Origin of the sequence: Streptomyces sp. NPDC091412 (genome assembly GCF_044756885.1) — a bacterium.
Taxonomy (GTDB): Bacteria; Actinomycetota; Actinomycetes; order Streptomycetales; family Streptomycetaceae; genus Streptomyces.
In genome coordinates, this window is the sequence record NZ_JBIVTV010000012.1 from 186,188 (window position 1) to 235,758 (window position 49,571).

At 71.3% G+C, this 49,571-nt stretch carries 47 protein-coding genes, 1 rRNA gene and 1 riboswitch; of the genes, 15 read left to right on the top strand and 33 right to left on the bottom strand.

What is annotated here, in order from left to right; genetic code table 11:
- Positions 1-293: 293 nt before the first annotated feature.
- From ACIQMV_RS26415 to ACIQMV_RS26445, 7 genes are all read right to left on the bottom strand, one after another.
- A complete protein-coding gene (locus ACIQMV_RS26415; protein ID WP_402595968.1) occupies positions 294-812 on the bottom strand; it encodes a hypothetical protein in 519 nt (172 codons plus the stop codon).
- Between the two features lie 80 nt (positions 813-892).
- Positions 893-1,576: a uracil-DNA glycosylase gene (ung, locus tag ACIQMV_RS26420; RefSeq protein WP_141363044.1), complete on the bottom strand. Its 684-nt coding sequence runs from the start codon at positions 1,574-1,576 to the stop codon at positions 893-895.
- Positions 1,577-1,667: 91 nt separating this feature from the next.
- A complete protein-coding gene (locus ACIQMV_RS26425; RefSeq protein WP_141363042.1) occupies positions 1,668-3,245 on the bottom strand; it encodes an ABC transporter substrate-binding protein in 1,578 nt (525 codons plus the stop codon).
- A gap of 238 nt (positions 3,246-3,483) precedes the next feature.
- Positions 3,484-4,236, bottom strand: a complete 753-nt coding sequence (locus ACIQMV_RS26430; protein WP_172633038.1) for an SDR family oxidoreductase — start codon at positions 4,234-4,236, stop codon at positions 3,484-3,486.
- An 11-nt stretch (positions 4,237-4,247) separates the two neighbouring features.
- Positions 4,248-5,009 (bottom strand): 3-oxoacyl-ACP reductase FabG, encoded by a 762-nt coding sequence (gene fabG / locus ACIQMV_RS26435; RefSeq protein ID WP_402595969.1) that lies wholly within the window; start codon positions 5,007-5,009, stop codon positions 4,248-4,250.
- Between the two features lie 125 nt (positions 5,010-5,134).
- A complete protein-coding gene (locus ACIQMV_RS26440) occupies positions 5,135-5,584 on the bottom strand; it encodes a DUF3037 domain-containing protein (RefSeq protein ID WP_402595970.1) in 450 nt (149 codons plus the stop codon).
- Complete coding sequence (locus ACIQMV_RS26445; protein WP_402595971.1) at positions 5,581-6,345, bottom strand: HipA family kinase; 765 nt, start codon at positions 6,343-6,345, stop codon at positions 5,581-5,583. The genes ACIQMV_RS26440 and ACIQMV_RS26445 overlap by 4 nt, the downstream gene beginning before the upstream one ends.
- Positions 6,346-6,526: 181 nt before the next feature.
- On the opposite strand from ACIQMV_RS26445, the gene ACIQMV_RS26450 reads away from it, so the two are divergent.
- Together ACIQMV_RS26450 and ACIQMV_RS26455 are read left to right on the top strand one after the other, a co-directional pair.
- The gene (locus ACIQMV_RS26450; RefSeq protein WP_402595972.1) at positions 6,527-7,012 is read left to right on the top strand and encodes a Rieske (2Fe-2S) protein; all 486 of its coding nucleotides are present in this window, start codon (positions 6,527-6,529) and stop codon (positions 7,010-7,012) included.
- A gap of 80 nt (positions 7,013-7,092) precedes the next feature.
- Complete coding sequence (locus ACIQMV_RS26455; protein ID WP_402595998.1) at positions 7,093-7,560, top strand: pyridoxamine 5'-phosphate oxidase family protein; 468 nt, start codon at positions 7,093-7,095, stop codon at positions 7,558-7,560.
- Positions 7,561-7,576: 16 nt separating this feature from the next.
- Here the strand turns inward: ACIQMV_RS26455 and ACIQMV_RS26460 are convergent, their stop codons facing one another.
- Positions 7,577-8,479 carry a LysR family transcriptional regulator gene (locus ACIQMV_RS26460; RefSeq protein WP_225079133.1) on the bottom strand — a complete coding sequence of 301 codons (903 nt, stop codon included), beginning with the start codon at positions 8,477-8,479 and terminating at the stop codon, positions 7,577-7,579.
- A 74-nt stretch (positions 8,480-8,553) separates the two neighbouring features.
- Here ACIQMV_RS26460 and ACIQMV_RS26465 point away from each other — a divergent pair, with 74 nt between their 5' ends.
- Complete coding sequence (locus ACIQMV_RS26465) at positions 8,554-9,594, top strand: DMT family transporter (RefSeq protein WP_402595973.1); 1,041 nt, start codon at positions 8,554-8,556, stop codon at positions 9,592-9,594.
- Between the two features lie 242 nt (positions 9,595-9,836).
- Here the strand turns inward: ACIQMV_RS26465 and ACIQMV_RS26470 are convergent, their stop codons facing one another.
- On the bottom strand, positions 9,837-11,168 hold the full coding sequence (locus ACIQMV_RS26470; RefSeq protein WP_402595974.1) for an aminotransferase class I/II-fold pyridoxal phosphate-dependent enzyme: 1,332 nt from the start codon (positions 11,166-11,168) through the stop codon (positions 9,837-9,839).
- Between the two features lie 35 nt (positions 11,169-11,203).
- On the opposite strand from ACIQMV_RS26470, the gene ACIQMV_RS26475 reads away from it, so the two are divergent.
- A complete protein-coding gene (locus tag ACIQMV_RS26475) occupies positions 11,204-11,887 on the top strand; it encodes a pyridoxamine 5'-phosphate oxidase family protein (protein WP_402595975.1) in 684 nt (227 codons plus the stop codon).
- A gap of 153 nt (positions 11,888-12,040) precedes the next feature.
- Here the strand turns inward: ACIQMV_RS26475 and ACIQMV_RS26480 are convergent, their stop codons facing one another.
- From ACIQMV_RS26480 to ACIQMV_RS26495, 4 genes are all read right to left on the bottom strand, one after another.
- The gene (locus tag ACIQMV_RS26480; protein WP_401781103.1) at positions 12,041-12,991 is read right to left on the bottom strand and encodes a DMT family transporter; all 951 of its coding nucleotides are present in this window, start codon (positions 12,989-12,991) and stop codon (positions 12,041-12,043) included.
- 181 nt (positions 12,992-13,172) lie between these two features.
- Positions 13,173-14,177, bottom strand: a complete 1,005-nt coding sequence (locus ACIQMV_RS26485) for an EamA family transporter (RefSeq protein ID WP_402595976.1) — start codon at positions 14,175-14,177, stop codon at positions 13,173-13,175.
- Between the two features lie 139 nt (positions 14,178-14,316).
- Positions 14,317-14,880, bottom strand: coding sequence for a Clp protease N-terminal domain-containing protein (locus ACIQMV_RS26490; RefSeq protein WP_402595977.1), 564 nt, complete (start codon positions 14,878-14,880; stop codon positions 14,317-14,319).
- Positions 14,881-15,089: 209 nt separating this feature from the next.
- Positions 15,090-15,716 carry a PadR family transcriptional regulator gene (locus ACIQMV_RS26495; protein WP_141363017.1) on the bottom strand — a complete coding sequence of 209 codons (627 nt, stop codon included), beginning with the start codon at positions 15,714-15,716 and terminating at the stop codon, positions 15,090-15,092.
- A 162-nt stretch (positions 15,717-15,878) separates the two neighbouring features.
- Between ACIQMV_RS26495 and ACIQMV_RS26500 the strand changes: the two genes are divergently transcribed.
- The gene (locus ACIQMV_RS26500; protein WP_402595978.1) at positions 15,879-16,688 is read left to right on the top strand and encodes a PhzF family phenazine biosynthesis protein; all 810 of its coding nucleotides are present in this window, start codon (positions 15,879-15,881) and stop codon (positions 16,686-16,688) included.
- A gap of 283 nt (positions 16,689-16,971) precedes the next feature.
- Here ACIQMV_RS26500 and ACIQMV_RS26505 read toward each other — a convergent pair whose 3' ends face one another.
- Complete coding sequence (locus tag ACIQMV_RS26505) at positions 16,972-17,769, bottom strand: CPBP family intramembrane glutamic endopeptidase (protein WP_402595999.1); 798 nt, start codon at positions 17,767-17,769, stop codon at positions 16,972-16,974.
- 437 nt (positions 17,770-18,206) lie between these two features.
- Entirely contained in the window at positions 18,207-19,724 is a 1,518-nt protein-coding gene (locus ACIQMV_RS26510) for a glutamate--cysteine ligase (RefSeq protein WP_402595979.1), read from the bottom strand.
- A gap of 555 nt (positions 19,725-20,279) precedes the next feature.
- Between ACIQMV_RS26510 and ACIQMV_RS26515 the strand changes: the two genes are divergently transcribed.
- Together ACIQMV_RS26515 and ACIQMV_RS26520 are read left to right on the top strand one after the other, a co-directional pair.
- Positions 20,280-20,864 (top strand): hypothetical protein, encoded by a 585-nt coding sequence (locus ACIQMV_RS26515; RefSeq protein WP_402595980.1) that lies wholly within the window; start codon positions 20,280-20,282, stop codon positions 20,862-20,864.
- Positions 20,865-21,258: 394 nt separating this feature from the next.
- Positions 21,259-21,465 carry a DUF5999 family protein gene (locus ACIQMV_RS26520; protein ID WP_141362986.1) on the top strand — a complete coding sequence of 69 codons (207 nt, stop codon included), beginning with the start codon at positions 21,259-21,261 and terminating at the stop codon, positions 21,463-21,465.
- A gap of 288 nt (positions 21,466-21,753) precedes the next feature.
- On the opposite strand, the gene ACIQMV_RS26525 is transcribed toward ACIQMV_RS26520, so the two are convergent.
- The 5 genes from ACIQMV_RS26525 to kdpF form a co-directional block, all read right to left on the bottom strand.
- A complete protein-coding gene (locus tag ACIQMV_RS26525) occupies positions 21,754-23,304 on the bottom strand; it encodes a glycoside hydrolase family 43 protein (RefSeq protein ID WP_402596000.1) in 1,551 nt (516 codons plus the stop codon).
- A gap of 129 nt (positions 23,305-23,433) precedes the next feature.
- On the bottom strand, positions 23,434-24,066 hold the full coding sequence (gene kdpC, locus ACIQMV_RS26530; protein WP_402595981.1) for a potassium-transporting ATPase subunit KdpC: 633 nt from the start codon (positions 24,064-24,066) through the stop codon (positions 23,434-23,436).
- Between the two features lie 4 nt (positions 24,067-24,070).
- Positions 24,071-26,194 carry a potassium-transporting ATPase subunit KdpB gene (gene kdpB / locus ACIQMV_RS26535; protein WP_141362982.1) on the bottom strand — a complete coding sequence of 708 codons (2,124 nt, stop codon included), beginning with the start codon at positions 26,192-26,194 and terminating at the stop codon, positions 24,071-24,073.
- Positions 26,194-27,894, bottom strand: a complete 1,701-nt coding sequence (gene kdpA, locus ACIQMV_RS26540) for a potassium-transporting ATPase subunit KdpA (RefSeq protein WP_402595982.1) — start codon at positions 27,892-27,894, stop codon at positions 26,194-26,196. The genes kdpB and kdpA overlap by 1 nt, the downstream gene beginning before the upstream one ends.
- Before the next feature lie 8 nt (positions 27,895-27,902).
- Positions 27,903-27,992, bottom strand: coding sequence for a K(+)-transporting ATPase subunit F (gene kdpF / locus ACIQMV_RS26545; protein WP_016434100.1), 90 nt, complete (start codon positions 27,990-27,992; stop codon positions 27,903-27,905).
- A gap of 316 nt (positions 27,993-28,308) precedes the next feature.
- On the opposite strand from kdpF, the gene ACIQMV_RS26550 reads away from it, so the two are divergent.
- The 3 genes from ACIQMV_RS26550 (at position 28,309) to ACIQMV_RS26560 (ending at position 31,516) form a co-directional block, all read left to right on the top strand.
- Positions 28,309-28,866 (top strand): hypothetical protein, encoded by a 558-nt coding sequence (locus tag ACIQMV_RS26550; protein ID WP_253266221.1) that lies wholly within the window; start codon positions 28,309-28,311, stop codon positions 28,864-28,866.
- Between the two features lie 239 nt (positions 28,867-29,105).
- On the top strand, positions 29,106-31,055 hold the full coding sequence (locus ACIQMV_RS26555; protein ID WP_402595983.1) for an amino acid transporter: 1,950 nt from the start codon (positions 29,106-29,108) through the stop codon (positions 31,053-31,055).
- Positions 31,056-31,120: 65 nt separating this feature from the next.
- Entirely contained in the window at positions 31,121-31,516 is a 396-nt protein-coding gene (locus ACIQMV_RS26560; RefSeq protein ID WP_141362976.1) for a molybdopterin-binding protein, read from the top strand.
- Positions 31,517-31,526: 10 nt separating this feature from the next.
- Here the strand turns inward: ACIQMV_RS26560 and ACIQMV_RS26565 are convergent, their stop codons facing one another.
- Complete coding sequence (locus ACIQMV_RS26565; protein ID WP_402595984.1) at positions 31,527-31,988, bottom strand: molybdopterin-dependent oxidoreductase; 462 nt, start codon at positions 31,986-31,988, stop codon at positions 31,527-31,529.
- 198 nt (positions 31,989-32,186) lie between these two features.
- Here ACIQMV_RS26565 and modA point away from each other — a divergent pair, with 198 nt between their 5' ends.
- Genes modA through ACIQMV_RS26585 form a run of 4 tightly spaced genes read left to right on the top strand, consistent with a single transcriptional unit; the run spans position 32,187 to position 35,471 of the window.
- A complete protein-coding gene (gene modA / locus ACIQMV_RS26570; RefSeq protein WP_402595985.1) occupies positions 32,187-33,011 on the top strand; it encodes a molybdate ABC transporter substrate-binding protein in 825 nt (274 codons plus the stop codon).
- Entirely contained in the window at positions 33,008-33,850 is an 843-nt protein-coding gene (gene modB, locus ACIQMV_RS26575; RefSeq protein WP_402595986.1) for a molybdate ABC transporter permease subunit, read from the top strand. Before modA ends, modB begins: the two co-directional genes overlap by 4 nt.
- Positions 33,851-33,899: 49 nt before the next feature.
- Positions 33,900-34,991 carry an ABC transporter ATP-binding protein gene (locus ACIQMV_RS26580; protein WP_402595987.1) on the top strand — a complete coding sequence of 364 codons (1,092 nt, stop codon included), beginning with the start codon at positions 33,900-33,902 and terminating at the stop codon, positions 34,989-34,991.
- Between the two features lie 60 nt (positions 34,992-35,051).
- Complete coding sequence (locus tag ACIQMV_RS26585) at positions 35,052-35,471, top strand: molybdopterin-binding protein (protein ID WP_402595988.1); 420 nt, start codon at positions 35,052-35,054, stop codon at positions 35,469-35,471.
- 100 nt (positions 35,472-35,571) lie between these two features.
- On the opposite strand, the gene gcvP is transcribed toward ACIQMV_RS26585, so the two are convergent.
- On the bottom strand, positions 35,572-38,457 hold the full coding sequence (gene gcvP / locus ACIQMV_RS26590; protein ID WP_402595989.1) for an aminomethyl-transferring glycine dehydrogenase: 2,886 nt from the start codon (positions 38,455-38,457) through the stop codon (positions 35,572-35,574).
- Positions 38,458-38,633: 176 nt separating this feature from the next.
- A riboswitch (glycine riboswitch) is annotated at positions 38,634-38,728 on the bottom strand.
- A gap of 113 nt (positions 38,729-38,841) precedes the next feature.
- Here gcvP and ACIQMV_RS26595 point away from each other — a divergent pair.
- Positions 38,842-39,225 (top strand): PRC-barrel domain-containing protein, encoded by a 384-nt coding sequence (locus ACIQMV_RS26595; protein ID WP_172633036.1) that lies wholly within the window; start codon positions 38,842-38,844, stop codon positions 39,223-39,225.
- On the opposite strand, the gene ACIQMV_RS26600 is transcribed toward ACIQMV_RS26595, so the two are convergent.
- From ACIQMV_RS26600 to rrf, 11 genes are all read right to left on the bottom strand, one after another.
- The gene (locus ACIQMV_RS26600; protein ID WP_402595990.1) at positions 39,135-40,574 is read right to left on the bottom strand and encodes a DNA polymerase IV; all 1,440 of its coding nucleotides are present in this window, start codon (positions 40,572-40,574) and stop codon (positions 39,135-39,137) included. The two genes, ACIQMV_RS26595 and ACIQMV_RS26600, sit on opposite strands and share 91 nt — an antisense overlap.
- Positions 40,575-40,725: 151 nt before the next feature.
- A complete protein-coding gene (locus tag ACIQMV_RS26605) occupies positions 40,726-41,409 on the bottom strand; it encodes a MerR family transcriptional regulator (RefSeq protein WP_141362958.1) in 684 nt (227 codons plus the stop codon).
- 191 nt (positions 41,410-41,600) lie between these two features.
- A complete protein-coding gene (locus ACIQMV_RS26610) occupies positions 41,601-42,074 on the bottom strand; it encodes a bifunctional nuclease family protein (RefSeq protein WP_037684412.1) in 474 nt (157 codons plus the stop codon).
- 81 nt (positions 42,075-42,155) lie between these two features.
- A complete protein-coding gene (locus tag ACIQMV_RS26615) occupies positions 42,156-42,893 on the bottom strand; it encodes a MerR family transcriptional regulator (protein WP_402595991.1) in 738 nt (245 codons plus the stop codon).
- A 17-nt stretch (positions 42,894-42,910) separates the two neighbouring features.
- A complete protein-coding gene (locus ACIQMV_RS26620) occupies positions 42,911-43,771 on the bottom strand; it encodes an FHA domain-containing protein (protein WP_172633035.1) in 861 nt (286 codons plus the stop codon).
- Positions 43,772-43,901: 130 nt separating this feature from the next.
- Entirely contained in the window at positions 43,902-44,771 is an 870-nt protein-coding gene (locus ACIQMV_RS26625; RefSeq protein ID WP_402595992.1) for a DUF881 domain-containing protein, read from the bottom strand.
- Positions 44,772-44,776: 5 nt separating this feature from the next.
- Positions 44,777-45,109, bottom strand: coding sequence for a small basic family protein (locus ACIQMV_RS26630; protein WP_003988855.1), 333 nt, complete (start codon positions 45,107-45,109; stop codon positions 44,777-44,779).
- Positions 45,106-46,002: a DUF881 domain-containing protein gene (locus ACIQMV_RS26635; RefSeq protein ID WP_253266219.1), complete on the bottom strand. Its 897-nt coding sequence runs from the start codon at positions 46,000-46,002 to the stop codon at positions 45,106-45,108. Before ACIQMV_RS26635 ends, ACIQMV_RS26630 begins: the two co-directional genes overlap by 4 nt.
- A gap of 143 nt (positions 46,003-46,145) precedes the next feature.
- Positions 46,146-48,641 (bottom strand): sugar phosphate nucleotidyltransferase, encoded by a 2,496-nt coding sequence (locus tag ACIQMV_RS26640; RefSeq protein WP_402595993.1) that lies wholly within the window; start codon positions 48,639-48,641, stop codon positions 46,146-46,148.
- 117 nt (positions 48,642-48,758) lie between these two features.
- On the bottom strand, positions 48,759-49,367 hold the full coding sequence (locus tag ACIQMV_RS26645; RefSeq protein WP_141362945.1) for a CDP-alcohol phosphatidyltransferase family protein: 609 nt from the start codon (positions 49,365-49,367) through the stop codon (positions 48,759-48,761).
- Between the two features lie 109 nt (positions 49,368-49,476).
- Positions 49,477-49,571, bottom strand: a 5S ribosomal RNA gene (gene rrf, locus ACIQMV_RS26650); the annotation flags it as partial.

A 49,571-nucleotide genomic window follows, 5' to 3' on the forward strand; every position in this document is an offset into this window, starting at 1 on the left:
CCCATCGATCGGCGGCGAGCAAAACCCGCAGCACCACACACCGGGCCCCGGCACAGCACCACGCGGACACGCGGACAGTGAACCACCGCCTCACGGCGGGCACGGCGCAGGCCCCACAGCAGCCCGGAAGAAACCACACACCGGCGGACGTACGCCCGGTAAGACGCCCGCCTCCCATCGATCGGCGGCGCGCGCAGCCCCGCAGCACCACACACAGCGTCCCCGGTGCGGCGGCGTCCGGGCGGTTGTGCGCCGCGCCCGCCTCCCCGGCCTCGGCGGCCCGGGGGTGCGTCCTACGACCGCTGCCGCGGCGGGCCGCCCGGCTCCGGGCCGGGCCCGCCCTCCCCCAGCCGCAGCGCGAGGCGCTGGATGGCCGAGCGGACGCCGTCGCCGTAGTGGTCGGGGCCGAGGGCGTCCGCCGCGGTGCGGGCGTGGTGGAGGTGGTCCCGGGCGGCCGCGCGGTGGTCGAGTTTCGCGTAGTCGGCGGCCAGGTTGAGATGCAGGGACGGGTACAGGGCGCGGGCCGCGGGCGCGCCCTCGCGCCCGGCGAGCCGGTCCCCCGTCAGCTCCTCGGCCGCCGAGAGCGCCCTGAGATCCCAGGCCAGCTCGTCCGCGGGGTCGTCCTGGGTGTCGGCCATGTAGTGGGCCAGCGTGCAGCGGTGCAGGGGATCGCCGTCCTCGCCGATCTCCGCCCACAGGGCCAGGAAGCGGCCCCGGGCCTCCTCGCGGTCCCCGGCGTGATGCAGCAGGACACTCTGCCCGATCCGCGTCAGCACGGCGTCCGACGACGCCTGCTCCTGTCGCTCCACCACCGCACGCCTCCAGGCCCGTCCCGACCGACGCCTACGACGCTAACCGCGACAACCGCCGATCGGGCGCCCCCGCGCCCACGTCACCCCAGGTTCGGGATCCGCCAGTCGATCGGCTCGTGCCCCTGTCGCGCCACCGCCTCGTTGATCTGCGTGAACGGACGGGAGCCGAAGAACTTCTTCGCCGACAGCGGCGACGGGTGCGCGCCCTTGATCACCACGTGCCGGGTCTCGTCGATCAGCGGGAGCTTCTTCTGCGCGTAGTTGCCCCACAGGACGAAGACCGCGGGGTCGGGCCGGCCGGCCACCGAGCGGATCACCGCGTCGGTGAACCGCTCCCAGCCGCGCCCCTTGTGGGAGTTGGCCTCGCCACCGCGCACCGTGAGCACCGCGTTCAGCAGGAGCACGCCCTGCCGGGCCCACGGCATCAGGTAGCCGTTGTCCGGCACCGGCGTGCCCAGCTCCTCGTGCATCTCCTTGTAGATGTTGCGCAGCGACGGCGGGACCTTCACCCCGGGGCGGACCGAGAAGCACAGGCCGTGGCCCTGGCCCTCGCCGTGGTAGGGGTCCTGACCGAGGATCAGGACCTTCACCTTGTCGTACGGCGTGGCGTCCAGCGCGGCGAAGACCTCCTCACGCGGCGGATGGACGGGGCCCTTCGCCCGCTCCTCCTCGACGAACTCGGTCAGCTCCTTGAAGTAGGGCTGCTGCAGTTCGTCGCCCAGAACCCCGCGCCAGGACTCGGGCAGCATGGCGGTGTCGGTCACGTCAACGTCCTCACGATGTGCGGTCACTTCCCGGCCTCAGAACCTACAGGCGACCACTGACAACGGACTCACGCCCCGAAGTACGCCCCGCCTACCAGCTGGTCTTCCGGGACAGCTCCCACATCATCATGATCGTCGACGGGTCGAGCGCCCGCTCACCGCCGGAGATGTCGTCGCTGGCGCCCACGTACACCTTGCCCTGCCAGAGCGGCAGCAGCCGCGCGTCGTCCACCAGGATCTGCTGCGCCCGCTCGAACTGCGTGACCACGTTCGCGCGGTCGGCCTCGCGGCGCGACTCGGGCAGCAGCACCTTGGTGATCTGCGGCTCCGGATAGGGCGTGCCGAGCGCGTTCTGCTCGCCCACGAACGGGGCGATGAAGTTGTCGGCGTCGGGGAAGTCCGGGAACCAGCCACGCCCGAAGACCGGGTACTCGCCCTTCTGGTAGCCCACGACGTACGTCTTCCAGGGCCTGCTCTTCAGGGTGATCGTGAACAGGCCGGAGTCGTCGAGCTGCCGCTTGAGCTCCTCGAACTCCTTCGCCGTCTCCGAGCCGTAGCGGTCGGTGGTGTACCAGAAGGTGAGCGGCACCTTCTCGGTGATGCCCGCGCCGGTGAGGATCTTGCGGGCCTTGGCGACGCTGGGGTCGCCGAACTCGTCGAAGAACCCTGTGGTGTGGCCGGTGAGGCCCTTGGGGACCATGGAGTACAGCGGGTCGACCGTGTCCTCGTAGACGTGGTGCGCGATGGCGGCGCGGTCGACGACCTGCGCGACGGCCTTGCGCACGGCCGGCTTGGCGGACCACGGGTCCTTCGGGTTGAACACCAGGTAGCTGATGTCGGTGCCGGCGCCCTCGACGAGCTGGAGGCCCTTGGTGTCCCTGCGCTGGAGGGAGATGATGTCGTCGGCGCCCAGACCTCGGTAGGTGACGTCGATCTGCTTGTCCCGCAGCGCCTTGACCATGGCGACGGAGTCCTGGAAGTAGCGTATGGTCACCGCGTCGTTCTTCCGGTCGGCGAACCCCTTGTAGTGGTCGTTCCTGACCAGCTCCGCCTTCTTCCCCTCCTCGTACGTCTTCAGGGAGTACGGTCCGGACCCGACGACCTTGTTGTCCTTGCGCAGCGAGCGCTCGGGGTAGTCGTCGGGGTCCACGATCGACATGGCCGGCGTGGCGAGCACGAACGGGAAGGTGGCGTCGGGCTTGTTCAGCTTGAAGACCACGACCCGGTCACCTGCCACCTGCACCTGGTCCAGGCTGCCGAGCAGCCCCGCCGGGCCGCCGGCCACGTTGATGGTCCTGATCCGGTCGATCGAGTACTTGACGGCACGCGCGTCCAGCACGTCCCCGTCGGCGAACTTCATGTCAGGACGCAGCTCGCAGCGGTAGGTCTGGTAGCTGTTGTCGGTGAACTTGCAGCTCTCCGCGGCGTCCGGCTGGGGCGTGGTCGCGCCGTTCGGGTAGGCCAGCAGCGTCTGGTAGATGTTCCGGTAGAGCTCCCAGGAACCGTCCCAGGAAGCAGCCGGGTCCAGGGTGCTGGGGGCGCTCGTGGTCCCGACGAAGATCGGTCCCTTGCCATCCGAGTCGCCGTTGGAAAAGACGCCGCAGCCGGCCACCAGGGATAGGGCCGCGGTCGCCACCGCCGGCCGCAGGCATCGGTTCCGGTTGAACACGCGCACGCTCCTCGATCTGCCATACCAAGGGGTCGGCAGACCATACCGCAGAGCCCCGCCCGTTGAACCTGCTTCGGAAGGGGCTCTTGATCAGTTCGGAACATGACGACGTTGTCATCCCGCCGAGCGCGTGGGGTCCTTCGGCACGGGCGCCGATTCCGCCAACAGAACGTCGACGAACCCGTATGTCGACGAAGGAACGAAGAGACGGTATCGGCGCCCGGGATCCGTCGGCGCGTCAGCCCACCCCGGCGTTGAGGAATATGCCGCCGTCGACGACGAGCGTCTGTCCGGTGACCCAGTCGGACTGCGCGGAGGTGAGGAACGCCGCCGCGCCGCCGATGTCGGAGGGAACGCCGAGCCGGCCCAGCGGGTAGGAGGCGGCCGCCTCCTCCTCCCGGCCCTCGTACAGCGCCTTGGCGAACTTGGTCTTCACCACGGCGGGCGCGATCGCGTTGACCCGCACCCGCGGTGCGAACTCGTGCGCCAGCTGCTGGGTCAGGTTGATCATCGCCGCCTTGCTGACGCCGTAGGCGCCGACGAACGGCGAGGCCGACAGGCCCGCGACCGAGGCGATGTTCACGATCGCGCCGCCGTTGTCCTTCTGCCAGGCGTGCCAGGTGCGCTGGGCGAAGCCGAGCGCGGAGACGACGTTGGTCTCGAAGACCTTGCGCGCCACGTTCAGGTCGAGGTCGGCGATCGGTCCGAACACCGGGTTGGTGCCGGCGTTGTTGATCAGGAAGTCCACGCGGCCGAACGCCTCCATGACGCGCTCGACGGCCTCGGCCCGGTGGGCCTCGTCGTGGGCCTTGCCCGCGACCGCGACGACCCGGTCGGAGCCGAGTTTCTCCACGGCCTCCTTCAGGGCCTCCTCGTTGCGGCCGGTGATGCACACCCGGTCGCCCCGGGCGACCAGCGCCTCGGCGATGCCGTATCCGATGCCGCGGCTCGCTCCGGTGACGAGGGCGACCTTGCCGGAAAGTTCAGTCATGTCCGTGATCCCTAGTCGAGCGGCCCGCCGGCGACGTACAGCACCTGGCCGGAGATGAAGCCGGCCGCGTCACCGGTGAAGAAGGCGATGGCGTTGGCGATGTCCTCGGGTTCGCCGACCCGCTGCACCGGGATCTGGGTGGCGGCCACGGCCTTGAAGTCCTCGAAGCCCATGCCGACGCGTTCCGCGGTGGCCTTGGTCATCTCGGTGGCGATGAAGCCCGGGGCGACGGAGTTGGCGGTGATGCCGAACTTGCCGAGTTCCTTGGCGAGGGTCTTGGTGAAGCCCTGCAGACCGGCCTTGGCGGCCGAGTAGTTGGCCTGGCCGCGGTTGCCGAGCGCCGAGGACGAGGAGAGGTTGACGATCCGGCCGAAGCCGGCGTCCACCATGTGCTTCTGGCAGGCACGGCTCATCAGGAAGGAGCCGCGCAGGTGGACGTTCATGACGGTGTCCCAGTCCGAGACGCTCATCTTGAACAGCAGGTTGTCGCGGAGCACCCCCGCGTTGTTGACCAGGATGGTGGGCGCGCCGAGTTCCTCGACGACCCGCGCGACCGCCGCCTCGACCTGTGCCTCGTCCGAGACGTCGGCGCCGACCGCGATGGCCTTGCCGCCGGCCGCGGTGATCTTCTCCACGGTGTCCTTGCAGGCGGACTCGTCGAGGTCGATCACGGCGACCGCGCGCCCCTCGGCGGCCAGTCGTACGGCGGTGGCGGCGCCGATGCCGCGCGCGGCACCGGTGACGACGGCGACCCGCTGCTCAGTGGTGGACATTGCTGTTTCTCCTCGCCCTTGAGAGAACCTGATCTACGGTGAGCGACCGCTTAGTACCTTTGGTGGATGCGACGCTAGAAGCCGTGGCACCCGGTGTCAACGGCGCACCGGGCGCATGTGATCCATTACCTCACCAGGAGGTCCAGCAACCGCTCCGCCTCCGCGGCCGGGTCGGTGGTCAGTCCGGTGTGCACCGGACCGGGCTGGACGACGGTGGAGCGGGGCGCGACCAGCCAGCGGAAGCGCCGCCCGGCGTCGTCCCCCGCGGCCTGCCCGGCGGCCGTCCCCCCGGCGCACACGCTCTCCATCGCGGCGAGCGCGGCGCGGATGCCCGCGACGTCCGCGTCCGGGTCCAGGGCGAGCAGCCTGGACTCGTCCAGGTGGGTGCGCGCGCCGACGTACGCCCGCGCGCGGCTGTACACGAGCACGCCCGCGTTGATGCACTCGCCACGCTCGACGCGCGGGACGACGCGCAGCAGGGCGTACTCGAAGACCTCGCGGTCGTCCGTCCGGCCGGCCCGGACGATGTGGCGGTCGCCCGCCCGGCCGCCTCCTGCGAGGTGACGCTCGCTCACCGGGCCTCCTCGATGCCGTGGATGCGCTCGTGGATCACGGCGGCCCGTGCGAGCAGCGGTCGTGCGTAGGCCCGTCGCAGATCGTCGGGTGTGTCGAAACCGGGCTCGCCGGTCAGCCAGGCGTCGGGGATCTCGGCGGTCACCTCGGCGAGCAGGTCCTCGGTGACCAGGGGCGCCAGCCGTCGCGCGGCGGCGGCGACGTCCGGACCGAACGGCGCGAGGGCGTGGTCCGAGGCGTCGTACGGCCGCCCTGCCGAGGTCTGCGCGCCGGGCCAGTTGTGGTGCCAGATCATCGTGGCGCCGTGGTCGATGAGCCACAGCTCGCCGCGCCATCTGAGCAGGTTGGGGTTGCGCCAGGAGCGGTCGACGTTGTTCACCAGCGCGTCGAACCAGACGATCCGGCCCGCCTCCTCGGCGTCCACCCGGAAGGCGAGCGGGTCGAAGCCGAGCGCTCCGGAGAGGAAGTCCATGCCGAGGTTGGTGCCACCGCTGGACCTGAGCAGTTCCTGCACCTGCTCGTCGGGTTCACCGAGTCCCAGCACCGGGTCGAGGTCGACCGTGACCAGCCCGGGCACCCGCAGTCCCAGCCGGCGGGCGAGTTCTCCGCAGACCACCTCGGCGACGAGCGTCTTGCGGCCCTGCCCGGCGCCGGTGAACTTCAGGACGTACGTCCCGAAGTCGTCGGCCTCGACGAGCCCCGGCAGCGAGCCGCCCTCGCGCAGCGGAGTGATGTAGCGGGTCGCGATGACTTCCTTGAGCACCGCCCCACTTTACCGGTGCGGTACCGGGCGTCCCACGGCCGGCCGATTCGCCCGCCGGCCGGGGTCCGGAACCGATCTGAACACCGTATGCCCGCCGCCCGTACCCCTGGACGGACCAGGAAGCCCTGCGTGGAACCCGCGCGGAACCAGCGTGAAACCTGTACCGAAAGGGGACGTCGGCATGACCAGCGAATCGCTTCACCCCCAGGGGGCACCGGCCCGCCGCACGGTGGTGGCGGCGGTGGGCGCGGCGGGGCTCGCCGCCGCGCTGACCGCGTGCGGATCGGAGGACAACTCCGGCTCCGGCGCCTCCACCACCCAGAACGGGTCCGGGACGACCGGCGGTTCGGGCGGTGACGGCGCCGCGGCGGGCTCCGGCGGCATCGTGCTCGCGAAGACCTCCGACATCCCCGAGGGCGGCGGCAAGGTCTTCGGCACTCAGGGCGTGGTCGTCACGCAGCCGGCGAAGGGCGAGTTCAAGGCCTTCTCCTCCACCTGCACCCACCAGGGCTGCGCGGTGAACCGGATAGCCGACGGCGTGATCGTCTGCCCGTGCCACCAGAGCGAGTTCTCTGCCGCCGACGGCAGCGTCAAGAAGGGTCCGGCCCTGAAGCCGCTGCCCGCCAAGGACATCTCGGTCGCGGACGGGGAGATCAGGCTCGCCTGACACCCGCGGAGGGTGGGGCGGGTCGTGGCGGGGGCCGTCGGAAGGTGCCCCCGCGCATGGAAGAGAAGAGAGAGGGCCGCATGACCGTCACCCAGCGCCGGGGCCGGAAGATCATGATGACGCCGGGCGAGCTGGACGAGTTCCTGACCACTCAGCGCACCTGCCGGGTCGCCACCGTGTCGCCCGGCGGCGCTCCGCACGTGAGCGCCCTGTGGTTCGTCTGGGACGGCACCTCGCTGTGGCTCTACTCCGTGGTGCGCAGCAGGCGCTGGGCCGATCTGCGCCGCGACCCGCGGGTGGCCGTGGTCGTCGACACGGGCGAGGAGTACGAACAACTGCGGGGCGCGGAGCTGTCCGGCACGGCGGAGTTCGTGGGCGAGGCACCGCGCACCGGCGAGCTGTGCGCCGAACTCGACCTGCCCGAGACGCTGTTCGCCCGCAAGAACTTCGGCCTGGAGGAGATGCCGCACGACGGCCGGCACGCGTGGCTGCGGCTGGCCCCGGAGAAGATCGTCTCCTGGGACTTCCGCAAGCTGGGCTCGGTGTAGGCCCGCCGGCGGCGGCTCAGACGATCCGCGCGCCCGCCGTCCGCAGGGCGTCGACGGCCGCGCGGATGGAGGGCCGGCGGTCGGCGTCGGCGCGCCAGACGGCGTAGACGTGCCGCCGGACCACCTGGCGCACCGGAACGGTCCGCACCCCGGCGGGCAGCGGCCCGCGCCCGAGCCGGGGAGCCACGCACACACCGAGGCCTGCGGCGACCAGGGCGAGCTGGGTGGCGTGCTCCTCTGCACGGTGGGCGATGCGCGGTTCGACGCCCTTGGAGCGCAGGGTGTCCAGCAGCCACTCGTCGCAGAACTGGGCCTCGCCCCAGGTGACCCAGTCGTCGTCCGCGAAGTCCTCCAGGTCGGCCTCGGTGCGGTCGGCGTGGGGGTGCGCGGCGGGCACCGCCACGTCGGCGGGGTCGTCGAGGATCGCGGCCCGGCTGAGCCCGTCCGGCACGGGCAGCGGCTTGTTGTACCAGTCGAGGACGACGGACAGGTCCACGTCGCCGCGCAGCACGGCGCGCACGGCCGCGGCCGGCTCCATCTCCGCGGTGTGGACCCGAAGGCTCGGATGCCGGTCGCGCAGATGGCACAGGGCGGCCGGGAACAGCCCGCGCGCGGCGGTGGGGAACGCGCCGAGCCGCAGCTCGCCCACCACCTGCCCGCGCTGTGCCTCCAGATCGGCCTGGGCGAGCTCGACCTGGGACAGGATGCGCGTCGCGTGCTCGGCGAGCAGCCGTCCGGCGTCCGTGAGCCGTACTCCCCGGCCGTTCTTGGCGAGGAGCTGCTGGCCCACCTCCCGCTCCAGCTTGGCCATCTGCTGGGAGACGGCGGACGTCGTCACGTGCAGACCCTCCGCGGCGCCGCTGACCGAGCCGTGCCGCGCGAGGGCGTCCAGCGTGCGCAGGCGCTCCAGATTCAACATGTAAGCGATGCTACGAGATATCGCACGCGAATTCTCGATTGTGCTACGAGGTCGTGGGCGTGCATCGTACGAGCATGAGCAGCACCTCGCCCGCCTCCCCGCAGTCCCCGTCCGGCCCGGCCCGACCGGCCCGCCGTCCCGTGCACTGGCGGATCCGTTTCGCCTTCCTGTCGCTGGTCTGGGGCTTCAGCTTCCTGTTCATGAAGGTGGGCACGGACGGCTTCGCCCCGTTCCAGGTGACGCTCGGGCGGCTGGTGTTCGGCACGGCGGTGCTCGCGGTGGCGATGGCGGTGAAGCGGGAGCGGCTGCCGCGCGGTGCGCGGACCTGGGGACACCTGGCGGTCGCGGCGTTCTTCCTCAACGCGCTGCCGTTCTCGCTCTTCGCGTACTCGGAGCTGACGATCCCCTCCACCCTCGCGGGGATCTGCAACGCGACCTCGCCGCTGTGGGGCATGGTCCTGTCCCTCGTCGCCCTCTCCGAGGACCGCCCGACCCGGCTCCGGGTCGCGGGCCTCGGGCTGGGCTTCCTCGGTGTACTGACGGTGCTCGGCGCCTGGCAGGGCTTCCACGGGCTGGACGCAGGCGGCACGGCGATGGCGCTGCTGGCCTCGCTGAGCTACCCGGTCGGCTGGATCTACGTACGGCGCACCCTGGCGGGTTCCGGCGAGTCCCACCTGTCGCTGACCGGCGGTCAGTTGCTGCTGGCCACGATTCAACTTGCCGTCATCACACCACTGTTCACCAGCGTCCCGGACCATCTGCCCGTGGTGCCGCTGCTCGCGATCGCCGCCCTGGGCGCGCTGGGCACCGGCTTCGCGATGCTCGTCCAGTACGGCCTGGTCGCGGAGGTCGGCCCGACCACGGCCCAGATGGTCACGTACTTCGTCCCGGTGATCGCCACCGCGGCCGGTGTCGCCGTGCTGGGCGAGACCCTCACCTGGTCGACCCCGGTCGGCGCGGTGATCGTCCTGGCGGGCGCGGCGCTGACCCAGGCCCGCCCGAAGAGCCGCGTCACGTCCGCCGGGCCCGGCACGCCCCGGCCGGACCAGGAGCCCGCCTCCGCTTCGAGGACGCCCGAGCCGCCGTCCCGCCCGGAGCCGGCCACGACGGCGTAGGCCCCCTCGGATCCACCCCGGTGCTGTGGCCGGAAAGGTGTGCCGGGAAGCTCGCGGCGTCCCGTGCCGGGGGCACCTCCCACGCCCTTCAGGCAGTGGGGGAACATCGCAAGGCGGAGCATCACCCGCCTACTGGATGTACTCGGGTGATGCGCCAACGCGGCGTGGGGGTACCCCCGGCCGAAGGCTGGGGGAGTGCCGTGCCGGGCGCCGCGAGCCGGCACACCTTTCCGGTCACAGCACTAGACGTAACTCCGCGCGGGCGCCGGACGTAGGGCCGTCGCCACCGCCTCCGCGAGCCGCTCGGCCTCCTCGTCCCGCAGAGTGGAGACGGTGATCCGGATGCCGGGCGGGGCGGCGAGCCGGTAGCGGGCGCCGGGGGCCACGGCCCAGCCGGCGTGCAGCAGGCTCGCGACGACGCCGGTCTCGTCCGGCACCGGCACCCATACGTTCATCCCGCTGCGCCCGTGGGCCGCGATGCCGCGGTCGGCCAGCGCGCCGGTCAGCAGGTCGCGCCGCCGCCGGTAGGACGCGGCCACCGCGCTCGGATCGAGGGCTCCGTCCGACCACAGCCGTACCACGGCGCGCTGGAGCAGGCGGCTCACCCACCCGGGCCCGAGGCGCTGCCGGCCGTGCACCCGGTCGACCGTGGTCTCGTCCCCGGTGAGCACGGCGAGCCGCAGGTCGGGGCCGTACGCCTTGGCGACCGAGCGCAGAAAGGCCCAGTGCCGGGTGGCGCCGGCGAGCGGGTGCGGGGGCAGGTCCACGATGCCGTGGCCGTGGTCGTCCTCGATCAGCAGTGTCTCCGGATGTTCCCGGAGGACGGCCCGCAGGGCACGCGCGCGCGTGGCGCTGACCGCGGCGCCGGTCGGGTTCTGCGCGCGGGCCGTGACGATCAGTGCGCGGGCACCGTCCGTGAGGGCGCGGCGCACGTCGTCGGCGCGCGGGCCCTCGTCGTCGACCCCCACCGGCGCCGTGCGCAGTCCGAGGGCGGGGACGAGGTCCAGGGTGCGGCCCCACCCGGGGTCCTCGACGGCGACGGTGTCGCCGGGCCTGAGGTGGGCGGCGAGGACGCGCTCCACTCCGTCGAGCGAACCGGAGAGGACGGCGAGCGGACCGTCCGGCACCCCGTCGGCGTCCAGCGCGGCACGGGCGATCCGGGCCAGCTCCGGCTCCACGGCCACGTCCCCGTAGAGCACCGGCTCACGGTCGGCCAGCGCGGCGGCCGCCGCGAACGCGGGTGCCAGCGGCGGCAGCAGCGCCGGATCCGGATTGCCGCTCGACACGTCGCGCACCCCCTCGGGCACGTCCACGTGGACAAGGTCCCGCCCGGTCGTGGCGGGCGCGGACCGCACCCGGCTGCCGCGACGCCCGGCGGTCTCGATGACCCCACGCTCGCGCAGGGTCCGGTACGCGGCCGCGACGGTATTGGGGTTCACCCCGAGTTCGGCCGCCAACTCCCGCATGGGCGGCAGCGGTTGACCCGGCTCCAGGTCCCCTGAGCCCACCGCGCGCTCGATGCTCGCCGAGATCTCGGCTGCGCGCCGCCCTTCGATCCGATACTCTCCTAGCACAAAGCAGATTATGCACTAATACAACGGAGGACGCAATGCAGGAGACCCAGCCGCCGACGTCGCCGCCCGCCGCCTACACCTCGACCGAGCGCACCGTTCCCACCCGCTCCGCCGACCGGGCGTCGTACGACAGGGAACTGGTGCACGCGATACTCGACGAGGGCTACGTCTGCCACCTCGGCTTCGTCCGCGACGGAGCGCCCGTGGTGCTGCCGACGCTGTACGCCCGGGTCGGCGAGCGGCTCTACGTGCACGGTTCGACGGGCTCGCGCCCGCTGCGGATGGCCGGCAAGACCGACCCCGGGCTGCCGGTCTGCCTGACGGTCACCCATGTCGACGGCCTGGTCCTGGCCCGCTCCGCCTTCCACCACTCGATCAACTACCGCTCGGTGGTGGTGCACGGCACCGCCCACCAGGTCACCGACCCCGAGGAGAAGCGCCTGGCGCTGGACGCGCTGGTCGACCACGTGGTGCCGGGCCGGTCGGCCGACTCCCGCCCCGCCAACACCAAGGAACTGGCCGCGACCGCCGTGCTCCGCCTGGAGCTGGACGAGGTCTCCGCCAAGCTGCGCGTCGGCGGCGTGAACGACGAGCCCGAGGACCTGTCCCTGCCGCACTGGGCGGGCGTGGTCCCGGTCCGCAGGGAGTACGGCACCCCGCTCGCCGACCCCGACCTGGCCCCCGGCACCGGTCTTCCCGGCTATCTCACGGTGCTGTGACCTGATCCACCCGTGTGGCGCGCCCCGTGGGGGAATCCGAGTGGCAACGGTGGCTGTCCGTCCACGACTTCGGCCAGCCGGCCGTCACCAGCCCCCGGCGTCGCCCCGGCGGGCCGCCCCGGTGACGGGCCCCCGGCCCGGGCCCGTCCGGTGTCACGCCGGCGCCGGTTCCTTCGCCGTCGTTCGCGCTCCGCGCGCCTCCGTCAGGGCGAGGCCGGCGACGGAGCCGAGCATCAGCGCGGTGCCGGCGAGGGTCGCCGCCGTCAGGCGTTCGCCGAGCAGGGCGATGGCCAGCACGGCCGCGCTGACCGGCTCCAGCAGCATGATCACCGAGACCGTGGCCGACCGGACGACGGCCGCGCCCGCGAAGTAGAGCGCGTAGGCCAGGGCCGTCGGGACCGAGGCGATGTACACCAGCAGCCACAGCACCCGTACGGGGTCGTCGGTGTGCGGCACCAGTCCTTCCCGCAGCGCGAAGGGCAGCAGGCAGAGGCTGGTGACCGCGAACGCCCCGAGGGTCGACCCGGAGTGGTCGGCTCCGCCGTCGCGGCCCCACCAGCGGGTCAGCAGCGTCATCACGGAGTAGCCCGCCGCCGAGAGCAGGGCGAGCAGCACGCCCCACGGCCGTACGGCGGCGCCGCCGCTGCCCAGCACCAGCACCCCGAGACCGGCCAGCGCCCCGGCGACGGCGGTCAGGCCGGCCCGGCCGAGCCGTTCGCCCATCGTCAGACGGGCGCCGAGCGCGATGAGGACGGGCCCGGCGCCGAGGGTGACGACGGTCGCCACGGCCAGCCCGGTGGCCGCGACCGCGGCGAAGTAGGCCGTCTGGAACACGGCGAGGCCGACGCCGGTGGCACCGGCCCGCAGCAGCCCGCGGCCGAGCGGCACGGGCACGGCCGGCCGCACGCGCGGGCGCAGCAGGCGCGCGGCGAGCAGCAGGACGAAGCCGATGGCGCAGCGCCAGAAGGACAGGGTGACCGGCCCGATGTCGCTGGTCCGGTAGACCAGCGAGGCGGCCGCGCCGGCGGTGCCCCAGGCGGCACCGGCGACGATCAGGTAGAGCAGGCCACGCCCGATGGGCAGGCCGGAAGAAGCATGGGACATGAGTCGTCTCCGCAGAGGTGCAGAAGTTCGGGAGGCAGGACCCCGTCGGCCGGGATCGTGCGGACTTCCTCTGCGGGCAGCACCGTTCGGCCCGGCTCACTGCCGGGCGCGCTCACCGGAGGGCCCGCCTCAGGCGGCCGGAGGCGGAAGAACGAGTGCGTCCGAATGCATGATCGGCACTCTAGGCCGCCGTTCCCCGGGCCGACAACTCCCTTTCCGCCCCGCCGCTCGCCACCGGCTCCGCCGAGCCCTTCGACGGCGTGGAGGACTGCGCGATGAACGCGCCGAGCAGGACGACCGCCCCACCGACGACCTGCGGCGCCGAGAGGCGCTCGCCGAGCAGCACCCAGGCCAGCACGGTCGCGATGACCGCCTCCAGGCATGCCACCACGCCGGCGACCTGCGGCGAGAGCCGCCGCACGGAGAGCACCCCGGTGACGTACGCGAGGACCGTGGCGACCAGTACGACCCACAGCAGCAGGGCGACGGCCGGGACCGCCGTGCCGTTCATGTCCGCGCTGTGCGCGAGCACCGACCAGTCCATGCTCCACGGGCGTGCGACGACGGTCAGGACGGCGGAGCCGATCAGCAGTCCGTAGGCGATGACGCCGAGCGGGTTCGGAGCCGCGTCGCCCGCGTCGCCGCCCTGGTCGGACAGCACGAAGTAGCCGACCTGGCAGCAGGCGGCGCCGAGCGCGAGCAGCAGTCCGAGGACGTCGAAGCTCAGGCCGGACCACACCTCGACGACACAGGCGAGTCCGCCCGCCGCGAGGACCACGCCGAAGGCGGCGGCCCGGGTGACCGGCCGCCGCTGCACGAACCGGACCCAGCCGAGCACCAGGGCGGGCGCCAGGTACTCGATGAGCAGGGCGACCCCGACGGGGATCCGGGAGAGCGCGGCGAAGTAGCAGGCCTGGACGCCGGCGACGGCGAGCAGCCCGAACCCGGCGAGCAGGGCGGGGCGGCTGCGCAGCAGCGCGCGGTGGCGTACGGCGAGCGGCAGCATGACCAGGGCCGCGCCGGTGGCACGCAGCCACACCACGTGCAGCGGGTCGAGACCCGCCTCGATCAGCGGCTTGGCCGCGACACCGGAACCACCGAAGGCGACCGCGGACAGGAGCGCGAGACCGAGCCCGACACCCTTGCCGGGACGGCCCTGACTGATCTGAGACGTACGCACCGGCACATGATGACAGGCGATGACATGAGCGTCATCTTCGATGGCACCTGTCTCATCGCCTGGACGGGGCCATCACCGGGCACACCGAACAAAAGCCCCGGAACGCCCCGACGGCACCCCCGCCCCGTGCGACCCTGTCGCCCTCTCAGTGGGCGGGCCCGCCGTCCGCGGCGTACTCCCCCGGAGAGTCCTTGGCATCGTTGTCGAGCCGCGTGGCGAGCTCTCCCGCGTCGATCGCGGCGCCGCTCAGCACCTCCACGGCGCGCGCCTGCGGGTCCACGACGATCGCCGCGAGCAGGTCGAGGCCGCGCGCCAGGTCGTCGCCGCGCCGGGCGGCGCGCTCGCAGGCGTACTCCAGGGCGGCGAAGGCCACGGGCGAGAGGCCGTCGGTCTCCGTCACCACGGGCAGGGCGCCGGAGTCCTCGACGGTGCTCTGCCAGCGCAGGCCGTATCCGATGCTGCGCTGCACGAGGTAGCCGAGCAGCCGGGCGATCTGCGGCCCGCCGTCGAACACGGCGCGCACCTCGGGGTCGGACTCCAGAAGGGTGTGCAGCAGGTGGGCGGTGTCGATCTGCCGGTCCCTGTCCCGGACGGCCCTTCTGCGGGCACCGGCGACCGCCGCCGCCAGCTCGGCACTGAGCCGGGCGTCGTCGTCCGGACGGAGGGCGTCCTGCCCGGAGGGCGGCTGCCGGGGAACACGGGATCGCACATCGTCCAGCTCACCAGCCTCTCCGGCTCCGGTCATCCCCGGCGGGAAGCATTTCGGCGTCCCACGGGAAGTGGACCCGGGCGGACGGAATCTCCTCCTTACGGATGAGATCGGGACGCATCCGCACAGCACCTCCCCGGGGAGCGCACAGGCGCGCGAGTCACCTGCGGCCCCGGGCACGGCGGGCCTCCGGGTCCCGAGGCCGACTGTCAGTCCTCGTCGGCGAGGATCAGGTACAGCTTCTTGCGGGCCTCGTTGATGACGGCGAGCGCCTTCTCGCGCTGCTCCTTGCTGCCGGTCTTCCACACCTGGCCGAAGGCCTCCATCAGGCCGAAGCCGGCCTGCCGGATCTCGCCGAGGGCCTCCCAGTCGACTCCGCGCGAGGCCTCTTCCCAGGGCGCGTCCGGCCCCTCGTCGGCGGCGGTGCGGCCCGCCTCGGTGAGCGAGAACAGCTTCTTGCCGCCTTCGCTCTCACTGACGATCAGGCCCTCGTCCTCCAGCAGCTGGAGGGTGGGATAGACCGAGCCGGGGCTGGGCTTCCACGCGCCGCCGCTGCGCTCGGCGATCTCCTGGATCATCTCGTAGCCGTGCATGGGACGGTCCTTCAGCAGGGCCAGGATCGAGGCCCGCACATCACCGCGCCGGGCCCGGCCGCGCGGTCCCCCGCGCCCTCGCCCGCCCCAGTGCCCCGGACCGAAACCCGGTCCGAAGCCGGGGCCGAAACCCGGTCCGCCCGGGCCGAAGGGCCCGAAGGCCGCCCGGCGCTCCTCGAAACCGCCGCGGCCGCGCCGGGGGCCGTCCTGCCGGTGCCCGCGCTCGAATCCATGGGTACGCATCGCAACCACTCCGTTCCATCGTCGATCTGTCACGATGCTTCAACGATATATCGGAACAGCTCGCTCGGCCATCCCCTCCGAACTGCGGCTTCCCCTGTCCCAAGGCCGCCGGCCCCGGATTGGCCTTGGTTCGCCGCTCGCCGGAACCCGTACCGTCTGGGCATGCGGATTCGAATCGTCGACGCCTTCACCGACCGCCCGTTCGCCGGCAACCCCGCGGGGGTGCTGCTGCTGGACGCCTTCCCCGAGGACGACTGGCTCCAGAAGGTGGCGCTGGAGGTCAACCACGCCGAGACGGCGTTCGCCCACCGGCTGCCCGAGGGCGGCGAGGCCGACTGGGCCCTGCGCTGGTTCACGCCCGCCACCGAGGTCGCGATGTGCGGTCACGCCACCCTCGCCACCGCCCACGTCCTGCGGACGACGGGCGCCCACGAGGGACCGGTGCGCTTCGCCACCCGCAGCGGTGTGCTCATCGCGAGCCCGGCCGGCGACGGCGCGATCACCCTGGACTTCCCGACCGCCCCGCTCACCGCGGTGGACGTCCCCGACGGAGTCGCCCGGGCCCTCGGTGCCGAGCCCCGCACCGCCTACGACACGGGGGCGAACGTCGGCGACCTGGTCGTGGAGCTCGCCGACGAGCGGACCGTCCGCGGCCTCGCCCCCGACCACAAGGCCCTCGCCGCCTACTCCACGCGCGGCATCATCGCCACCGCCCGCGCCGAGGATCCCTCCCGCGGCTACGACTTCGTCTCCCGGGGCTTCTTCCCCAACGTCGGCATCGACGAGGACCCGGTCACCGGCAGCGCCCACACGGCCCTGGCCCCCTACTGGTCCGAACGCCTCGGCCGCCCCGACCTCACCGGGCTCCAGGCCTCAGCCCGCTCGGGCCTCGTGCGCACCGGCCTGCGCGGCGACCGCACCCTGCTCACCGGTCACGCGGTCACCGTCATCGAGGGCGACCTGCTCGTCTAGTGCTGTGGCCGGAAAGGTGTGCCGGGAAGCTCGCGGCGTCCGGTGCTGGGGGCACCTCCCACGCCCTTCGGGCAGTGGGGGAACATCGCAAGGCGGAGCATTGCCCGCGTACTGGAGGTACTCGGGTGATGCGACAACGCGGCGTGGGGGTACCCCCGGCCGAAGGCTGGGGGAGTGCCGTGCCGGGCGCCGCGAGCCGGTGAACCTTTCCGGTCACAGCACTAGGAACACCGAGGGGGCGTACGACACTGTCGTACGCCCCCTCGCACGTTCCCCGTGCCCTTCACGCCGTCGGCAGCCAGCCCACCTTCCCGGCCAGCAGGGCGTAGCCCACGAACGCGCCGATGTCGAGCAGGGAGTGCGCCACGACGAGCGGGCCGACCCGGCCCCACCGCCGGTACAGCCAGACGAAGACCACGCCCATCACCATGTTGCCGACGAAGCCGCCGATGCCCTGGTAGAGGTGGTACGAGCCGCGCAGTACGGAACTGGCCACCAGGGCGGACCCCGGGGTCCAGCCCAGCTGCCCGAGCCGGCGCAGCAGATAGCCGACGACGATGACCTCTTCGAGGACGGCGTTCTGCAGCGCGGACAGGATCAGCACCGGGAACTTCCACCACACGGCGGGGAGCGCCTCGGGCACCACGGTGAGGTTGAAGCCGAACGCGCGGGCGCCCAGGTAGAACGCGATGCCGGTGCTGCCGATCACCGCCGCGATCAGCGCCCCGCGGCCGAGGTCCGGCCAGGGGCGGGCGCGGTCGAAGCCGAGCGTGCGCAGGCTCCGCCCCTCGCGCAGCAGGAAGTGGGCGACGAGGGCCACGGGGATCAGGGCCGTGGCGATCCCGAACAGCTGCCAGGCGAGGTCGAGCCAGGGGCGGCCCGGAGCGGCGGAGGCGTTGAGCCTGGCGGCCTGGTCCTTGAGCCCACCGGGTTTGGTGACCGACCCGACAAAGCTGATCAGCGCGGACACCCCGCTCGCCCCGAGCGAGAGCCCGAGGACGAGCAGTGTCTCGTCGCGGAGGATCCGCCGCGACAGCCGCTCCTGCGGTTGAGAGTCGCCCACCGGCTGTGACTCCGCCAGCACACCTGCCTCCAGTTCGGTCGTCCCGCCACGGGGCGCGCCGGCCCGCCGCACGGGTACGGCCGGTTCCCGGCACGGGTGCGCACGCGCGGCGCCACCGCCGTGGGACGTCACAGCTTGCCCGATCCCTCTCCCGCGGACACGAGTGCCCCCCGTCCACGGCGAGGCGGCACGGCCGGCTGGGCGCGTCCGCGGGTCGGGGCACCGGGAATCACAGGTCGTCGCCGGCAGGGCCCAGGTCCTGTCGTCATATTCCCGTCGTCGGCCCGAAGGGCGGGCCGACGACGTCCGGTGCGTGCGATCGCAAGATGCCGGAGCGCCCTCGTGGCGGAGCCACGTGGGCGGCTCGGCAACGCGGCTGGAGGTCCCCCGCTCGACGAGTTCGGGGGAGTGCGTGCCGGGCGTCCCACGGCAGGCGGGAATGTGACGACAGGGCCTCAGCCGGCCGGGACCGGTTCCGGCAGGCCGATCGGCCAGGTGTGGACCGGCTCGCCGAACTTCGTCAGCTCGCGGTAGCGCCGGGTCGTTGCCGCCAGGGCGGCTTCCCGGCCCATCCCCTGCTCCAGTGCCCGGTGGAAGGTGGCGGCCTGCCACTCCGCGCCGTTGGTCCGCCGCCGGCACCGCTCCTCGATCACGCCCAGATACAGGTCCCGGTCGGCGCGCTCCACGCCCCAGGCGCTCAGTCCGGCCTCCGCGAGCGGCAGCAGTTCGTCACGGACGAGAGTGACGGCGTCGACCTGGGCCGTGCCGGAGTGGCGTCCGCGCCGGGGCCAGATGAACCGGGCGTCGATGCCGTGCCGGCAGGCGGCGTCGAAGTTGGCGGCCGCGGCCTCGAAGGGCAGCCGGGTCCACACCGGCCGGGGCTCCTCGGCCAGGGCGCGCACGAGGCCGTAGTAGAAGGCCGCGTTGGCGATCACATCGGTGACGGTGGGCCCGGCGGGCAGCACCCGGTTCTCCACGCGCAGGTGCGGCACGCCGTCCGCGACGTCGTAGACCGGGCGGTTCCAGCGGTAGACGGTGCCGTTGTGCAGGACCAGTTCGGCCAGCTTGGGCACGCCGCCCGCCTCCAGCACGTCGAGGGGGTCCTCGCCGTCGCAGATCGGCAGCAGGGCCGGGAAGTAGCGCAGGTTCTCCTCGAAGAGGTCGTACGCCGAGGAGATCCACCGTTCGCCGAACCAGGTGCGCGGCCGCACGCCCTGGGCCTGGAGCTCGGGCGGGCGGGTGTCGGTGGACTGCTGGAACAGCGGCGGCCGCGACTCCCGCCACAGCTCGCGCCCGAAGAGGAAGGGCGAGTTGGCGCCGACGGCTATCTGCGCGGCGCAGGCGGCCTCCGCCGCGTTCCACACGTCCGCGAAACGGCCCGGAGTGACCTGGAGGTGCAGCTGCACGGAGGTGCAGGCGGCCTCGGGCGCGATGGACTTCGAGGTGCAGGTCAGATGCTCCACGCCGTCGATGTCGAGGGTGAAGTCCTCTCCGCGGGCCGCCACGATCTGATCGTTCAGCAGCACGTAGCGGTCGACGTCGGAGAGATTGGAGGACACCAGGTCGTCCCGGCCCAAGGTGGGCAGAATGCCGATCATCGCTATTCCGGCGTCCACCTCGGCGGCTTTTCGGTCGGCATATGCCAGTGACGTCCGCAGCTCCTCGGCGAGCTGGTCGAATACCCGGCCGCCCAAGCGGTGTGGGGCAATGTTGACTTCCAGATTGAACATGGCGAGTTCTGTTTGGAAGTCACGGCTCGCGATGCGCTCGAGAACTTGCGCATTCAGCATTTTCGGCATGCCGTCGGGGCCGACCAGATTCAATTCGATCTCCAGCCCCATGAGGTTCTTCGGCCGGTCGAACCGTTTCTCGTCCAGCAACCGCTCCAGCCCCGTCAGGCACCGCCGCAGCTTGTCGCGGTAACGGTTGCGGTCCGACAGGTCCAGCTGGCCGGCGACGACCTTCTCCCCCATCGCAGCGTCCCTCCTCGCAAGGCGGACCGAAGATCCGGCCGCCGGGGTCCCGGTCAGGTGGGATGATGCCCCGCCAACGCGATCGATAACGTCCCGCTCCCGCCCCGCACCGACTACTCTGGTCATCTGTGACCGGAGGCACATTCACGGGGCATGCGGCAGCCAGCAGTTTCGGGTACCCCACGAAACTCGTGAAAAACGCCGACAAGATCAGGCCGACCGCCGTGCGGGCACAACCCGAGGTCATCGCGATACGGCTGACGCCGAGCAGGGATGATTCCCGATTGACTCCGGCCGAATAGTCTCTTGCTGTTCACATCGAGAACAGCTAGGCGAAACACCACCTGAACATTTGTCGTATAAACTCTGCTCCACAGCAGAAGTTGGCGCCCGCAGCCCTGAACCCTGTCAGGAGCCCGTGAGGCAGGCCGCGCCCCGCACCCCTCGCTCACCAGAGCCCGGCCCCTGCCTCCTCCTGCCCTGAGAGCTGACAACGCCGTCCGCACCCAGCCCGCCCTCGCGCCACCGTGCCTGTCGAATGAGAGGCGACCCACCATGCCGCTGCATGTACCCCCGGCTCCCGCGCCCGCCCTGCGCTCCGTCCTCACGGCACTCGGTTCCCCCACCGCGGTCCGCGAGGCCGGATCCCCCGCACTGCGCTCCGCCCAGGAGCCCGCGACCCCCGAGCTTCCACTGCCGGTGCACGTCCTGGACCGGATCACCCCCGAGGGGATCTCCGCGACCAGGCTGGCCGGATGGCGCTTCCTGATCCGCTCCGGCGACCACGCGGTGGCAGCGGCCGAGACCATGCTGACCCCCGACGGCTGGACCTTCTCGCACTTCTTCGAGGGCCCCTACGTCGCCTCCACCGAGCGCGCGTTGCGCCAGGCGGAGGCCCTGAGCCAGCCGTACCAGCCGCGTCTGCTGTCCATACCCAGCCTGTACATGCTCACGCTGTGGCTGCACGGCGACCTCTCCGACGACGGCGCCACCGGGCACCCCGCCGCCACCGACCTGCTCGTGCCGCTCGCGCCGGCCCCGCCCGGTATCGCGGCCCATCTTGCGCACCAGGTCGCCGACCTGCTCCCCGTCCTCACCCACCGCGTGACCCCGATCCGGCTCATGGGCTCCCCCGCCTGACCGCCCGCCCGCCGATCGGCGTCGTACCCCGCTGCCGGAACCCCCGGCGGCGGGGTACGACGCCGTTCGGCCGTTCGGCCGCCGAAGACGCTCGTACGTGGCGAAATCCGCTCGCGCGACCCGCGTTCGCGACGGGGGTCCCATCGGACTAGCCCCATCCGGCCAGTGCGAACCATCCGAAGAGACGGTGCTCTCGGGATGAACCGCTCGTGCGTGTGACGCGTCTCCAACCGGTGAGAAGCGGTGCTGCGAAATCCCTGCGGAATCAGGCCCGTGGGGGAACACTGGTTTTGGACCGACTCAACAACGGGGGGCGGCCATGGAGAACACCATCAGCCGCGGGACACGTACGACAGCCGACAGCGACCACACGACTGAGCGAAAGATCCCATCAATGTGCCAGCACCAGCCACCGTGCCCGTCAGCCGACTCCGCCGACCGGGAATCCGCCCGTCTCGTGGCGCACCACCCGGAGCAGGGCTGGAGCCTGCTGTGCAACGGCGTCCTGTTCTTCGAGGACACCGGTGAGCTCCTGCCGGACGGCCAGATCATCGCCCCGCACCGCCCGCTGGGCGCCGACCGGGTGATGACCGCCGCCTGAGCACCACCGGGCGGCATCGGCGAACCGCCCGCGGATCACCAGGGGCCGGCGCGCACACCCGCGCGTACCGGCCCCGACGCATGTCCGGGCCGGCCACTCCCGGTGACCGGTCGATGACACGGTCGCCGTCCCGGGAGCCGCCCGTCACTGTGCACGCCCGGGTGCCTCCCGTCACCGGCGGTGCACGGATGTCCACGGCCGGGTGAGCCGCCGGGCGGCACCGGTTGCTCCGGGATCCGCTGCCGCAGCGGCCCGTTCCGGACCGGTCCTCGGTCGCCCCGCTGCCCGTCAGCCGTCGACGGGGCGGCGCGGATGCCGCGGCTGGTAGTCGAACCAGTCGAAGGCCGCGCTGCCCTCGGTGACGTACATGCCGATCACTCGCCCGGTGAAGCCGGCCGCGACCTGGGTGGACAGATAGCGTCCGTCGAGTTCGGCCAGCGCCAGCGTGCCCTCCGGGCCCTCGGCCGAGAAGGCGATCACGTCCGGGCCGGCCGCGCGGACCCCGGTCGCCGCCTGCGCTGCGGTGGCCGGCCGGTCCGGAGCCGTGACCGTGGGCGGGGGCACGTCGTCCGTGCGGATGTCCACGACCAGGCTGAGCGGTCCGGGCGGCACCGGGTACTCCGCGATCCGCTGCCGCAGCGGCCCGATCCGGGCGACCACGCCCACCACTCCCCCGCCGGTCTCCACGTCGTAGTGGTGCGCCTCGTCCAGCCGGACGGACAGGCCGGCCCGGCCCGAGACCGCCTCGACGCGCGCGGCCACCCGGCAGTCGGGGTGCTGCTGCCGTCGTCCTACGAACGTGTGGCCGGGCCGGTCGAGGCTGTCGCCGGTCGCGTGCAGCGTCAGCCGGCCGGGGTGTTCGCTCAGCGACCAGGAGCCCTCCGGCCTGCTGCGCGGGGAGATCCAGACCGGCGCCAGGGACGGCTCGTCGAAGTCGTCCCGCTCGGGCTCCGGCGGCAGGGGGTGCCAGGCGGCGGGCGCCGGATGCCACTCGCGCACCGGGCCGACCCGCGGCCACCCGTCCACCCACTCCACCGAGGTCAGGAAGGTCTCCCTGCCGAGCACGTGGAACTCCGGGAACCAGCCCCGGGGGCGGGTGCCGAGCAGCACCATCCACCAGGTGCCGTCGGCCGCCCGCACCAGGTCGGCGTGGCCCGTGCACTGGACGGGCAGATCGGTGCCGCGGTGGGAGAGGACCGGGTTGTCCGGCGCGGGTTCCCAGGGGCCGCGCGGGGACCGGGCGCGGGCGACCGACACACCGTGGCCGTGCCCGGTGCCGCCCTCGGCCAGCATGAGGTACCACCAGGCGCCGATCCGGTACAGGTGCGGCGCCTCCGGGTGCTGGAGCCCCGTCCCCGACCAGGCCGGCAGCGGCCCTTCCAGGACCTTGCCGGTCGCCGGGTCGATCCGGGCCACCCGCACCCCGGCGACGGCGCACCAGCAGGAGCCGTCGTCGTCCCAGGCGAGGTCGGGGTCGATCCCGGGCAGGTCGATCCAGACCGGGTCCGACCACGGACCCCGCGGATCCTCGGCGCTGACCAGGAAGGTGCCCCCGGCCGCGACGTTGGTGGTGATCACGTAGAAGCGGCCGTCGTGGTGGCGGATCGTCGGGGCGTAGACGCCGGCGGAGGCGGGGAGGTCGTCCGGCAACTCCAACTGCCCCGGCCGGTCCAGCACGTTGCCGATCTGCCGCCAGTGCACCAGGTCGCGGCTGTGGAACAGCGGGACCCCGGGGAAGTACTCGAAGCTGGAGCACACCAGGTAGTGGTCCTCGCCCACCCGGCACACGCTGGGATCGGGGTGGAAGCCTCCGATCACGGGGTTCTCGTACGTCCGCACGGCGGCCGGTCCCTTCACTTCCCGTCACCCCTCCCTGAGTCCCCGAAACTTTCGCCACTGACGGCGAACCTTCCGGAGCCGCACTGTAGGTGCGGCACCGGAAGGCGGCAAGGGGGCGCGGGCGGGCCGTCAGCGCCCCGTGGTCAGTTCCCTGAGCGCGACGTTGAGTTGGAGGACGTTCACCCGCGGCTCGCCGATGAAGCCGAGGGTGCGGCTCTCGGTGTGCTCCCGCACCAGGCGCTCGACCCGCGCCACGGACAGGTGGTTGCGCTCCGCCACCCGGTGCGCCTGGAGCAGCGCGTATGCCGGGGAGATGTCCGGATCCAGACCCGAACCCGAGGAGGTCACGGCGTCGGCCGGAACCTGGGAGGGCTTCACCTCGTAGTCGGACGTGGAGTTGACCCTGACCACCTCGGCCCGTGCCTGCTCGATGGTCTTGACCAGCTTGGGGTTGTCGGCGGCGAGGTTGGTGGCGCCGGAAACGATCAGCTTGTACCGGGTGTTCAGGGTGTTCGTGCCCAGTCCGGCGGCCGGGCGCGGCTGGAAGTAGTCGAGACCGTAGTGCTGTTGCCCGATCAGGGAGGAGCCCACGACCCTGCCGCTCTCCCTGACCTCCGAGCCGTTCGCCCGGTGCCCGAGGAAGGCCTGGGCCACGCCCGTGACGACGAGCGGGTAGACGACGCCGGTGAGCAGCGTCAGCGCGAGCAGCGCCCGCAGGCCCGCCGCCAGCAGACGACCGGTGTTCACAAAGGTCTGGTTCATGTCGTCAGCCGATCCCGGGAATCAGGGAGATGATCAGGTCGATGAGCTTGATCCCGACGAAGGGCGCGATGAGCCCGCCGAGGCCGTAGACGGCGAGGTTGCGGCGGAGCATCCGGTCCGCGCTCGTCGGCCGGTAGCGCACACCCCGCAGGGCGAGCGGCACCAGCGCGATGATGACCAGCGCGTTGAAGACGACCGCGGACAGGATCGCCGAGTCCGGCGAGGACAGCTGCATGATGTTCAGCTTGTCCAGGCCCGGGTAGACGGCGGCGAACAGGGCCGGGATGATCGCGAAGTACTTCGCCACGTCGTTGGCGATGGAGAACGTCGTGAGCGCGCCGCGAGTGATCAGGAGCTGCTTGCCGATCTCGACGATCTCGATCAGCTTGGTCGGGTCGGAGTCGAGGTCGACCATGTTGCCGGCCTCCTTGGCGGCCGACGTGCCGGTGTTCATCGCCACGCCGACGTCGGCCTGGGCCAGCGCGGGCGCGTCGTTGGTGCCGTCACCGGTCATCGCGACCAGCTTGCCCCCGCTCTGCTCGCGCCTGATCAGCGCCATCTTGTCCTCGGGCGTGGCCTCGGCGAGGAAGTCGTCGACACCGGCCTCGTCCGCGATCGCCCGGGCGGTCAGCGGGTTGTCGCCCGTGATCATGACGGTTTTGATGCCCATCCGGCGCAGTTCGGCGAAGCGTTCCCGCATGCCGTCCTTGACCACGTCCTTGAGGTGGATGACGCCCAGGACCCGGGCGCCGTCCTGGTCGTGCACGGCGACCAGCAGCGGCGTGCCGCCGGCCGCGGAGATCTCCTTCGAGAGGCGGTCGGCGTCCTCGGCGATCCGCCCGTCCTGCTCCTCGACCCAGGCGATGACGGATCCGGTCGCGCCCTTGCGGATCCGTCGGCCGTCCACGTCCACGCCGGACATCCGGGTCTGGGCGGTGAACGCGACCCACTCGGCTCCGGCGAGTTCGCCCTGGTGCCGCTCGCGCAGCCCGTACTTCTCCTTGGCCAGCACCACCACGGAGCGGCCCTCGGGCGTCTCGTCGGCCAGCGAGGAGAGCTGGGCGGCGTCCGCCAGTTCGGCGGCGGTGGTACCGCGCACCGGTACGAACTCCGCGGCCCTGCGGTTGCCGAGGGTGATCGTGCCGGTCTTGTCCAGGAGCAGCGTCGACACGTCGCCGGCGGCCTCCACCGCCCGTCCCGACATCGCCAGCACATTGCGCTGGACCAGCCGGTCCATGCCCGCGATGCCGATGGCCGACAGCAGCGCGCCGATCGTCGTCGGGATCAGGCAGACCAGCAGGGCGACCAGCACCACCATGGTCAGGTGCGTGCCCGCGTAGTCGGCGAACGGCGGCAGTGTGGCGCAGGCGAGGAGGAAGACGATCGTCAGTGAGGCGAGCAGGATGTTCAGCGCGATCTCGTTGGGCGTCTTCTGCCGGGCGGCGCCCTCGACGAGGCCGATCATCCGGTCGATGAAGGTCTCGCCGGGCTTGGTGGTGATCTTGATGACGATACGGTCGGACAGCACCCTGGTGCCGCCGGTCACCGCGGACCGGTCGCCGCCGGACTCGCGGATCACCGGCGCCGACTCCCCGGTGATGGCCGACTCGTCGACCGAGGCGACGCCCTCGACGACGTCCCCGTCGCCGGGGATGACGTCGCCCGCCTCGCACACGACGAGGTCACCGACGTGCAGCTCGGTGCCGGGGACCTCGGTCCCGTCCAACCGGTGCGCCACGGTGTCGGTCTTGGCCCTGCGCAGGGTCTCCGCCTGCGCCTTGCCACGGCCCTCGGCGACCGCCTCGGCGAGGTTGGCGAAGAGGACGGTCAGCCACAGCCAGGCGCTGATCGCCCAGCCGAACCAGTCGCCCGGCCTGGTGAGGGAGAAGGCGGTGGTCAGCAGCGAGCCGATCCACACCACGAACATCACCGGCGACGTGACCATCACCCGCGGATCGAGCTTGCGGAAGGCGTCGGGCAGCGACCTGACCAGCTGCCGGGCGTCGAAGAGACCGGCACCGACCCGGCTCTGGCCGGACGGGTGCCCGGTGGGCACGTCGCTGTGCGGTGCCCGGGTCCTGGTGACTGCGGACATGGAGTCCTCGTGGTTCTGTGTGGAGGTGGTCATCACGCCAGCCCCTCGGCGAGCGGGCCCAGTGCGAGGGCCGGAAAGTACGTCAGACCGACGACGATCAGGACGGCGCCCACCAACATGCCGGTGAACAGCGGCTTCTCGGTGCGCAGGGTGCCCGCGGTGACCGGCACCGGCTGCTGCGCGCCCAGGGAGCCGGCCAGGGCGAGGACGAACACCATGGGCAGGAAGCGGCCGAGCAGCATGGCGAGCCCGGTCGTGGTGTTGAACCAGTCGGTGTTGGCGTTCAGGCCGGCGAAGGCCGAGCCGTTGTTGTTCGCGGCAGAGGTGTAGGCGTAGAGCACCTCGGAGAATCCGTGCGCGCCCGGGTTGAGGGCCGAGTGCGGCGGGGTCGACAGGGCCATCGAGAAGGCGCTGAACACCAGCACCAGCGCCGGGGTGATCAGGATGTAGACGGCGGCCAGCTTGATCTCCCGGGAGCCGATCTTCTTGCCCAGGTACTCGGGTGTGCGCCCGACCATCAGACCGGCGATGAAGACCGCGATGACGGCCATGATCAGAATGCCGTACAGGCCGGAGCCGACTCCGCCGGGCGCGATCTCGCCGAGCATCATGCCGAGCATCGCGATCCCGCCGCCGAACCCGGTGAGCGAGGAGTGCGCGGCGTCGACGGCGCCGGTCGAGGTGAGCGTGGTCGACGCCGCGAAGATCGAGGAGGCGCCGATGCCGAACCTGACCTCCTTGCCCTCCATCGCGCCGCCCGCGATCCGCAGCGCGCCCTCGTGGTGGGCGAACTCGGCCCACATCATCAGGGAGACGAAGGCGAGCCAGATGGTGGCCATCGCCGCGAGGATCGCGTAGCCCTGCCGGACCGAGCCGACCATGACGCCGAACGTCCGGGTCAGCGCGAAGGGGATCACCAGGATCAGGAAGATCTCGAAGAGGTTGGAGAAGGGGGTCGGGTTCTCGAAGGGGTGGGCGCTGTTGGCGTTGAAGTAGCCGCCGCCGTTGTTGCCCAGTTCCTTGATGGCCTCCTGGGAGGCCACCGCGCCGCCGTTCCACTGCTGCGAGCCGCCGAGGAACTGGCCTACCTCGTGGATCCCGGAGAAGTTCTGGATCACGCCGCAGGCCACCAGCACGAGGGCGGCGACCGCGGCCAGCGGGAGGAGGATGCGCACGGTGCCGCGCACCAGGTCGGCCCAGAAGTTGCCCAGTTCACCGGTGCGGATGGGGGTCCCCCCTGCTCGAGCGGAGCCGAGAGCTCGGGGGACGGCGAAGCCGCGTATCAGGGCCACGGCCACCGCCATGCCGACGGCGGCGGAGGCGAAGTTCTGCACGGCGAGACCGGCGGTCTGCACCACGTGCCCCATGGTCTGCTCGCCGGAGTACGACTGCCAGTTGGTGTTGGTGACGAAGGACGCGGCGGTGTTGAAGGCCTGGGCGGGGCCGACGGACCGGAAGCCGAGCGAGAGCGGCAGCACGCCCTGGATCCGCTGGAGCAGGTACAGGAAGAGGACACCGGCGAGGGAGAAGGCGAGCACGGCGCGGATGTACGCGGGCCAGCGCATCTCCGCGTCCGGATCGGCGCCGACGGCCCGGTAGATCCATCTCTCGACCCGCAAGTGGCGCTGCGAGCGGTAGACGCCGGCCATGTAGGTGCCGAGCGGTACGTGGGCGAGCGCCAGTGCGGCCATGAGAGCGAGCAGCTGGAGGACTCCGGCGAGTACGGGACTCATGACGCTACTCAGAACCTCTCCGGGAAGATCAGGGCGAGGACGAGATAGCCCAGCAGGGCGACGGCCACCACCAGGCCGACGATGTTCTCGGCGGTCACAGCTTCGTCACCCCCCTGACGGCGAGGGCCACGAGCGCGAACACCGCGAGCGTGATGACGACGAAGGCCACATCGGCCATCGCGAACTCCTGGAATGAGAGACGAACGGACATCGACGATTCGAGGAAACGACCTCCTGGCCCGATTCCGACCACCGTTGACGGCTCTCATACGGCGGCACACCCACCCTTGACGGACCCCTGACGACGCGCCACCCGGCCGCGTCGGCGGAGTGGCGTCAAGAACCGGCCCGGGCGCGTCAGGGGCGTGTCAAGGGCAGGTGCCGAAGCCCTCGGGGGGCTCTAACGTCGAGCACATGGGACACCGCGACGACGAGCGAGCCGGCACCGATCCGGTGCCGCGGGAACCCGGCCGCGAGGCCCGCACCCATCCGTGGGCGCGGGAGCTGCGCACCTCGGTCGGCTGCTCCGTGGCGCTGCTCGCCCTGCTGCTCCTGATCGACTGGGGCACCGGCAGCCTCACCTGGTGGCGCGGGGTGCTCTGGTTCGCGCTCGCGGTGCTGCTCTTCGTGGTGCTGTGCCCGCCCCGCGTCCGCGCCGGCCGGGGCTGGATCGCCTCTCGGTCGCTGCTGCGCAGCCGCCTGGTCCGTACCGATCTGCTGGTGTCGGTGCGCGCGGTCGACGGTGTCTGCCGGCGGCTGGTGCTGCTGGACTCCCTCGGCGGGCGGGTGGAGCTGGATCCCGAGGTCCTGGTGGACCATCCCGACGTCTGGTACCGCCTCGACGAGGACGCCCGGCACTGTGTGGCGGCGGGCAGGCTCCAGTGCGGGACGGACGAGCTGCGCGACATCTCCGAGCAGGTGGACCGGGAGACCGCACTGGCGGTGTTCCGGGTCTCGGGACTGGAGTCATGACGCTGGGTGTCCGCCCCGGGCTCCACCACCATGTCTCCCCCGGACGGCCGAAGGCGCGGTGAAAGTTGCGTGTCCGCTGGTCATGAAGTGACGTCTGGGTCGTCACAGCCGCTTTTGCCAGAAGATTGACGCCTGCACACCCGGGTACTCGTGACCCCTGCGTTACTCTCCGCTTACGCTGGTGACCCGTCCGCGTGATGGCCCGGTCCGCACGCGAGCCACACCTCAGGAGCAGGGGCATGGCGACCACCGAGCACCCTCCCAGTCGTCTGCGCGCCTGGATGCTGGAGGGCCTGTCCGACATGGGCAAGGGCATTCAGCAGGCCCCGCACGCCCTGCCGGAGCCCCCGCACAAGGGACAGCGGTGGTGGAGGGTGATGTGCCTGACCGGCGTGGACTACTTCTCGACGCTCGGATACCAGCCCGGCATCGCGGCGCTGGCGGCCGGGCTGCTGTCGCCGATCGCCACCCTCGTGCTGGTCCTCGTCACCCTCGCGGGTGCCCTGCCGGTGTACCGCAGGGTGGCGGCGGAGAGCCCGCACGGCGCGGGCTCGATCGCGATGCTGGAGCGGCTGCTGTCGTTCTGGCAGGGCAAGCTGTTCGTGCTGACCCTGCTCGGCTTCGCAGCCACCGACTTCCTGATCACCATGACGCTGTCGGCCGCGGACGCCTCGACCCACCTGGTGGAGAACCCGCATCTGACGGCCGCGCTGCACAGCCACCAGATGCTGATCACGCTCCTGCTCATCGCGCTGCTCGGCGCGGTCTTCCTCAAGGGCTTCGTGGAGGCGATCGGCGTCGCCTTCGCCCTGGTCGCGGTCTATCTCGCGCTGAACGCCGTCGTGGTGGTCGTCGGTCTGTGGCACGTCCTGACCGCCGGTCATGTGGTCACCGACTGGACCAGCGCGCTGACCGCCCAGCACGGCAACGTCTTCCTCATGGTCGGCGTGGCCCTGCTCGTCTTTCCCAAGCTGGCGCTCGGTCTGTCCGGCTTCGAGACCGGCGTCGCCGTCATGCCGCACGTGCGGGGCAACCCTGACGACACCGAGGAACGGCCCACCGGCCGGATCCGGGACACCAGGAAGCTGCTCACCACGGCCGCGCTGATCATGAGCTGCTTCCTGATCGCCACCAGCTTCATCACCACGCTGCTGATCCCGGCGCCGGAGTTCAAGGCCGGCGGCCAGGCCAACGGCCGTGCCCTGGCCTATCTGGCGCACGAGTACCTCGGCAACACCTTCGGCACGGTCTACGACGTCTCGACCATCCTGATCCTGTGGTTCGCGGGCGCCTCCGCGTTGGCCGGGCTGCTCAACCTGATGCCGCGGTACCTGCCCCGCTACGGAATGGCCCCGCACTGGGCGCGGGCGGTCCGCCCGATGGTCATCGTCTTCACTCTGATCGGCTTCCTGGTCACCTGGATCTTCGACGCCAACGTCGACAAGCAGGGCGGCGCGTACGCCACGGGCGTGCTCGTGCTGATCAGCTCCGCGGCGATCGCCGTGACCATCGCCGCCCGCAGGGCCGGCCAGCGCAAATGGACCATCGCGTTCGGGGTCATCTCGGCCGTGTTCCTCTACACGACCGTCGTCAACGTCATCGAGCGTCCCGACGGTGTGAAGATCGGCGCCTGCTTCATCGCCGGGATCATCCTGGTCTCGCTGCTGTCGCGGCTCGCGCGTTCCTTCGAGCTGCGGGTGACGAGCGTGACGCTGGACGGCATGGCGGAACGCTTCGTCAGGGACATCGCCAGCCGCAAGATCCGGTTCATCGCCAAGGAGCCCGAGCGGCAGGACAAGTCCGAGTACCGCGACAAGATCGAGCAGATCCGCAGCGACAGCGACATCCCGCTCACGGAGGACTTCGTCTTCGTCGAGGTGACGGTCACCGACCCCTCGGAGTTCGAGGCCGGCCTGACCGTGCACGGCGAGGTCCGGCACGACCGCTACCGCGTGCTGGCCCTGGAGTCCGCGTCCGTCCCGAACGCCCTGGCCGCGCTCCTCCTCCACGTCCGGGAGATGACCGGCCGTACCCCGCACATCTACTTCGAGTGGACCGAGGGCAATCCGTTCGCCAACTTCCTGCGCTTCTTCCTCTTCGGCCAGGGCGAGGTCGCGCCGGTCACACGCGAGGTGCTGCGCGAGGCGGAGCCGGACCGCACCAAGCGGCCGCGGGTGCACACCGGCTGAGCCGCGCCCGCGAACGGCCACCCCCAGGTCGGCCCCGCGCCGCCCGCGGCCCTATCGTGACCGGCATGCAGTCCTACACGATCGGGCAGGCGGCCCGGCTGCTGGGCGTCAGCCCGGACACCGCGCGCCGCTGGGCGGACGCGGGCCGGATGGCCACCCACCGCGACGACAGCGGACGCCGGCTCATCGACGGCCGGGACCTCGCCGCGTTCTCGGTCGAGCTGGCCCGGACCGGCGGCGGCGAGGAAGGCCCCTCGTACACGTCGGCCCGCAACGCCTTCGCCGGCATCGTGACCGCCATCAAACTCGGCGACGTCGCCGCCCAGGTCGAGATCCAGGCCGGACCGCACCGCCTGGTCTCCCTGCTGACCCGGGAGGCCGTGGAGGAACTGGGCCTGGAGGTCGGCATGGAAGCCACCGCCCGCGTGAAGTCGACGAACGTGCACATCGACCGCACGTAGCCGAACGCACTCACACCCGGGCACGCGCGCGATAGCCGCCGTCCACGCGTATCGCCCGGACACCGCTGACGTACCGCGCGCCGCAGCGGTCCTGCGGCAGGACCAGCTGGGGGCCGGCGCCGTCGAGCCGGGTGCCGTCGATGGTCACCGCGAGCAGGACCGGAGCGTCGGCGAAGTCGGGATCGATCTCGGCCCACGACAGCAGCGCGTGATGCCCGTCGACGGCCGTGACCGCGATCAGGAAGCGCAGCCGGTCCTTGCGCTGGGCCGGGTCGAAACCCGGCCCCGCCGCGGACAGCACGTCGTACAGGCGCGGTCCGGTGAACCGGTGGTGCTGCACTCCGCTGGTGGCGCAGTCGAAGGCGACTCCCACCCCGTGCTGCGGCCACCCGAGCAGATCCCGCACGGTCAGCCGGGACGGGCGGGCGAGGTCGCCGGTCAGGTCGAGCTCCGCGAGCGTCACGGGCACCACCTCCGGAGTGTCCGTACCCGAACGACCGCCTCGTACAAACGCACATGCAAGCCGTGCGTCACACATCGCCAGCTCATGCAATGCAACAGGGCCCTTACACCTGGCAATTGCGGCAGTATGATCGCGGCACGACCATATGAGCGGTCGTGGCAGGGCGCGACAGCTTGTTCCGTGCAGAGCCAGAGGAGTAGAACCGTGATGACCCGTTCCACGCGACGGACCAGGATGCTGAAGTCGGGAGTTGCGGGGGCCGCGGCGTTGCTGGCTCTCAGCGCCTGCTCCTCCTCGTCCTCCGACGGTTCGTCCTCGGCCGGGTCCGGCACGTCGGCGTCCGCCGCGCCGAAGCTGTCCGGCACCGTGACCGTCTTCGCCGCCGCCTCGCTGAAGGAGAGCTTCACCACGCTCGGCAAGCAGTTCGAGCAGCAGCACCCGGGCACCAAGGTCACCTTCAACTTCGGCGGCAGCGACAGCCTCGCCGCGAGCATCACCTCCGGTGCGCCCGCCGATGTGTTCGCCGCCGCCAGCACCAAGACCATGGCGATCGTGACCGACAAGAAGGACGCGGCCGGCACCCCGGTCACCTTCGTCCGCAACCAGCTCGAGATCGCCACCGCGCCGGGCAACCCGGACAAGATCTCCTCGCTGAAGGACCTCACCGGGTCCGGCCTGAAGGTCGTCCTGTGCGACAAGACCGTGCCCTGCGGCGCCGCCGCCCAGAAGGTGCTGGACGCGAGCCGGCTCAAGCTGACCCCGGTCTCCTACGAGCAGGACGTCAAGAGCGCCCTGACCAAGGTCGAGCTGAAGGAGGCCGACGCGGCCCTCGTCTACAAGACCGATGTGAAGGCCGCCGCCGGCAGGGTCCAGGGCGTGGAGTTCCCCGAGTCGGCCGGGGCCGTCAACGACTACCCGATCACCCTGCTCAAGAACGCGCCCAACGCCACCGCGGCCAGGGCGTTCGTCGAGCTGGTGACGTCGACCGAGGGCCAGGAGGTCCTGACCGGGTCCGGGTTCCTGAAGCCGTGACCGGGACCGACGAGGCCCGCGCCGTGACCCGGAAGAACGGGTCGCGGCGCGGCCGCGCGCTCGGCGGGGCGCCGCTGCCCCTGCTGGTCCCCGCGCTGGTCGGCCTGGCCTTCCTGCTGCTGCCGCTGATCGCGCTGCTGATCCGGGCTCCCTGGCGCAGCCTGCCGGACCAGCTGACCAGCGCCGAGGTGTGGCAGGCGCTCCAATTGTCCCTGGTCAGCGCCACCGCCGCCACCGCCGTCAGCCTGGTGCTCGGCGTCCCGCTGGCCTGGCTGCTGGCCCGTACGGACTTCCCCGGACGTGGATTCGTCCGGGCGCTGGTCACGCTGCCGCTCGTGCTTCCCCCGGTCGTGGGCGGTGTGGCCCTGCTGCTGGCCCTGGGGCGCAACGGTGTCGTCGGGCAGTGGCTGGACTCCTGGTTCGGAATCACGCTGCCGTTCACCACGGCCGGGGTGGTGGTCGCGGAGGCGTTCGTGGCCATGCCGTTCCTCGTGATCAGCGTCGAGGGCACGCTGCGGGCGGCCGACCCGCGCTACGAGGAGGCGGCCACCACGCTGGGCGCCTCCCGCTTCACCGCGTTCCGCCGGGTCACGCTGCCGCTGATCGCGCCGGGCATCGCCGCGGGCGCCGTGCTCGCCTGGGCGCGCGCGCTCGGCGAGTTCGGCGCGACGATCACCTTCGCCGGCAACTTCCCCGGCCGTACGCAGACCATGCCGCTGGCCGTCTACCTGGCCCTGCAGAACGACCCGGCGGCGGCGATCGCCCTGAGCCTGGTGCTGCTCGCGGTGTCGATCGCCGTACTGGCGGGTCTGCGGGACCGTTGGATGACGGCCTCCTGATGAATCCGCCGCCGATCCCGACCCGCCCCGTATCCAGGACGTTCATCTCATGACCGACATCGAACGGACCACCGCCGGCGTACGTGCCGAGGACGTGCCCGGGGAGGGCCTGGACGCCCGCCTCGTCGTCGACCGCGACGGCTTCCGCCTCGACGTCGCGCTCACCGCCGCCCCCGGCGACGTGGTGGCGCTGCTCGGCCCGAACGGCGCCGGGAAGACCACGGCTCTGCGCGCGCTGGCGGGCCTGGTCCCGCTCAACGGCGGCCATCTGCGCCTGGACGGCGCCGCGCTGGACCGCACACCGCCCGAGGCACGCCCGGTCGGCGTGGTCTTCCAGGACTACCTGCTGTTCCCGCACCTTTCGGCCCTGGACAACGTGGCGTTCGGGCCGCGCTGCCGGGGCGCGTCGAAGACCGAGGCCCGGGCGCAGGCCGCCCGGTGGCTGGACCGGATGGGGCTGGCGGACCACACGGGCGCCAAGCCCCGCCGTCTCTCCGGCGGCCAGGCGCAGCGCGTGGCCCTGGCCCGCGCCCTGGCCACCGGGCCCCGGCTGCTGCTGCTCGACGAACCGCTCGCCGCGCTCGACGCCCGCACCCGGCTGGAGGTCCGCGCCCAGCTGCGCCGGCACCTCGCCGAGTTCGAGGCCGTCGCCGTCCTGGTCACCCATGACCCGCTGGACGCGATGGTGCTGGCCGACCGGCTGGTCGTCGTCGAGCACGGCCGTGTCGTCCAGGAGGGCACACCGCCGGAGATCGCCCGCCATCCGCGCACCGACTACGTCGCACAGCTCGTGGGCCTGAACCTCTACCGCGGGGAGGCCGAGGGCCACACCGTCCACCTCGCGGCCGGTCCCGCCGTCACCACCACCGAGGACCTGACGGGAGCGGTCTTCGTGGCCTTCCCGCCGAGTGCGGTCACTCTCCACCGGGACCGCCCCTCGGGCTCCAGCGCGCGCAACCTGTGGCGCTGCGAGGTCGCCGGCCTGGAGACCCACGGCGACCAGATCCGTGCCGACCTGACCGGCGGGCTCGCCCTCACCGCGGACCTGACCACGGTCGCGGCCGCCGAGCTGGACCTGCACCCGGGCGCGGCGGTCTGGGCGACCGTCAAGGCGACGCAGACCCACGCCTACCCGGCCTGAGGCACCGGCCGCCCTACGGTGGGTGATCACCACATCCCCCACCCACCGCGAGGCACGCCCATGAGCCTGAGCATGCGCAACCAGTTGCCCGGCACGGTCACCACCGTCACCCCCGGTGAGGCGATGGCCCTCGTTCACGTGCGACTGGACGGAGGCGGACAGCTCACGTCCGCGATCACCAGGGACGCCGTCGAGGACCTGCGTCTGACCGAGGGCAGCGCCGTCCGCGCCCTGGTGAAGTCGACGGAGGTGTCCCTGGCCACCGGGCCGGTCGAGGGCCTGTCGATCCGCAACCGGCTGCCGGGCACCGTCACGGCGATCGCCCTCGGCGCGGCCATGGCGTCCGTCCGGGTCGAGGTGGAGGGCGGCGAGCTGACCGCCGCGATCACCAGGGACGCCGCCACGGAACTCGGCCTGGCGGCGGGCACACACGTCACCGCCCTGATCAAGTCGACCGAGGTCGCCCTGGCCACCGTATGACACGACTGGGGCCTTTCGTTCGGATCAGCCGGGCATGATCCGAACGAAAGACAACCCAGGGCTCCCGCCCGGGTCGGACGGGAGCCCGCGAGCCGCTCGATCAGTCCTCGTACGCGTCCAGCGGCGGGCAGGAGCAGACGAGGTTGCGGTCGCCGAAGGCCTGGTCGATGCGGCGCACCGGCGGCCAGTACTTGTCGGCCATCGAGACCCCGGCCGGGAAGACGGCCTCCTCACGGGTGTAGCCGTGCTGCCACTCCCCGCCGAGCGCGGCGGCGGTGTGCGGGGCGCCGTACAGCGGGTTGTCGTCCGCGGACCACTGGCCGGAGCCGACCTTCTCGATCTCGGCGCGGATCGCGATCAGCGCATCGCAGAACCGGTCCAGCTCGGCCAGGTCCTCGGACTCGGTCGGCTCGATCATCAGCGTGCCGGCCACCGGGAACGACATCGTCGGCGCGTGGAAGCCGTAGTCGATCAGCCGCTTGGCCACGTCGTCCACGGTCACCCCGGTCGCCTTGGTCAGCGGGCGCAGGTCGATGATGCACTCGTGGGCGACCAGGCCGCCGGGACCGGTGTAGAGCACCGGGTAGTGCGGCTCGAGGCGCTTGGCGACGTAGTTGGCGCTGAGCACGGCGACCTGCGTGGCCCGCTTGAGGCCCTCGCCGCCCATCAGGCGGACGTAGGCCCAGGAGATCGGCAGGATGCCGGCCGAGCCCCACGGCGCGGCCGAGATCGGGCCGACTCCGGTCTCCGGGCCGGCGTCGGGCTGGAGCGGGTGGTTGGGCAGGTACGGCGCCAGGTGGGCGCGCACACCGACCGGGCCGACGCCGGGACCGCCGCCGCCGTGCGGGATGCAGAACGTCTTGTGCAGGTTCAGGTGGGAGACGTCGCCGCCGAAGTGACCCGGCTTGGCGAGGCCCACCAGGGCGTTGAGGTTGGCGCCGTCGACGTACACCTGGCCGCCGGCCTCGTGGACCTGCGCGCAGATGTCGGCGACGTGCTCCTCGAACACACCGTGCGTGGACGGGTAGGTGATCATCAGCACGGCCAGCTGCTCGCGGTACTGCTCGATCTTCGCCCGCAGGTCCTCGACGTCGACCTCGCCGTCCTCGGCGGTCTTGACGACGACGACCTTCATGCCGGCCATCACGGCGCTGGCGGCGTTGGTGCCGTGCGCGGAGGACGGGATGAGGCAGATGGTGCGCTGCTCGTCGCCGTTGGCACGGTGGTAGCCGCGCACGGCGAGCAGACCGGCCAGCTCGCCCTGGGAACCGGCGTTCGGCTGAAGGGAGACCTTGTCGTAGCCGGTGACCTCGGCGAGACGTTCCTCCAGCTCGCGGATGAGGGTGAGGTAGCCCTGCGCCTGCTCGGCGGGCACGAAGGGGTGCATCTGCCCGAACTCCGGCCAGGTGACCGGCTCCATCTCGGTCGTCGCGTTGAGCTTCATGGTGCACGAGCCCAGCGGGATCATGCCGCGGTCGAGCGCGTAGTCGCGGTCGGCCAGCCGGCGCAGGTAGCGCAGCATCGCGGTCTCGGACCGGTACTGGTGGAAGACGGGGTGGGTGAGGTAGGCGTCGTCGCGCAGCAGCGCCTCGGGCAGCGCGTCCTCGGCGGCCGCGTCCAGCGCCTCGATGTCGCCCCCGACGCCGAAGGCGGCCCACACGGCGCGCAGCCGGTCCCGGGTGGTCGTCTCGTCGCAGGCGAGCGAGACGTGGTCGGCGTCGACCAGGCGCAGGTTCACGCCGCCCTCGCGGGCCGCGGCGACGACCTCGGCGGCACGCCCCTCCGCCTTGACGGTCAGCGTGTCGAAGTACGCGCCGTGCACGACCTCGAAGCCACCGGCCTCGAGGCCCTCGGCGAGGACCGTGGCGTAGCGGTGGGTGCGCAGCGCGATGTCCCGCAGGCCCTCGGGGCCGTGGTAGACCGCGTACATGCCGGCCATGACGGCGAGCAGCACCTGGGCGGTGCAGATGTTGCTGGTGGCCTTCTCGCGGCGGATGTGCTGCTCACGGGTCTGCAGGGCGAGGCGGTATGCCTTGTTGCCGTCGGCGTCGACGGAGACACCGACGAGGCGGCCGGGCAGGCTGCGCGCGAACTTCTCGTGCACCGCCATGTAGCCGGCGTGCGGGCCGCCGAAGCCCATCGGCACGCCGAAGCGTTGGGTGGTGCCGACGGCGATGTCCGCGCCCAGCTCGCCGGGCGACTTCAGCAGGGTGAGCGCGAGCAGGTCGGCGGCGACGGTGACCAGGGCGCCCAGCTCGTGCGCCTGGTCGATGACGGGCTTGAGGTCGCGCACGGCGCCGGAGGCGCCCGGGTACTGCAGGAGCACACCGTTGATCTCGCGCTCGGCGATCTCGGCGGGAATGCCCGCGCCGAGGTCGGCGACGACGACCTCGACGCCGGTCGGCTCGGCGCGGGTCTCGATGACCGCGATGGTCTGCGGCAGCGCGTCCGCGTCGACCAGGAACAGGCCCTTCTTGTTCTTGCCCATGCGCCGGGACAGCGCCATGGCCTCGGCGGCGGCGGTGCCCTCGTCGAGCAGCGACGCGCCGGAGGTCGGCAGACCGGTCAGTTCGGCGACCACGGTCTGGAAGTTCAGCAGCGCCTCCAGCCGACCCTGGGAGATCTCCGGCTGGTAGGGGGTGTAGGCGGTGTACCAGGCCGGGTTCTCCATGACGTTGCGCAGGATGACCGGCGGGGTGAAGGTCCCGTAGTAGCCGAGTCCGATCATCGAGCCGAGGACCTGGTTGCGGTCGGCGAGAGAGCGCAGCTCGGCCAGCACCTCGGCCTCGGTGCGGGCGCCGGGCAGGTCGAGCGCGTCGGCGTTCTTGATCACATCGGGCACCGCGGCGGCGGTGAGCTCGTCGAGCGAGCCGTAGCCGACCTGCGCGAGCATCTTGGCCCGCGCCTCCTGGTCGGGCCCGATGTGGCGCTGTTCGAAGGGGATGCCCTGTTCGAGCTCGGAGAGCGGAATGCGCTGGGCGGTCATTGCGGAGGCCTCCTGGTCTGACACGACCTTCGAGGGACACCACGGCACAGGTGCCCCGACGGCCTCCCCCTCTGTCATCTCAACCTGAGAGTTTCACCGGGCCGCCCGAGGGCTCCCGGTTTTCACCGTCGGTGAGAGCGGAAGCCGTCGACACCCGCTCTGCTTTCCAGAGTGACCTCGTCCGTGCGGTACGTGGGCCTGAGAGATTCCGGGGAGGATTTGCTCCTTCGGCGCCCCCGGTGGTGCCGGAGGGCTCTCCCGCACGGGGTCAGCAGCCGTAGCCAGCCTACCAGCGGGGCAGCCGCACGGGTCTTCGAGTGGCCGCCATACTGAATGTGCTCTTTTGTAGTGGTTACGGATGAGTTGCGACCACGTGGAGGGACAGTGCAGACGGAGATCGATCCGCGCAACCTGATCGGCCGCAAGGCGTTCGACCGCAGCGGCCACAAGATCGGCACGGTGGACGAGGTCTACCTCGACGACGCGACCGGTGTGCCGGAGTGGGCGGCCATACGCACCGGCTTGTTCTCCCGGGACGCCTTCGTCCCCCTGGAACCCAGCGAACTGGTCGAGGGCGCCCTGCACGTCCCCTTCGACCGCGCACTGATCAAGGAGGCCCCCGACTTCGGCGTGGGCCGCCATCTGTCCCCCGAGCAGGAACTGCAGCTCTACCACCACTACGGCCTCGACGTCGCCCCTCCACCGACCGTTCCGGACCACCATTTCGGCAAGCTGGCAGGCTCCGGCTCGGGTCCGGACGAAAGCTGAGCGGGAGGAACCGGCGGAACCGGAGGAGTCAGAGGAAGGGGTTCGGCCGGTTCCAGGTCCGGGTCGTCCATGAGGAAGGTGCGAACCCGGCCCGGCGCGGACTCAGGAGTCTCGAAGCGCACGGTGACGCGGCCGAGGCCACTGCCCTGTACCCATCCGTGACCGTACTCGGCATGCCGTACGTCGTGGCCCGACGGCCACCGCCGCTCGGTGGGTGCCGGCTGCCGCTCGGCGGGTTCCTCCGGGCGCTCCTCGGCCGGGCCCTCCGCCCGCGCGCCCGCGGCCTGCGCGAACAGGTCCTCCTGGGTGTAGTCGGCGAGCCCGGACACGCCCACGCCGAGCAGCCGTACGCCGCCCGTGGTGTCCACGGAGTCCAGCAGCCGGGCGGCCGCCTCCCGTATCACCGCGGGGTCGTCGGTGGGCCCGCGCAGGGTCTCGGAGCGGGTCAGGGTGGAGAAGTCGTAGCGGCGCACCTTCAGCACGATGGTGCGCCCCGACAGACCGGCCCCGCGCAGCCGCCCCACGCACCGGTCGGCGAGCCGCTGCACCTCCAGGGCCACCCGGACGCGGTCGTGGATGTCCACGTCGTAGGTGTCCTCGACGGACACCGACTTCGTCTCGCGCTCGGCGACGACGGGACGGTCGTCCTGGGCCAGCGCCATCGCGTACAGCGCCTGCCCGTGCGCCTTGCCGAGCAGCCGTACGAGTTCGTCCTCGCCGGCCTCGGCGATCTCCTCGACGGTGTGGATCCCGGCCCGCCGCAGGTGGTCGCCCGTGGCCGGGCCCACGCCCGGCAGGGTCCGCACGGACAGCGGACCGAGCAGGGCCCGCTCGGTGCCGGGCTCGATGAGCACCAGGCCGTCGGGCTTGGCCTGCTCGGAGCCGATCTTGGCGAGCATCTTGGAGGCGGCCAGCCCCACGGACCCCGTGAGTCCCGTGACGGCCCGGATGTCGGCACGCAGCCTCGCCCCCGCCAGCCGCGCTGATTCCGCGTCCCAGGCGGCTCCCCCGGTCTCCAGGTCCACGAACGCCTCGTCCAGGCTCAGCGGCTCCACCAGCGGCGACAGCGCCCGCAGCAGGCCCATCACCCGCTCGCTGATCGAGCGGTAGAAGGCGAAGCGCGGCACGAGGTACGCGGCGTTCGGCGCCAGCCGCCGCGCCTGGGCCATCGGCATCGCGGAGTGGACGCCGAAGACGCGCGCCTCGTACGACGCCGTGGCCACCACGCCGCGCGGTCCCAGCCCGCCCACGACCACGGCCTTGCCGCGCAGGCTCGGCTTGGACGCCTGCTCCGCGGAGGCGAAGAAGGCATCCATGTCGAGATGGAGGATCGTGGGTGCGGTTCTCACATCTACGATGCTGCACCACGCCACTGACAACGCCCCGGTTCCGGCGGCACCCGTACGGGCTCTCGAAGCCGGTCCGGGGGCCGAGCGGGCTGATCGGGCCCATGCCGGCCGGGCCGGTGGCCGAAACGACCGGAGCCGGCCGAGGGGCCGCTCAGACGGCCCGGTTGCGCCGCCGGGCGAGCTCGTCACCCGGGTTGTGCCCCACGAGCGTCTCCCCGGTGTCGATGCGCTCACCGTGCAGCTGCGACAGCGCGCTCTCCACATCACGCCACACCACGCCGACGGCGATGCCGAAGATTCCCTGGCCTCCCTGGAGCAGGGCGTGCACCTCGTCGGGCGACGTGCACTCGTACACCGTGGCACCGTCGCTCATCAGCGTCATCCGCTCCAGGTCACGCAGACCGCACTCGCGCAGGTGCTGGACGGCGCTACGGATGTTCTGCAACGACACGCCGGTGTCGAGGAACCTCTTGACGATCTTCAGGACGACGACGTCCCGGAAGCTGTAGAGACGCTGGGTGCCGGACCCGTGGGCGGGACGCACGCTCGGCTCGACCAGCCCGGTACGCGCCCAGTAGTCCAGTTGCCGGTAAGTGATGCCGGCGGCCGCGCAGGCCGTCGGACCGCGGTAGCCGATCTGCTCGGTAGCCATGGCCGCCGCCCCTCCGCTGCTCGGCACCGCCGTCGGTCGCTGCGGAGCACGACCGGCCACGCCCCCGGGAGGGGGATACCCCCCGCTCGGTCGGAGCCGAGAGCTCGGGGGAGGGTACGGACCGCTTCCCCCGGCATTGCGTCCGGGGGCACCCCCAGCCGTACCGTCGCCGCTGCTTCTCACGCCGACCTCCGTCCTTGACCTGCCTCCTCGACGGTAGGCAGTCACCAGGGGTGCGTCAACGATCGCCACACTCGGCACGCCGAGTGATAATCACCCTAAGAGTGGTTTCGCGTACCCCATCGCCGGGAAAGGCTATCCGAATGCCTCGGAGGGAGGCCGCGGGGCGGTCTCCCGTGGCTCCTGCGGGCGCTTCACTGGCTACTGGTGCCGAAGTCCTCCGGTGAGATCTGGTCGAGGAACTCGCGGAACTTCTCCACCTCGTCCTCCTGCTCGTCCGGGATCGCGATGCCCGCGTCGTCGAGCACCGTGTCGCTGCCGAAGATCGGCGTCCCGGTACGCAGGGCCAGCGCTATGGCGTCGGACGGCCGGGCGCTCACCTCGACACCGCTGGCGAACACCAGCTCGGCGTAGAAGACGCCTTCACGCAGGTCCGTGATGCGCACTTCCGTGAGTTCCTGGCCGACCGCTTCCAGCACGTCCTTGAACAAGTCATGGGTCAGCGGTCGCGCAGGGGCCATGCCCTGTTGGGCGAAGGCGATCGCCGTCGCCTCCCCTGGCCCGATCCAGATGGGGAGGTAACGGTCGCCTCCCACTTCACGCAGGAGCACGATCGGCTGGTTGGAGGGCATCTCGACCCGGACACCTACGACATCGAGCTCGTTCACACAGCAACCCTAGGCGGTGCCCCGACCGTTTGGGTAGTCGGGCCGGTCAGGGGAGGAGGATCCGGCCGCCTCCCGGCCCGCTCACGGCAGCCGCACCCCCAGCGCGGCCTGGACCAGCACCGTGTGCAGCCGCACCGTGAGCTCCGCGAGCTCCTTGGCACGGGCCTCCGCATGTGCCCTGGTCTGCGGGTTGCGGTGCCGCTTGAGCGGGGCCACCACCTGGTCGACGAGCCCGGCCTCACGGTCGGCGGCCGCCTTCATCACCCGCAGGTGCCGGGGCCCGATCCCGAAACGCCCCAGCTCGGAGACGAGCGAGGCCACGGTCACCGCCTCGGCGCCGTAGGCCCCGTCCGCCAACGGAGTGAGCAGCCCGTACGACTCCCACTCCCGCAGCTCTCCCTCCTCGATGCCGGCGGCGGCGAGCAGCTCGGCCCGCCCGATCCGGGCCCCCGTGGGGGCCTCGGCCGACGCCGGCACCGCCGAGGCGTCACGCTGCCGGCCGACCGCCGGCAGGTGGACCGCCTCGCCGCGCTCCATCGCGTCCAGGTACTCGCGGATCACCTTCAACGGCAGGTAGTGGTCCCGCTGCATCCGCAGGACCAGGGCCAGCCGCTCGACGTCGTCGGTGCTGAACTTGCGGTACCCCGAGGGGGTGCGCCGCGGCTCGACGAGCCCCTCCGACTCAAGAAAACGGATCTTGGAGACGGTGACCTCGGGGAACTCGTCGCGCAGCACGTTCAGCACCGTGCCGATGCTCTTCAGCCCACTGTCCGTGGCGGCGGCGCCGTGCCCGGCACCGCCGCTCGGTGATTGGCGCATGGACCTTCCCTGACAGGTCAGACGCCCTGTCGGCTCGAGTAGAAGACCAGCCGGTACTTGCCGATCTGCACCTCGTCACCGTTGGACAGAGCGACCTGGTCGATCGGCTCCCGGTTGACGTACGTGCCGTTCAGACTGCCGACGTCGGCCACCGTGAACGAGCCGTCCGGGCTGCGGCGGAACTCCACATGGCGACGCGAGACCGTCACGTCGTCCAGGAAGATGTCGCTCTGCGGATGACGCCCCGCCGTGGTCAGCTCGCCGTCCAGGAGGAAGCGGCTGCCGGAGTTCGGACCGCGGCGCACCACCAGCAGGGCCGAGCCCAGCGGCAGCGCGTCGACGGCCGCCTGCGCCTCCGGAGAGAGCATCGGCGTCTGACCGGTGGCCTCGGCGTCGTAGGCCTCGAGACCGGAGATCGAGATCGTCGAGGTCGTCTCCGACGAGCGCTCCGGCGTCGCACCGGGCCGCAGCGGCGCACCGCAGTTGGAGCAGAAGCGGCTGTTCTGCGCGTTGCGGTTACCGCACCTCGTACACACCAGGGCCGACATGGACGGATCCTCCTGCCGCGGCTGCCCCGCGGGGGCATCGGACGCGTACGGGCCGGCGGCAAACCCTCCAGCCGTACCTGAGGTCGACGGTTGCCCGAAACCTATGCCGCCCGACTGGGCAGGGTCAACCGACGACGCGTCCTGACCGGCCACCTGGTCCCTGAACAGCGGACGCTGGCCCTCGGCGTCAGGCTGTGCGCGATGACGGGCCGTCGCGTTCTCGCCGCCCTCTCGCGCGCTCTTGCCGAACAACTTCGCAAACAACTTCACGGGCGATTCCCCTTGACCGAAACAGACCCGCCCGTGGGGCAGGACGAACCCTGACTGCATACACCGGTCGACCCGGACATCTTCACAACGTCCGTATCCACCAGACAGTTTCCACCACGCACCACCCAATCGATGCGCCGACCCCCCGCAACCTCATGCCCCTGCCGGACGAGCGCCATGCACCGCCGGTTCACCGCGAGGACGACCGAGCGTAGTCAGGCCTCTTCGCCGCCCGCAAGGCGTCCACGACGATCTTGTCCGAACGGTCGATGGTCACGGTGGCCTGCTCCTTCTCCAGGGTCTGCACCACGCCTCCAGGAATGTTGAGCGCCGGTTCGAGGTCCTGCGGCTTGCCGATGACCTTGAAACGATACGGGGCGTTGATCTTGTTCCCGTCGACGTCCACGCTCTTGCCGGAGTCGGTGAGATAAGTGTTCGCGACCACGCGCACACCGTTCACCTCGATCGCCTCCGCACCGGCCGCGCGCAGCTCCTGTATCGCGTCGAGCAGCATGTCCGCCCGGACCGTCCCCTTCGTGTCCTCGACCGTCACCGTGATGCCGGGTCCCTGCGCGGCCACCGTGCCCGCGAGGATGCCGAGTTGCTTCTCCTTCTCGGCCGTCTGCCTGCGGGCCTCCTCGGCCTGGTCCGAGCTGTTCTCCAGCTCCTGGCGCTGCTTCTCCAGACCCTGCTTCTCGTCTTCAAGACGCTGAGTACGGTCGTCCAGTTCATCGAGGATGCGGACGAGATCCTCCTGCCGGGCGCCGCGCAGCGCGTTGTCGCCGCTGCTGTTGGAGGCGACCTGGACGGCGAGTCCGAAGCCGAGGCCGAACAGCAGCAGCGCGACGACGAGTTGGGCCCGGGTGAAGCGCGGCGGCCACAGCCCCTGGGCCAGCCGCTGGCGACCGGTCAGCGCGGGCTCGGAACTCTCTTCGACGCTGGGACCCTCACCGGCGGCCGCCTGCGCGGGCACCTCCTCGGGCAACTCCTGGCGCAGCCGCTGCTGCTCGGGCTGGGTGTCCTGCTGCCCGTTCCCGGGCTGCTCGTCCTGGTGGCTCATGATTCTCACGCCCGGAACACGTGCCGTCGGATCGCCGCGGCGTTGGAGAAGATGCGGATACCGAGGACGACCACGACACCCGTGGACAGCTGGGCACCCACGCCCAACTTGTCGCCCAGGAAGACGATCAACGCGGCCACGACCACGTTGGACAGGAACGACACGACGAAGACCTTGTCGTCGAAGATGCCGTCCAGCATGGCCCGCAGGCCACCGAAGACGGCGTCCAGCGCCGCGACGACGGCGATCGGCAGATAAGGCTCGACGACCGCCGGAACCTCCGGCCGGACCAACAGGCCGGCCACCACTCCCACGACGAGGCCCAGTACGGCGATCACGATGTGCCCTTCTCAGTGCTCGGCTGTGCTGTACGTACGATCACACTCGGTGCGGCGGCCAGCCGGAGGTCGCTCTCCACGGAGATGCTGCTCCGGATGCCGTAGTTGTCCTTCAGGGCCTGGAGGTACAGCCCGTCGGGGCTGTCCTGGAACCGGGCGCTCAGCCGTTTCCCCTCGCCCACGGCCAGCACCGTGTACGGCGGCACCAGCGGCTTGTTGTCGACCAGTATCGCGTCGCCCGCGGCCCTGATCGCCGACAGGGCCGTCAGCCGCTGCCCGTTGATGGAGACGGCTTCGGCACCCGACTGCCACAGCCCGTTCACCACCCGCTGCATGTCCCGGTCCCGGACCCGGCCGGTGTCGGAGAAACCCGACGTCCCTCGCGGATTGCCGCCGCCGCTCGTGCCGGCCTCCTTGGCGTCGTCCACCACGAGCCTCATACCGGGGCCGTACACCTCGCTGGCGCCCGCCAGCATGCTCACGAGGTCGGCCTGCGGGTTGCCGCCGGTGTGCCGCAGCGCCTCGCGCTGCCGCGCGTTCACGTCGTCCCTCAGCTTGTCGACGGTGCCCTCGAGCTCGTCGGCCGCCGCGGTCTCCTTGTCGATGCGGTCGATCAGCTCCTGGCGCTCCTTGGCGACGACCGGGGCCGCCACACGGGCCTGTGCCGCTCCCACGGTCACCACGAGCCCGGCCAGCACCAGCCCGCCCGCCAGCCCGAGCTTCGCCCGGACGGTTTTCGGCATGCCGCTCTCGCCCGCGGCCTTCTTCCGAGCGGCGGACTCGGCGTAACCGTCGTCGAGGCTGTGGTCCATGACGTTGGTGATCAACGACATGGAGGCGTCCGGTCGGGAGGGCCGCGCGGGGTTGCTCCGAATGGGGGGTTGCTGCGGCATGCCGCACATCGTCGCACGACGTGGCCGTGACCTCCGAATGGCCCCACCGGCGTGCCGGACAGGCCCCCTTGGGGGACACTTGTCCGGCACGCGTGCGTGCTGTCCGTTTTACCGGCCGGCGCCCTGTTCCACCGGCCCGCGTTCTACCGGCCGGCGCTGTCCACGACCGCCGCCCACTCGTCCAGCAGCGTCTGGGCGGAGGCGTCGTCGGGCCCCTCGGCCCACAGATGCGTGACCGCTTCGGCAGGGTCGGGCAGGACCATCACCCAGCGGCCGTCGGTCTCCACCACCCGCACACCGTCCGTGGTGTCCACGAAGCGGTCTCCGGCCGCCTCGACGACCCGGCGCATCACCAGGCCCTTGACGGCCCACGGCGTCGCCAGATCGCGCTTGAGGACGTGCGCACGCGGGATCCGGGCGTCGATCTGGCTCAGGGTGAGCTGAGTACGCGCGACCAGCCCGATGAGCCGTACGAAAGCCGCCGTGCCGTCGTAGACGCTGCTGAACTCCGGGACGATGAACCCACCCTTGCCGTCGCCGCCGAAGATCGTCCCCTCCTCGCCACCGACCCGTGTGAGGTCGTCGGGCGAGGTCGTCGTCCACTCCACCTGGGTGCCGTGGTACGCGGCCACCTGCTCGGCGATCCGAGTGGTCGTGACGGGCAGCGCCACCCGGCCGCTGCGCCGCTCGGCTGCGATGAGGTCGAGCATCACCAGCAGCGCCCGGTCGTCCTCGATGATGCGGCCCCTCTCGTCGACGAGCGACAGCCGCTCGCCCACCGGGTCGAACCGCACACCGAACGCGGCCCCGGAGGACGCCACGATCTCGCCGAGCCGCACCAGACCCGAGCGCCGCATGTCGGCGGTCTCCGTCGGCCGGGCCTCGTTCAGACCGGGGTTGATCGTCAGCGAGTCCACCCCGAGCTTGCCGAGCAGGCTGGGCAGCACGAGTCCGGCGCTGCCGTTCGACGCGTCCACGACGACCTTGAGCCCCGACTCGGCGATCCCGGTGGTGTCGACGTTGCGCAGCAGTGACCCGGTGTACGAGTCGAAGACGCTGGACGGGAAGTACAGGTCACCGATCTCGCCGGGGAACGCACGCCGGTACTCCTGGCGCGCGAAGACCCGGTCCAGCTTGCGCTGGCTGGCCTGCGACAGGTCGGCGCCCTGTCCGTCGAAGAACATGATGTCGACCGAGTCGGGCACCCCGGGCGAGGTCCGGATCATGATGCCGCCCGCGCTGCCCCGCGCGGTCTGCTGCCGCGCGACCGGCAGCGGCACGTTCTCCAGGTCCCGTACGTCGATGGCGCTGGCCTGGAGGGCCGAGATCACCGCCCGTTTGAGCGCACGGGCACCCCGGGAGTGGTCGCGGGCCGTGGTGACCGTGGAGCCCTTCTTGAGCGTGGTCGCGTAGGCGCCGGCGAGCCGTACGGCGAGCTCCGGGGTGATCTCCACGTTCAGGATCCCGGACACTCCGCGGGCTCCGAAGAGGTGCGCCTGGCCCCGCGACTCCCAGATCACCGAGGTGTTGACGAAGGCGCCGGCCTCGATGGTCTTGAACGGGTACACCCTCACGTTGCCCTGCACGATCGATTCTTCACCGATCAGGCACTCGTCACCGATGACCGCGCCGTCCTCGATCCGCGCCGCGCGCATGATGTCGGTGTTCTTGCCGACGACACAGCCGCGCAGGTTGCTGTGCTGGCCTATGTACACGTTGTCGTGCACGACGGCCTTGTGCAGGAAGGCCCCGCTCTTCACGACGACGTTGGAGCCGACGACGGTGTGCTCGCGGATCTCGGCGCCGGCCTCCACCTTCGCGTAGTCGCCGATGTAGAGCGGCCCGCGCAGCACGGCGTCCGGGTGCACCTCTGCGCCCTCGGCGACCCAGACTCCCGGGGAGATCTCGAAGCCGTCGATCTCGACGTCGACCTTGCCCTCCAGGACGTCGGCCTGCGCCTTCACATAGCTCTCGTGGGTGCCGACGTCCTCCCAGTAGCCCTCGGCGATATAGCCGTAAATCGGCTTGCCTTCCTTCATCAGCTGCGGGAAGACATCGCCGGACCAGTCGACCGGAACGTCGGGGTCGACATAGTTGAACACCTCGGGCTCCATCACGTAGATGCCCGTGTTCACGGTGTCGGAGAAGACCTGGCCCCAGGTCGGCTTCTCCAGGAAACGCTCGACCTTGCCCTCTTCGTCGACGATGGTGATGCCGAATTCCAGCGGATTGGGCACGCGCGTGAGACACACGGTCACCATCGCGCCCTTTTCCTTGTGGAATTCGATCAGCCGGGTGAGGTCGAAGTCGGTCAGGGCATCACCGGAGATGACGAGGAACGCGTCGTCCTTCAACGCCTCCTCGGCGTTCTTGACGCTGCCGGCGGTTCCGAGCGGCTTCTCCTCGTTGGCATAGGTGAGCTCCATTCCGAGCTCTTCACCATCACCAAAGTAGTTCTTGACCAACGAGGCCAGGAACTGGACTGTGACGACGGTCTCATTCAGCCCGTGCCTTTTGAGCAGCCTCAGCACATGCTCCATGATCGGCCGGTTGGCCACCGGCAGGAGCGGCTTGGGCATGCTCGAGGTCATCGGACGAAGGCGCGTGCCTTCGCCTCCGGCCATCACGACGGCCTTCATGTCGGAAGCGTCCTCCTCCAAGAGACGACGATCTAGCCGACTGCACCCGTCCTGATTGTCCCGCACTTTTCCCAGGCGGGCCATCGGAGTCCCCGCGGCTGCCTCGATGAGGGGAACTCAGTCGGCCGTGGCGTCCGCACGGACCAGACGGCGGACTTGTACCACGTAGAGGACTCCTGCCCACCAATAGAGCGTTGTACCCCATCCCGCGAACGCCCATCCGAAAATGGCCGCGAGTGACGCGATCCATCCGCTGCCGTCACTGAGCAGCAACAAGGGGAACGCATACATCAGGTTGAACGTCGCCGCCTTCCCCAGGAAGTTCACCTGCGGCGGCGGGTAGCCATGTCGCCTGAGGACAGCCACGGCCACCAGGAGCATCAATTCGCGTGCCACGAGAAGAGCGGTCAGCCACAGCGGCAGAATCTCGCGCCAGGTGAGACCGAGGAGGGTGGAGAGAACGTACAGCCGGTCGGCGGCGGGGTCGAGCAGCCGGCCGAGGCTGCTGACCTGGTTCCACCGTCGTGCGAGCTTGCCGTCGAGGTAGTCGCTGACCCCGCTCAACGCCAGCACCAGCAGTGCCCAGCCATCACTCTTGGGGCCACCGAACTCCGGCCGGAGGATCAGCCACAGGAAGAGGGGTACGCCGACGAGCCGCGCCATGCTGAGGATGTTCGGGATGGTGAGGACCCGGTCCGTCTGAACACGGGTCTCCTGGACCTCCACCCGGGGGCCTCCTGTGGGAAAGATACCGACGATGCCTCCTGACCTTACCCCAACGCAAAAAAGCTCCGGCTCCCGGGCTGTTTGCCCAGGAGCCGGAGCTCTAAAGGTAGTTCGGCGGCGTCCTACTCTCCCACAGGGTCCCCCCTGCAGTACCATCGGCGCTGTGAGGCTTAGCTTCCGGGTTCGGAATGTAACCGGGCGTTT

What these genes read in the sequence shown, in the direction of transcription:
- ACIQMV_RS26430 (WP_172633038.1), bottom strand. Translation starts at nt 4,236, where the DNA reads ATGACTGAACTTTCCGGCAAGGTCGCCCTCGTCACCGGAGCGAGCCGC.
- fabG (WP_402595969.1), bottom strand. Translation starts at nt 5,009, where the DNA reads ATGTCCACCACTGAGCAGCGGGTCGCCGTCGTCACCGGTGCCGCGCGC.
- ACIQMV_RS26450 (WP_402595972.1), top strand. Translation starts at nt 6,527, where the DNA reads ATGACCAGCGAATCGCTTCACCCCCAGGGGGCACCGGCCCGCCGCACG.
- ACIQMV_RS26455 (WP_402595998.1), top strand. Translation starts at nt 7,093, where the DNA reads ATGACCGTCACCCAGCGCCGGGGCCGGAAGATCATGATGACGCCGGGC.
- ACIQMV_RS26460 (WP_225079133.1), bottom strand. Translation starts at nt 8,479, where the DNA reads ATGTTGAATCTGGAGCGCCTGCGCACGCTGGACGCCCTCGCGCGGCAC.
- ACIQMV_RS26465 (WP_402595973.1), top strand. Translation starts at nt 8,554, where the DNA reads ATGAGCAGCACCTCGCCCGCCTCCCCGCAGTCCCCGTCCGGCCCGGCC.
- ACIQMV_RS26475 (WP_402595975.1), top strand. Translation starts at nt 11,204, where the DNA reads ATGCAGGAGACCCAGCCGCCGACGTCGCCGCCCGCCGCCTACACCTCG.
- ACIQMV_RS26480 (WP_401781103.1), bottom strand. Translation starts at nt 12,991, where the DNA reads ATGTCCCATGCTTCTTCCGGCCTGCCCATCGGGCGTGGCCTGCTCTAC.
- ACIQMV_RS26495 (WP_141363017.1), bottom strand. Translation starts at nt 15,716, where the DNA reads ATGCGTACCCATGGATTCGAGCGCGGGCACCGGCAGGACGGCCCCCGG.
- ACIQMV_RS26500 (WP_402595978.1), top strand. Translation starts at nt 15,879, where the DNA reads ATGCGGATTCGAATCGTCGACGCCTTCACCGACCGCCCGTTCGCCGGC.
- ACIQMV_RS26510 (WP_402595979.1), bottom strand. Translation starts at nt 19,724, where the DNA reads ATGGGGGAGAAGGTCGTCGCCGGCCAGCTGGACCTGTCGGACCGCAAC.
- ACIQMV_RS26515 (WP_402595980.1), top strand. Translation starts at nt 20,280, where the DNA reads ATGCCGCTGCATGTACCCCCGGCTCCCGCGCCCGCCCTGCGCTCCGTC.
- ACIQMV_RS26520 (WP_141362986.1), top strand. Translation starts at nt 21,259, where the DNA reads ATGTGCCAGCACCAGCCACCGTGCCCGTCAGCCGACTCCGCCGACCGG.
- kdpC (WP_402595981.1), bottom strand. Translation starts at nt 24,066, where the DNA reads ATGAACCAGACCTTTGTGAACACCGGTCGTCTGCTGGCGGCGGGCCTG.
- kdpB (WP_141362982.1), bottom strand. Translation starts at nt 26,194, where the DNA reads ATGACCACCTCCACACAGAACCACGAGGACTCCATGTCCGCAGTCACC.
- kdpA (WP_402595982.1), bottom strand. Translation starts at nt 27,894, where the DNA reads ATGAGTCCCGTACTCGCCGGAGTCCTCCAGCTGCTCGCTCTCATGGCC.
- ACIQMV_RS26550 (WP_253266221.1), top strand. Translation starts at nt 28,309, where the DNA reads ATGGGACACCGCGACGACGAGCGAGCCGGCACCGATCCGGTGCCGCGG.
- ACIQMV_RS26555 (WP_402595983.1), top strand. Translation starts at nt 29,106, where the DNA reads ATGGCGACCACCGAGCACCCTCCCAGTCGTCTGCGCGCCTGGATGCTG.
- ACIQMV_RS26560 (WP_141362976.1), top strand. Translation starts at nt 31,121, where the DNA reads ATGCAGTCCTACACGATCGGGCAGGCGGCCCGGCTGCTGGGCGTCAGC.
- modA (WP_402595985.1), top strand. Translation starts at nt 32,187, where the DNA reads ATGACCCGTTCCACGCGACGGACCAGGATGCTGAAGTCGGGAGTTGCG.
- ACIQMV_RS26580 (WP_402595987.1), top strand. Translation starts at nt 33,900, where the DNA reads ATGACCGACATCGAACGGACCACCGCCGGCGTACGTGCCGAGGACGTG.
- ACIQMV_RS26585 (WP_402595988.1), top strand. Translation starts at nt 35,052, where the DNA reads ATGAGCCTGAGCATGCGCAACCAGTTGCCCGGCACGGTCACCACCGTC.
- gcvP (WP_402595989.1), bottom strand. Translation starts at nt 38,457, where the DNA reads ATGACCGCCCAGCGCATTCCGCTCTCCGAGCTCGAACAGGGCATCCCC.
- ACIQMV_RS26615 (WP_402595991.1), bottom strand. Translation starts at nt 42,893, where the DNA reads ATGCGCCAATCACCGAGCGGCGGTGCCGGGCACGGCGCCGCCGCCACG.
- ACIQMV_RS26620 (WP_172633035.1), bottom strand. Translation starts at nt 43,771, where the DNA reads ATGCAGTCAGGGTTCGTCCTGCCCCACGGGCGGGTCTGTTTCGGTCAA.
- ACIQMV_RS26625 (WP_402595992.1), bottom strand. Translation starts at nt 44,771, where the DNA reads ATGAGCCACCAGGACGAGCAGCCCGGGAACGGGCAGCAGGACACCCAG.
- ACIQMV_RS26635 (WP_253266219.1), bottom strand. Translation starts at nt 46,002, where the DNA reads ATGCCGCAGCAACCCCCCATTCGGAGCAACCCCGCGCGGCCCTCCCGA.
- ACIQMV_RS26640 (WP_402595993.1), bottom strand. Translation starts at nt 48,641, where the DNA reads ATGAAGGCCGTCGTGATGGCCGGAGGCGAAGGCACGCGCCTTCGTCCG.